53 protein-coding genes are annotated in these 57,671 nt (G+C 73.8%); 28 read left to right on the top strand and 25 right to left on the bottom strand.

Features of this window, described 5'->3' with window-relative positions; all coding sequences use genetic code 11:
* Positions 1-415: 415 nt before the first annotated feature.
* The gene (locus tag LWC35_RS23945) at positions 416-1,042 is read right to left on the bottom strand and encodes a hypothetical protein (RefSeq protein ID WP_232872494.1); all 627 of its coding nucleotides are present in this window, start codon (positions 1,040-1,042) and stop codon (positions 416-418) included.
* An 805-nt stretch (positions 1,043-1,847) separates the two neighbouring features.
* Here LWC35_RS23945 and LWC35_RS23940 point away from each other — a divergent pair.
* Entirely contained in the window at positions 1,848-3,149 is a 1,302-nt protein-coding gene (locus tag LWC35_RS23940; RefSeq protein ID WP_232872493.1) for an AI-2E family transporter, read from the top strand.
* A gap of 105 nt (positions 3,150-3,254) precedes the next feature.
* A complete protein-coding gene (locus LWC35_RS23935) occupies positions 3,255-4,748 on the top strand; it encodes an SDR family oxidoreductase (protein ID WP_232872492.1) in 1,494 nt (497 codons plus the stop codon).
* Between the two features lie 113 nt (positions 4,749-4,861).
* Here the strand turns inward: LWC35_RS23935 and LWC35_RS23930 are convergent, their stop codons facing one another.
* A complete protein-coding gene (locus tag LWC35_RS23930; RefSeq protein WP_232872491.1) occupies positions 4,862-5,761 on the bottom strand; it encodes an aldo/keto reductase in 900 nt (299 codons plus the stop codon).
* A gap of 119 nt (positions 5,762-5,880) precedes the next feature.
* Here LWC35_RS23930 and LWC35_RS23925 point away from each other — a divergent pair, with 119 nt between their 5' ends.
* The 3 genes from LWC35_RS23925 to pcaD are packed head-to-tail and all read left to right on the top strand — an operon-like array spanning position 5,881 to position 8,097.
* A complete protein-coding gene (locus LWC35_RS23925) occupies positions 5,881-6,654 on the top strand; it encodes a CoA transferase subunit A (protein ID WP_232872490.1) in 774 nt (257 codons plus the stop codon).
* Positions 6,651-7,322 (top strand): CoA-transferase, encoded by a 672-nt coding sequence (locus LWC35_RS23920; RefSeq protein WP_232872489.1) that lies wholly within the window; start codon positions 6,651-6,653, stop codon positions 7,320-7,322. The genes LWC35_RS23925 and LWC35_RS23920 overlap by 4 nt, the downstream gene beginning before the upstream one ends.
* 13 nt (positions 7,323-7,335) lie before the next feature.
* On the top strand, positions 7,336-8,097 hold the full coding sequence (gene pcaD, locus LWC35_RS23915; protein WP_232872488.1) for a 3-oxoadipate enol-lactonase: 762 nt from the start codon (positions 7,336-7,338) through the stop codon (positions 8,095-8,097).
* A gap of 6 nt (positions 8,098-8,103) precedes the next feature.
* On the opposite strand, the gene LWC35_RS23910 is transcribed toward pcaD, so the two are convergent.
* Positions 8,104-8,439 (bottom strand): DUF3040 domain-containing protein, encoded by a 336-nt coding sequence (locus tag LWC35_RS23910; protein ID WP_232872487.1) that lies wholly within the window; start codon positions 8,437-8,439, stop codon positions 8,104-8,106.
* A 208-nt stretch (positions 8,440-8,647) separates the two neighbouring features.
* Between LWC35_RS23910 and LWC35_RS23905 the strand changes: the two genes are divergently transcribed.
* The gene (locus LWC35_RS23905; RefSeq protein WP_232872486.1) at positions 8,648-9,568 is read left to right on the top strand and encodes a cation diffusion facilitator family transporter; all 921 of its coding nucleotides are present in this window, start codon (positions 8,648-8,650) and stop codon (positions 9,566-9,568) included.
* 131 nt (positions 9,569-9,699) lie between these two features.
* Here the strand turns inward: LWC35_RS23905 and dnaB are convergent, their stop codons facing one another.
* The 5 genes from dnaB to rpsF form a co-directional block, all read right to left on the bottom strand.
* Positions 9,700-11,121 (bottom strand): replicative DNA helicase, encoded by a 1,422-nt coding sequence (dnaB, locus tag LWC35_RS23900; RefSeq protein ID WP_372463090.1) that lies wholly within the window; start codon positions 11,119-11,121, stop codon positions 9,700-9,702.
* A gap of 667 nt (positions 11,122-11,788) precedes the next feature.
* Positions 11,789-12,238 (bottom strand): 50S ribosomal protein L9, encoded by a 450-nt coding sequence (gene rplI / locus LWC35_RS23895; protein WP_232872485.1) that lies wholly within the window; start codon positions 12,236-12,238, stop codon positions 11,789-11,791.
* 20 nt (positions 12,239-12,258) lie between these two features.
* Positions 12,259-12,495, bottom strand: a complete 237-nt coding sequence (gene rpsR, locus LWC35_RS23890; RefSeq protein WP_037042067.1) for a 30S ribosomal protein S18 — start codon at positions 12,493-12,495, stop codon at positions 12,259-12,261.
* Positions 12,496-12,551: 56 nt separating this feature from the next.
* Entirely contained in the window at positions 12,552-13,073 is a 522-nt protein-coding gene (locus LWC35_RS23885; protein WP_232872484.1) for a single-stranded DNA-binding protein, read from the bottom strand.
* Between the two features lie 10 nt (positions 13,074-13,083).
* A complete protein-coding gene (gene rpsF, locus LWC35_RS23880) occupies positions 13,084-13,422 on the bottom strand; it encodes a 30S ribosomal protein S6 (protein WP_037042071.1) in 339 nt (112 codons plus the stop codon).
* Positions 13,423-13,831: 409 nt separating this feature from the next.
* On the opposite strand from rpsF, the gene LWC35_RS23875 reads away from it, so the two are divergent.
* Positions 13,832-14,602, top strand: coding sequence for a deoxyribonuclease IV (locus LWC35_RS23875; protein WP_232872483.1), 771 nt, complete (start codon positions 13,832-13,834; stop codon positions 14,600-14,602).
* Between the two features lie 1,440 nt (positions 14,603-16,042).
* Here LWC35_RS23875 and LWC35_RS23865 read toward each other — a convergent pair.
* The 4 genes from LWC35_RS23865 to LWC35_RS23850 form a co-directional block, all read right to left on the bottom strand.
* The gene (locus tag LWC35_RS23865) at positions 16,043-16,702 is read right to left on the bottom strand and encodes an NUDIX hydrolase (RefSeq protein ID WP_232872482.1); all 660 of its coding nucleotides are present in this window, start codon (positions 16,700-16,702) and stop codon (positions 16,043-16,045) included.
* Positions 16,689-18,179, bottom strand: coding sequence for a glycosyltransferase family 87 protein (locus LWC35_RS23860; protein WP_232872481.1), 1,491 nt, complete (start codon positions 18,177-18,179; stop codon positions 16,689-16,691). The genes LWC35_RS23865 and LWC35_RS23860 overlap by 14 nt, the downstream gene beginning before the upstream one ends.
* A gap of 108 nt (positions 18,180-18,287) precedes the next feature.
* The gene (locus LWC35_RS23855) at positions 18,288-20,375 is read right to left on the bottom strand and encodes a transglycosylase domain-containing protein (protein WP_232872480.1); all 2,088 of its coding nucleotides are present in this window, start codon (positions 20,373-20,375) and stop codon (positions 18,288-18,290) included.
* A gap of 623 nt (positions 20,376-20,998) precedes the next feature.
* Positions 20,999-21,403 carry a DUF5318 family protein gene (locus LWC35_RS23850; RefSeq protein ID WP_232872479.1) on the bottom strand — a complete coding sequence of 135 codons (405 nt, stop codon included), beginning with the start codon at positions 21,401-21,403 and terminating at the stop codon, positions 20,999-21,001.
* A gap of 196 nt (positions 21,404-21,599) precedes the next feature.
* Between LWC35_RS23850 and LWC35_RS23845 the strand changes: the two genes are divergently transcribed.
* The 6 genes from LWC35_RS23845 (at position 21,600) to LWC35_RS23820 (ending at position 26,455) form a co-directional block, all read left to right on the top strand.
* Entirely contained in the window at positions 21,600-22,169 is a 570-nt protein-coding gene (locus LWC35_RS23845; RefSeq protein WP_232872478.1) for a PadR family transcriptional regulator, read from the top strand.
* A 42-nt stretch (positions 22,170-22,211) separates the two neighbouring features.
* Positions 22,212-23,291 (top strand): inositol-3-phosphate synthase, encoded by a 1,080-nt coding sequence (locus tag LWC35_RS23840; protein ID WP_232872477.1) that lies wholly within the window; start codon positions 22,212-22,214, stop codon positions 23,289-23,291.
* Positions 23,292-23,805: 514 nt separating this feature from the next.
* Positions 23,806-24,396, top strand: coding sequence for a C40 family peptidase (locus LWC35_RS40440; RefSeq protein ID WP_308194649.1), 591 nt, complete (start codon positions 23,806-23,808; stop codon positions 24,394-24,396).
* A gap of 45 nt (positions 24,397-24,441) precedes the next feature.
* Positions 24,442-25,125 carry an SDR family oxidoreductase gene (locus tag LWC35_RS23830; RefSeq protein ID WP_232872476.1) on the top strand — a complete coding sequence of 228 codons (684 nt, stop codon included), beginning with the start codon at positions 24,442-24,444 and terminating at the stop codon, positions 25,123-25,125.
* An 80-nt stretch (positions 25,126-25,205) separates the two neighbouring features.
* On the top strand, positions 25,206-25,982 hold the full coding sequence (locus tag LWC35_RS23825; protein ID WP_232872475.1) for a UPF0158 family protein: 777 nt from the start codon (positions 25,206-25,208) through the stop codon (positions 25,980-25,982).
* Positions 25,979-26,455, top strand: coding sequence for a hypothetical protein (locus LWC35_RS23820; RefSeq protein ID WP_232872474.1), 477 nt, complete (start codon positions 25,979-25,981; stop codon positions 26,453-26,455). The genes LWC35_RS23825 and LWC35_RS23820 overlap by 4 nt, the downstream gene beginning before the upstream one ends.
* A 30-nt stretch (positions 26,456-26,485) precedes the next feature.
* Here the strand turns inward: LWC35_RS23820 and leuS are convergent, their stop codons facing one another.
* On the bottom strand, positions 26,486-29,329 hold the full coding sequence (gene leuS, locus LWC35_RS23815) for a leucine--tRNA ligase (protein ID WP_232872473.1): 2,844 nt from the start codon (positions 29,327-29,329) through the stop codon (positions 26,486-26,488).
* A 301-nt stretch (positions 29,330-29,630) separates the two neighbouring features.
* Between leuS and LWC35_RS23810 the strand changes: the two genes are divergently transcribed.
* The gene (locus tag LWC35_RS23810; RefSeq protein WP_232872472.1) at positions 29,631-30,080 is read left to right on the top strand and encodes an SdpI family protein; all 450 of its coding nucleotides are present in this window, start codon (positions 29,631-29,633) and stop codon (positions 30,078-30,080) included.
* A gap of 203 nt (positions 30,081-30,283) precedes the next feature.
* On the opposite strand, the gene LWC35_RS23805 is transcribed toward LWC35_RS23810, so the two are convergent.
* Together LWC35_RS23805 and LWC35_RS23800 are read right to left on the bottom strand one after the other, a co-directional pair.
* Positions 30,284-30,622 (bottom strand): DUF4333 domain-containing protein, encoded by a 339-nt coding sequence (locus LWC35_RS23805; protein WP_232872471.1) that lies wholly within the window; start codon positions 30,620-30,622, stop codon positions 30,284-30,286.
* Positions 30,623-30,726: 104 nt separating this feature from the next.
* Entirely contained in the window at positions 30,727-31,320 is a 594-nt protein-coding gene (locus LWC35_RS23800) for a YqgE/AlgH family protein (RefSeq protein ID WP_232872470.1), read from the bottom strand.
* A gap of 43 nt (positions 31,321-31,363) precedes the next feature.
* Here LWC35_RS23800 and LWC35_RS23795 point away from each other — a divergent pair, with 43 nt between their 5' ends.
* On the top strand, positions 31,364-32,680 hold the full coding sequence (locus tag LWC35_RS23795) for an MFS transporter (RefSeq protein ID WP_232872469.1): 1,317 nt from the start codon (positions 31,364-31,366) through the stop codon (positions 32,678-32,680).
* Positions 32,681-32,819: 139 nt separating this feature from the next.
* On the opposite strand, the gene LWC35_RS23790 is transcribed toward LWC35_RS23795, so the two are convergent.
* Positions 32,820-34,283: a CCA tRNA nucleotidyltransferase gene (locus tag LWC35_RS23790; protein ID WP_232872502.1), complete on the bottom strand. Its 1,464-nt coding sequence runs from the start codon at positions 34,281-34,283 to the stop codon at positions 32,820-32,822.
* A 209-nt stretch (positions 34,284-34,492) separates the two neighbouring features.
* Here LWC35_RS23790 and LWC35_RS23785 point away from each other — a divergent pair, with 209 nt between their 5' ends.
* From LWC35_RS23785 to LWC35_RS23750, 8 genes are all read left to right on the top strand, one after another.
* Positions 34,493-34,987 (top strand): NUDIX domain-containing protein, encoded by a 495-nt coding sequence (locus LWC35_RS23785; protein ID WP_037042079.1) that lies wholly within the window; start codon positions 34,493-34,495, stop codon positions 34,985-34,987.
* Positions 34,984-37,464, top strand: a complete 2,481-nt coding sequence (locus tag LWC35_RS23780; RefSeq protein ID WP_232872468.1) for a DUF6049 family protein — start codon at positions 34,984-34,986, stop codon at positions 37,462-37,464. Before LWC35_RS23785 ends, LWC35_RS23780 begins: the two co-directional genes overlap by 4 nt.
* 66 nt (positions 37,465-37,530) lie before the next feature.
* Complete coding sequence (locus LWC35_RS23775) at positions 37,531-39,291, top strand: protein kinase family protein (RefSeq protein ID WP_232872467.1); 1,761 nt, start codon at positions 37,531-37,533, stop codon at positions 39,289-39,291.
* Between the two features lie 80 nt (positions 39,292-39,371).
* The gene (gene sigM / locus LWC35_RS23770; RefSeq protein ID WP_232872466.1) at positions 39,372-39,926 is read left to right on the top strand and encodes an RNA polymerase sigma factor SigM; all 555 of its coding nucleotides are present in this window, start codon (positions 39,372-39,374) and stop codon (positions 39,924-39,926) included.
* The gene (locus LWC35_RS23765; RefSeq protein WP_232872465.1) at positions 39,923-40,573 is read left to right on the top strand and encodes an RsmA family anti-sigma factor; all 651 of its coding nucleotides are present in this window, start codon (positions 39,923-39,925) and stop codon (positions 40,571-40,573) included. Before sigM ends, LWC35_RS23765 begins: the two co-directional genes overlap by 4 nt.
* Before the next feature lie 101 nt (positions 40,574-40,674).
* A complete protein-coding gene (gene trxB / locus LWC35_RS23760; RefSeq protein WP_232872464.1) occupies positions 40,675-41,676 on the top strand; it encodes a thioredoxin-disulfide reductase in 1,002 nt (333 codons plus the stop codon).
* 62 nt (positions 41,677-41,738) lie between these two features.
* A complete protein-coding gene (trxA, locus tag LWC35_RS23755; RefSeq protein ID WP_232872463.1) occupies positions 41,739-42,065 on the top strand; it encodes a thioredoxin in 327 nt (108 codons plus the stop codon).
* Positions 42,066-42,345: 280 nt separating this feature from the next.
* Positions 42,346-43,503, top strand: a complete 1,158-nt coding sequence (locus tag LWC35_RS23750; RefSeq protein ID WP_232872462.1) for an N-acetylmuramoyl-L-alanine amidase — start codon at positions 42,346-42,348, stop codon at positions 43,501-43,503.
* Between the two features lie 106 nt (positions 43,504-43,609).
* Here the strand turns inward: LWC35_RS23750 and LWC35_RS23745 are convergent, their stop codons facing one another.
* The gene (locus LWC35_RS23745) at positions 43,610-44,287 is read right to left on the bottom strand and encodes a GNAT family N-acetyltransferase (protein ID WP_232872461.1); all 678 of its coding nucleotides are present in this window, start codon (positions 44,285-44,287) and stop codon (positions 43,610-43,612) included.
* A gap of 234 nt (positions 44,288-44,521) precedes the next feature.
* Between LWC35_RS23745 and LWC35_RS23740 the strand changes: the two genes are divergently transcribed.
* Complete coding sequence (locus tag LWC35_RS23740) at positions 44,522-45,913, top strand: aminotransferase-like domain-containing protein (protein ID WP_232872460.1); 1,392 nt, start codon at positions 44,522-44,524, stop codon at positions 45,911-45,913.
* Between the two features lie 525 nt (positions 45,914-46,438).
* On the top strand, positions 46,439-47,386 hold the full coding sequence (locus LWC35_RS23735; protein WP_232872459.1) for a D-alanine--D-alanine ligase family protein: 948 nt from the start codon (positions 46,439-46,441) through the stop codon (positions 47,384-47,386).
* 44 nt (positions 47,387-47,430) lie between these two features.
* Here LWC35_RS23735 and LWC35_RS23730 read toward each other — a convergent pair whose 3' ends face one another.
* The 8 genes from LWC35_RS23730 to rpmH all read right to left on the bottom strand — a co-directional run bounded on the left by LWC35_RS23730 (position 47,431) and on the right by rpmH (position 52,739).
* A complete protein-coding gene (locus LWC35_RS23730; protein WP_232872458.1) occupies positions 47,431-48,414 on the bottom strand; it encodes a ParB/RepB/Spo0J family partition protein in 984 nt (327 codons plus the stop codon).
* Complete coding sequence (locus LWC35_RS23725; RefSeq protein WP_232872457.1) at positions 48,415-49,311, bottom strand: ParA family protein; 897 nt, start codon at positions 49,309-49,311, stop codon at positions 48,415-48,417.
* A 43-nt stretch (positions 49,312-49,354) separates the two neighbouring features.
* Positions 49,355-50,017 (bottom strand): 16S rRNA (guanine(527)-N(7))-methyltransferase RsmG, encoded by a 663-nt coding sequence (gene rsmG / locus LWC35_RS23720; RefSeq protein WP_232872456.1) that lies wholly within the window; start codon positions 50,015-50,017, stop codon positions 49,355-49,357.
* Between the two features lie 111 nt (positions 50,018-50,128).
* On the bottom strand, positions 50,129-50,620 hold the full coding sequence (locus tag LWC35_RS23715; RefSeq protein WP_232872455.1) for a Jag family protein: 492 nt from the start codon (positions 50,618-50,620) through the stop codon (positions 50,129-50,131).
* Between the two features lie 134 nt (positions 50,621-50,754).
* Entirely contained in the window at positions 50,755-51,885 is a 1,131-nt protein-coding gene (gene yidC, locus LWC35_RS23710) for a membrane protein insertase YidC (protein ID WP_232872454.1), read from the bottom strand.
* A complete protein-coding gene (gene yidD, locus LWC35_RS23705) occupies positions 51,879-52,211 on the bottom strand; it encodes a membrane protein insertion efficiency factor YidD (RefSeq protein WP_232872453.1) in 333 nt (110 codons plus the stop codon). The genes yidC and yidD overlap by 7 nt, the downstream gene beginning before the upstream one ends.
* Positions 52,208-52,585, bottom strand: a complete 378-nt coding sequence (rnpA, locus tag LWC35_RS23700) for a ribonuclease P protein component (RefSeq protein ID WP_232872452.1) — start codon at positions 52,583-52,585, stop codon at positions 52,208-52,210. The genes yidD and rnpA overlap by 4 nt, the downstream gene beginning before the upstream one ends.
* Positions 52,586-52,601: 16 nt before the next feature.
* Positions 52,602-52,739 carry a 50S ribosomal protein L34 gene (gene rpmH, locus LWC35_RS23695; protein ID WP_232872451.1) on the bottom strand — a complete coding sequence of 46 codons (138 nt, stop codon included), beginning with the start codon at positions 52,737-52,739 and terminating at the stop codon, positions 52,602-52,604.
* Between the two features lie 550 nt (positions 52,740-53,289).
* On the opposite strand from rpmH, the gene dnaA reads away from it, so the two are divergent.
* The 3 genes from dnaA to LWC35_RS23680 form a co-directional block, all read left to right on the top strand.
* Positions 53,290-54,951, top strand: a complete 1,662-nt coding sequence (dnaA, locus tag LWC35_RS23690; RefSeq protein WP_372463089.1) for a chromosomal replication initiator protein DnaA — start codon at positions 53,290-53,292, stop codon at positions 54,949-54,951.
* Between the two features lie 1,284 nt (positions 54,952-56,235).
* Positions 56,236-57,390, top strand: a complete 1,155-nt coding sequence (gene dnaN / locus LWC35_RS23685; protein ID WP_232872450.1) for a DNA polymerase III subunit beta — start codon at positions 56,236-56,238, stop codon at positions 57,388-57,390.
* Positions 57,391-57,488: 98 nt separating this feature from the next.
* A partial coding sequence (locus tag LWC35_RS23680) for an NAD(P)-binding domain-containing protein (RefSeq protein ID WP_232872449.1) occupies positions 57,489-57,671 on the top strand: 183 nt, incomplete at its 3' end.

The following is a 57,671-nucleotide window of genomic DNA, read 5'->3' as shown; positions in this document are numbered from 1 at the left end:
TGTTGCCGGCTTCTGCGTTATGGAGCCATAGTGCGGATTCTCGGGCGGTTTCTACACGTTATGGAGCCAAAGTGCGATTTCACGCCCGACTTCTGCGCGTTGTGGAACCATAGCGCGATTTTTTGGGCGGTTTCTGCGCGTTATGGAACCATGACGCGGCTCCGGCGGCCGGTTCGGCGCAGTGCGCGGCTCCCTGTGCCGACGACGAGGGCCGGTGGTTCCGCGATCCGGTCACTCCCCCGGACCCCGGGCCCACCGGCCCCCTGGTCGACGCCGATCCGCTCCCCAGCCGACCGACGTCCGCCGCGGCCCGAAGCTGCCGCGGTCAGTTTCCTGATCACCGGTCCCTCTCGGTCCCGGGTACTGCTTTCCTTCATCACCGGGACTCCCCAGCCCCGGGGTCTTCGTCCCGGCGTCAGTACGCCAGGTGGTGGTGCCCCGACCCGGACCCGACGGCCCGCCGGTGGTGGCGCCCCGTGCGCGACGACAGCTCGCCCAACGCCTGCGGACCCGTGTCCGTCAGCGAGGTGTACGCCGGGGCGGCGGGCGCGTAGGTCGGGACGTGCGCGGCGTAGAGCGGCGCACGGTCGTAGCCCGCCGACACCGGGGCCGGCTCGGGCTGCCGCACCGACTGCCGCACCGGCTGCGACACCGACTGCGGCACCGGCTGCGGCACCGACTGCGGCACCGGCTGCGGCATCGGCGGCTGGACGGGCGGCGTCGGAAGCGTGGTGCGGGTGGTCAGCGCCGTGTAGGCCTGCACCGGGATCGGCGCGGTCAGCGGGTCGCGGCGGAAGTCGTCGAGCGCCTCCGCCGAGCGGCGGCCGGGCCGGCGCGCCGGCGCCTGCCGGGCGGTCTGCTCGGTCTGCCGGCCCCGCCAGCCGCCGACCGTGAGGGCGTGGAAGATCGGCGTCTCCGCTGCGATCTCGGTCCGGCTGGCGTGGCGCCCCGGGAACGGACCGGTGTCCTCGACGCCCCGCACCCGCACCGTGGCCTTACGCCGGCCGACCGCCCCGTCGAGGGCTCGCTCCCTGTCGGTCACGCCCCGCACCTCCGTCATCTCTCCACCTCGCGTCGTCCGTGTGCCGCGCGATGCTGCCATCGGCCCTGTCCCCACAGGGCCGTTCGGCCGCACACACCACCCACAACGGGGTCACCACTTCGGGGAAACGGGTCGGGTGCGGTCGTTACCCGCTTTCGGGCCATCTCCAGCCGTTCGGGTGGTGTGGCGGTGCACGGGAGCCGCCGTTGTCGCTCTCCGCGTCCGGTGGAGCCACTTTCGGGACGCTCGGTGACGCCTCGCCGGGGCTTGCGGAGCCCTCCGGACGCCTTCCGAGGTCCGGGGACCTGCGTCTCCAGCTCGACCTCACCCGATCGGGACGAACGGTCCCGCCGGCCGCCCCGGGCGCCGTGGAGACGATCATCGGAACGGCGCGGGACCGGCGTCCGCGCCGGCTCCGCTCGACGCCGTCGCCGCTGGTCCCCGCGCCACCGACGACCGGGCACCCGGACCCGTCGGCCGCCACACCATCGGGCGTGATCGACGCCGCCCGGCGTGTCGGCCCGGGGGTCCGCGGCCCAAGATCACTACGGTTCTGCGTGTCACCGCAACCACCGCGTCTCTCGCTGCGTCACCGCTGTCTCACCCAACTGAACCAGTGACCGCTCAGGAGACGGTCAACTACACGGGTGTAATTCAACAATCCGTAACCGAAGGCACCCAGCGCTAGGCCAATACGGTGCACCCCGCAACTCCTGGTCACTGGAACGGAGCAGCCGCGTCCTCCCCCGACGACATCACGCACGATCGGCCCGCGGCGCGATCGGCGAGGGGCTACCGTGCGCGGATGACCGACGATCGGGCGGCCGCGACCGGCCCGGAGATCGAACCCGCCGACGCCGGGGTCCCACCGCGCACCCCGGAACCTGCGGGAACCCCGGTCCCGCCGCCGTCCCCGGTCGTCCCCGAACAGCGCAGCCGACGCGACGCGGCCTCGTACGTGCCCACCCCGTTGCGGGTGACCTCCGAGGTCGCGGCCCGCGCCCTGATCATCGCCGCGGCGTTCGGCCTGCTCGTCTTCCTGGTGATCCAGCTACGGGTCGTCGTCATCCCGGTGGCGATCGCGACGCTGATCTCCGCGCTGATGGCGCCGGTCGTGCACTGGCTGGTCGCGCGGCGGGTGCCGCGCGGCCCGGCCGTGGCGATCACGATCGTCGCGGGGTTCTGCGTCATCGGCGGGCTGCTGTCCTTCGTGGTCAACACGTTCATCGGCGGCTTCGCACAGCTGCAGGAACAGCTCACGGCGAGCCTCACCTCGATCCAGCAGTTCCTGGCGCGGCCGCCGTTCAACCTCAGCTCCGAGCAGCTGCGCAACATCCCCTCGCAGATCGGGCAGGCGCTCACCAACAGCCAGGCCAACCTGACCTCCGGCGTACTGACCACGGCCGCGACGATCACCGAGGTCGGCGCCGGCCTCGCGCTCACGCTGTTCACGCTGATCTTCTTCCTCTACGACGGCCGGCGGATCTGGGTCTTCCTGCTCAAGGCCGCACCGCGGGCGCGCCGGGAGAAGGTCGACATCGCCGGGCGACGGGCCTTCGCCACGCTCGTCGGCTACACGCGGGCCACGGTGCTGGTCGCCTTCGTCGACGCGATCGGGATCGGGATCGGGCTGTGGGCGGTCGGCGTGCCGCTCGTCGTCCCGCTGGCGGCGCTCGTGTTCCTCGGTGCCTTCGTGCCGACGGTCGGGGCGGTGGTGAGCGGTGCCGTCGCCGTGCTCATCGCGCTGGTGGCCAACGGGCCGATCCCGGCGGTGATCATCCTGGCCGTCGTGATCGGGGTCCAGCAGCTGGAGGGGCACGTGCTCCAGCCGCTGCTGCTCGGCCGGGCCGTGCGGCTGCACCCGCTCGCCGTGGTGCTGGCGGTGGCCGGCGGCGTCGTCGTCGCGGGGATCCCCGGCGCGCTGCTGGCCGTGCCGCTGCTCGCGGTGCTCAGCGCGGCGATCCGCTCCTTCGTCCGCGACGACGAGCCCCCGGCCCGCACCATCAACGCCGTCGACCCGCACGAGGCCAACGCCGAGACCGCGCACCGCATCCGGGTGCCCTCCTGGTGGAGCCGGGTCCAGAGCCGGCTGCGGCGGTCGGGCTGAGGGCACGCTCCGCTCGAGGGGCACGATCCGCCCGAGGGCCCGCCCGGGCGGAGGCCGGCACGGGCTGACGTGCCGATCCCGGCCCGCGGCGGGAGGATCGGGCGGGTGCGATACCTGATCACCGGTGCGACCGGGTACATCGGCGGACGGCTGGCCCCCCGCCTGCTCGAGGAGGGCGGCGCCGACGCGGAGGTGCGCTGCCTGGTCCGCGATCCCGGCAAGCTGCGCGACGTGCCGTGGGCCCGGCACGCCGAGATCGTGCAGGGCGACCTGCTCGACGCCGAGAGCGTGCGCCGGGCCTGCGAGGGCGTCGACGTCGTCTACTTCCTCGTGCACTCCCTGACCGACCGGGACTTCTCCGCCCTCGACCGGCGGGCGGCGCTCCTCCTCGCCGAGGCCGCCCGCGCCGCCGGCGTCCGGCGGATCGTCTACCTGGGCGGCCTGCACCCGGACGGGCCGCTGTCCGAGCACCTCACCTCACGTGCCGAGGTCGGCGAGATCCTGCTGCGCAGTGGCGTTCCGACGGCGGCGCTGCAGGCGGCCGTGATCCTCGGCTCGGGCTCGGCGAGCTTCGAGATGCTGCGCTACCTCACCGAGCGGCTGCCCGTGATGCTCACGCCGCGCTGGGTGCACAACCGCATCCAGCCCATCGCGGTCCGCGACGTCCTGCGCTACCTGATCGGCGCCGCCCAGCTGCCGCCCGAGGTCAACAGGACCTTCGACATCGGCGGCCCCGACGTGCTCACCTACCTGGACATGATGCAGCGCTACGCCGCGGTGGCGGAGCTCCCGCGGCGCCGGGTCGTGGGCGTCCCGGTGCTCACGCCGCAGCTGTCGGCGCACTGGGTCAACATCGTCACCCCGGTGCCGAAGGGCATCGCCGCGCCGTTGATCGAGTCGCTGGTGCACGAGGTGGTGTGCCGCGAGCAGGACATCCTGCACTACGTGCCGGACCCGCCCGAGGGCCGCATCGGCTACGACCGGGCCGTCCGGCTGGCCCTTGCGAAGATCCGCAACGGCGACGTCGAGACGCACTGGTCCGGCGCCGCCGTCGAGGGCGCGGCGTCGGACCCGCTGCCGAGCGACCCCGACTGGTCCGGCGGAAGCGTCTACACCGACGACCGCGAACAGCCCTGCTCCGCACCGCCCGAGGAGCTCTGGCGGGTCGTCGCCGGGATCGGGGGCGAGCGCGGCTGGTACTCGTTCCCGCTGGCCTGGTCGGTCCGCGGGTGGATGGACCGGCTCGTCGGCGGCGTCGGGCTCGCCCGCGGTCGGCGCGATCCCGACCGGCTGCACACCGGCGACGCGCTCGACTGGTGGCGCGTCGAGGAGATCGAGGACGGCACCCTGCTCCGGCTGCGCGCCGAGATGAAGGTGCCCGGGCTGGCCTGGCTGGAGATGGGCGTCGGCCCCGACCCCGGCGGCTCCCGTTACACCCAGCGCGCGGTCTTCGTGCCGCACGGGCTCGCGGGCCACCTGTACTGGTGGTCGGTCGCGCCCTTCCACGGCATCGTCTTCGGCGGCATGGTCCGCAACATCACCCGCACCGCCGAACGCGCGGCCCCGCCGGTCACCGGGGCCGCGCGCAGGGTGTCGTAGGGCGGAGCTCGCAGGTCAGAGCTCGCACGTCAGAGCTCGCACGTCAGAGCTCGCAGGTCAGAGCTCGCAGGTCAGAGCTCGCAGGTCAGAGCTCGCAGGTCAGAGCTCGCAGGTCAGAGCTCGGACAGGCCCGCGTCGAGGCGGTCGATCTCGGCGAGGTCGAGCTCGAGCTCGGCGGCGCGGCAGTTGTCCTCGAGGTGCGCGAGGTCGGCGGTGCCCGGGATCGGGAGCATGACCGACGACCGCTGCAGCAGCCACGCGAGCGCGACCTGCGGCGCGGTCACACCGTGGGCCCACGCGATCTCGGCGACGGCGCCGCCGGGCTCGGCGAGGGCGCCGGCCGCGACCGGGTGCCACGGCAGGAAGCCGATGCCGTTCTCGGTGCAGTAGCGCAGGACGTCGTCACTGGCGCGGTCGATGAGGTTGTAGCGGTTCTGCACCGTCGCGACCTCGACGACGCCGCGGGCCTGCTCGATCGTCTCGACCGAGACCTCGGAGAGGCCGACCTCGGCGATCTTGCCCTCGGCCTTGAGCTCGGCGAGGACGCCGAACTGGTCCGCGGCCGGGACCGTCGGGTCCACGCGGTGCAGCTGGAACAGGTCGATGCGCTCGACGTCGAGCCGGCGCAGGCTCAGCTCGCACTGCTGGCGCAGGTACTCGGGCCGCCCGCACGGCGTCCACTGCCCCGGCCCCGGACGCAGCTGGCCCGCCTTGGTGGCGATGGTCAGCCCGTCGTACGGGTGCAGGGCCTCGCGGATCAGCTGCTCGGAGGTCTCCGGCCCGTACGAGTCCGCGGTGTCGACGAGGTTCACACCGAGGTCGACGGCGCGACGCAGCACGTCGAGCGCGGCCTTGGGATCGTCGGGCGGACCCCACACCCCGGGCCCCGTGATCCGCATCGCCCCGAAACCCAGGCGGTGGACCGCGGGCCCCTCGCCGATCCGGAACGTGCCGGCAGCAGCCGCGGGGCCGGCGCCCTCGGCGGCCTCGTTCTGCGAGATGACGCTGGTCATGGCACGAGCGTGGCACCGCCGGTGTCCGCGTCGCCGCCGATCGTGACCAGCACCGCAGGGGTCACGGCGGTCACGTGCGTCCGGTTGCCGCCCCTGCGCCCGCCCGTTAACTTCGCGCCGTGGCCACGATCTCGCCGCTGGCCGACGCCGTCGACGCCCTGGTGCACGACGGCGCGGAGATCGCCCTCGAGGGGCTCGGTACGGCGGTGCCCGCGGCCGCCGCCCACGCGATCCTGCGCCGCAGGTCGCGCGAGCTCACCCTCGTCGGCGCCGCGCCCGGCCCGGCCGGGGACCAGCTCGTCGGCGCGGGATGCGTGCGCAAGCTCGTGTTCTCCCGACTCGACCCCGGCCTGCAGCGGATCCGGGACGCCCTGGTCGCGGGCTGGCCGGCGCCGCTGGAGATCGAGGAGCACACGCAGGCCGGGATGGCCGCGCGCTATGTCGCGGGCGCCTCCGGGCTGCCCTTCGCGACCGTCCGCGACGGCTACACCGGCACCGATCTCGCGGCCGTCACGCACGTCGCGACGGTCCGCTGCCCGTTCACCGGCGCGGAGCTCACCGCGCTGCCCGCCCTCCGGCCCGATCTCGCCGTGGTGCACGCCCGGCGCGCCGACCGGGCCGGGAACGTGCAGCTCGGCGGGGTTCCCGGGCTGCGCAAGGAGGCCGTGCTGGCCGCGCGCCGCGCCCTCGTCACGGTCGAGGAGGTCGTCGACGAGCTCGAACCCGAGCACGGTGCCGTCGTCCTGCCGGCGTTCGCGGTCACCCGGATCGCGGTGGTGCCCCCCACCCCGCGGGACGGGGCCGCCTGCGACGACGCCGTGGACCGTTCCTGGGCCGGCGTCTCGGGCGACCGGACCCGCTTCACGAGCTGGCTGGAGGAGATCCGCGCGTGAGCGACCAGATGCTCGTCACCGCGGCCCGGATGCTGACCGACGGCGAGGTGTGCGTGGCCGGTTGCGGACCGGCCCGGCGGGCCGCCCGGCTCGCCCGCGCCGTGCACGCGCCCCGGCTGACCGTGCTCGGCGACGACGGCACCGTCGACGGCGTGCCCGCCGCGGCCGCCGGCGTCGCCGATCTGTCCGGCTGGCTGCAGAGCGGTCGGATCGACGTCGGCCTGCTCGTCGCCGACCAGGTCGACGCGTTCGGCAACGTCAACACCACCGTCCTCGGTGAGTACGACGAGCCCACGGACCGGCTGACCGGTGCGGGCGCGGCGGCGGAGATCGCGGCTGGCGCAGGTCGGGTGGTCGTACTGCTGCCGCACCGGCTTCCCGCCTTCGTGGAACGCGTCGACTTCGTGACCGCGCCCGGCGCGCTGGCCGGCCCGCTCGACCGAGCGCAACTGGGCCTGCGGGGGGCGGGGACGGTCGCCGTCGTCACGGACCTGGGTGTGCTGCGGCCCGACCCCGCCACCGCCGAGCTCGTCCTCACCGAGGTGCACCCGGGCGTCACCGTCGACCGGGTGCGCGCCGAGACCGGCTGGCCGCTCGAGGTCGCGGACGAGGTGGGCGTCACGGAGCCGGCCACCGCCGAGGAGGTCGCCGCCCTGCGGGGCGGATGACAGGATCGGGCCCATGACCGACCTGCTCCACACCCGGACGGACGGACCCGAGGACGGGCCCGTGCTCGTGATGCTCGGCTCGCTGGGCAGCACGCTCGACATGTGGGAGCCGAACCTCCCGGCCCTCGCCGACCGGTTCCGGGTGATCCGCATGGACCACCTCGGGCACGGCGCCTCGCCCGTCCCGCCCGGCCCGTACACGATGAAGACGCTGGCCGAGGCCGTCCTGGCCACGCTCGACGCGCTGGGCGTCGAGCGCGTGCACTGGTGCGGCCTCTCGCTCGGCGGGATGGTCGGGATGTACCTCGGCTCGGAACACCCGGACCGCATCGCGCGGCTCGCGCTGTGCTGCACCTCCGCGGCGTTCCCGGATCGCTCGATCTGGCGGCAGCGGATCGAGGCCGTCGAGGCCGGCGGTACGGCGCCGATCGCCGCAGGGATCGTCGAGAAGTGGTACACCCCGGACTGGGCGGCTCAGCACCCGGACGTGGTCGAGCGCGCGATCGGCTGGGTCGCGGACTCGCCCGACGCCGGCTACAAGGCCTGCTGCGAGGCCATCGAGGTCTGGGACCACCGGGACCGGCTGGGTGCCGTCGCGGCACCGACACTCGTGATCGCCGGCGACGAGGACCGTTCGACCCCCGTGGAGCCGCACGCCCGCACGATCGCCGAGGGCATCCCGGGGGCGCGGCTGGAGGTGCTGCGCGGCGGCCACCTGGCGACGATGCAGAGTGCGGAGGAGACGAACCGCCTCCTCCTGGAGCATCTGGCCTGAGCCGATCTAGGGTGTGTCCGGCCGCGTCTGCTGGGGCGCGGTCAGGGCCAGGCCGAGCGCGGCGATGGCCATGAGGATCCCCGCGACGACGATCGGCACCGCGGCCGCCGCCCCGCCGAGCACCAGCAACAGGAGGCCGCCGCCGAGCAGGAGCGTGGGCAGGAATCCCGCGGCGTGGACCGAGCGGCGGGTCGCGGAGTGGGCGGTCCGGGCGGCCGGGACCGGCCGAAGTCGCCGGACCTTGCGGCCGAGCGCGCTGCACCGCGCCACGAACAGCGGATCGCCGGACATGAGGCCCTGCTCGATCAGGGCGAACTGGCTGCGCTCGCGGTCGCTGAGCATCGGTCGGGGTACCCCCGGGTTCACGAAGGCCTGGTTGGGGAACGGGCGTCCCGCTCGCCGTTGAACCGGGTGCACCACGAACGAGTGTATGTGACCGAATCGTGACCTTGGCCTCGGGTGTGACGGGACCGAGGATGTGATCGCCGCCGCGTGGTGAGGGGACCCTTCCCCTTTACATGCACGATCACGCATGGGTAGCGTGCGCGGTATGGGAACGGGTCACGGGCACGGCCACGGCGCCGGCGGGGCGGGAGGCGACCGCCGCAGACTGGTCGCCGCGCTGCTCGTGACCCTGGCGTGTGCAGTCCTCGGCGCCGCCGGCGCCCTGCTCACCGGCTCGCTCGCCCTGCTCGCCGACCTCGGTCACCTGCTCACCGACGCCGGGGCACTCGCCGCCGCGGCGGTGGCGTCCGTGCTCGCCGCCAAGCCGGCGTGCCACCACCGGACCTTCGGCCTCGGCCGGGTCGAGGTGCTCGTGGCGGGGCTCAACGCCGTGGCGCTAATCGCAGTGGTGGTGTGGGTGGCGGTGGAGGGCGTGTCCCGGCTCTTCGCGCCGGCGGAGATCCCCGGCCTGCCGCTGCTGGTCATCGGCGCGGCCGGGCTGCTCGGCAACGTCGTGTCGCTGGCGATCCTCGCCGGTGGCGACCGCGGCAACATGAACCTGCGCGGGGCGATGCTGCACGTCCTGGGGGACGCGCTGGGCTCGGTCGGGGTCATGGTCGCGGCGGTCGTGCTCGTCACGACGGGCTGGCCCTACGCCGACACCCTGGCCTCGCTGCTCATCGCCGCGTTGATCCTGCCCCGGGCGCTCGGCCTGCTCCGCGAGGTCTGGCACGTGCTGCTCGAGGGCACGCCGCCGGGGATCGACGTCGCCGAGGTCCGCTCCACGCTGCTCGCCGTGCCGGGTGTGGCCGACGTGCACGACCTCCATGTGTGGGCCATCAACGACCGCACACCGTCCCTGTCCGCGCACCTGGTGGTCACGGGGAAGGCCGAGGACGCGACGGGCTGCGGGGCGACGGTGCTCGACCGCGCCGGTAGCGCGCTGCGCGACCATTTCGGCCTGAGCCACAGCACCCTGCAGCTGGAGCGGCACGCCCACGTGGGGCACGAACACACCTGCCACTGATCCCGGGCGAAGATCCCACTATGGATCCATGTCGCGATCTACCGCCCGACTTCTCGGCGTTAGGGATCCATAACGCGGATTTTCACCGGGATCTGCCGCATTACGGTTCCTAACGCGGCGGTGGACGCGGATCAGCCGTGGGCGAGGTCGGCGAAGCGGCTGTAGTGCAGCTGGTGGGCCACCGTGATGGTGTTGGTGGGGCCGTTACGGTGCTTGGCTAGGATCAGGTCCGCCTCGCCCGCGCGCGGGTCGTCCCGCTCGAACGCGTCCGGCCGGTGCAGCAGGATCACCATGTCCGCGTCCTGCTCGATCGAGCCGGACTCGCGCAGGTCGGAGATCATCGGCCGCTTGTCCGTGCGCTGCTCGGGACCGCGGTTGAGCTGGCTGATCGCCACCACCGGCACCTCGAGCTCCTTGGCCAGCAGCTTGATCTGCCGGGAGAACTCCGAGACCTCCTGCTGGCGGGACTCGACCTTGCGCCCCGAGGTCATCAGCTGCAGGTAGTCCAGGATGATCAGCTTCAGGTCGTTGCGCTGCTTGAGCCGGCGCGCCTTGGCCCGGATCTCCATCAGCGTCAGGTTCGGCGAGTCGTCGATGAACAGCGGCGCCTCGGAGATCTCCGACATGCGCCGCGCCATCCGCGTCCAGTCGTCGTCGCTCATCCGGCCCGCACGCATGTCCGCCAACCGGATCCGCGCCTCCGCCGACAGCAACCGCATCACGATCTCGGACTTGCTCATCTCCAGCGAGAACACCGCGCTGGTCATCTGATGCTTGATCGAGCAGCTGCGGGCGAAGTCCAGCCCGAGCGTGGACTTGCCCAGACCCGGCCGCGCCGCGACGACGATCATCTGGCCCGGGTGCAGCCCGTTGGTGCACGCGTCGAGATCGGCGAACCCGGTCGGCACGCCCAGCGACACCCCGCCCCGCGAGGCGATCGCGTCGATCTCGTCCATGGTCGGCTGCAGCAGCTCCTCGAGCGCGACGTAGTCCTCGCTCGTGGACCGCTCGGTGACCTCGTAGATCGCCGCCTGCGCCCGGTCGACGACCTCCTCGACCTCCGCGCCCTCGGCCCCGTGATAGCCCAGCTGCACGATCCGCGTGCCCGCCTCGACCAACCGGCGCAGCGTGGCCTTCTCCGCGACGATCTCGGCGTAGTACGCCGCGTTCGCCGCCGTGGGCACCGTCGCGATCAGCGTGTGCAGATACGGCGCCCCACCGAGCCGGATCAGCTCGCCACGGCGCTGCAGCTCCGCCGACACCGTGACCGCATCGGCCGGCTCACCGCGGCCGTAGAGGTCGAGGATGCAGTCGTAGACCGTCTGGTGCGCGGGCCGGTAGAAGTCGTCCGGCCGCAGCACCTCCACCACGTCCGCGATCGCGTCCTTGCTCAGCAGCATCCCGCCCAACACGGACTGCTCGGCCGTGAGGTCCTGCGGGGGTTGGCGGTCGAACGGGTTCGGGACCACCCCGCCCGCGGAGTCCCCGCCCTGACGACCCTCGCCGTCGCGGACGGCTCGCGGCCGATTGGGACGGTCATCCGTCACCGCCACCCGACGTCACCCCCTGTCACCACGTGGCCCCATTCTATCGAACATGAGTTCGATACGCAGGCCGGTTCTCCCGGCCGCGCGACGAGCGTCCCGGCCCCGTCGCACCCGTTCGGGGTCACGCCCTCGGGTGGCGTGCGACGAACGGTTCGCGGGGCGGGCGGCGATCGTCCACGCGGCCCGGGCACGTGACGCTAGGCGAGTCGGCGCCAGGGCCCAAACCGGCATGTGGACAACCCTGGGGAGGGCGTGGGGACGGAACGGGGACAGGGCAGGCGGGCCTCCCCACCGACCTGTGGACACCGTGGGGACAACCCCAGCTCAGAGCGCTTTCCCGCAGATCAGGGCACTAGAGGCCGATGTGGACAACTTTCTTTTCGATCCGTCCGGCGCGTCCCGTTGCGGGCGTGTCGGACCCGGTCGACACCTGTCCACCCGGCGCAGCCGGGCGCTCACCGAGCGACGCAGGCGTAACCTCTGCGTGTCGCTCCCGCGCGTCGGACGGTCGATGTGCCACCGCTCGCCGCGGGCACTCCCGGGGCGCTCTGCGAAGATCGACACCGAGGGCGATCCCGGCCCCGAGAACGCCGCGAGGGCGGGACCCGGTCGACTCGACCGCAATCCCGCCCTCGTGACGGAACGTGACGGACCTGGTCCGCCGATGCCGATCTCAGGCGGCGACGACCGCCACCTGCAGGTCGGCCGAGACCTCCGGGTGCAGGCGCACCTTCACCGGGTGGGTGCCGACCGACTTGATCTGCTCGCCGATCTCGACCGCGTGCCGGTCGAGGGCCGGGCCTCCGGCGGCGCGCACGGCGTCGACGATCTGGGCCGGGGTCACCGAGCCGAAGAGCCGGCCGGAGTCGCCCGCGGCCTTGGCCTTGACGGTGACCGACAGCTCCTTGAGCGAGCCGGCGACCTCCTGGGCGTGGCCCAGGTCGCGGATCTGCCGGGCCTTCTGGGCGCGACGGATCTGCTCGACCTGCTTCTCGGCGCCCCGGGTCGCGACGATCGCGAACTGGCGCGGGAGCAGGTAGTTGCGGCCGTAGCCGTCCTTGACCTCGACGATGTCGCCGGGCGCGCCCAGGTTCGGCACGTCGGCCGTGAGGATGAGCTTCACGGTGCTACTCCTTCCTCAGGTCAGCGAGCGGTCGAGGTGTACGGCAGGAGGGCGACCTCGCGGCTGTTCTTCACCGCGACGGCGACGTCCCGCTGGTGCTGCCGGCAGTTGCCGGTCACCCGGCGGGCCCGGATCTTGCCGCGGTCGGAGATGAACTTCCGCAGCAGGCCGGTGTCCTTGTAGTCGATCTCCTGGGCCTTGTCCTTGCAGAACGCGCAGACCTTCTTCTTCGGCTTGCGCAGGACGGGCTTGGGCATTGCTGGTGCTCCTGGATGTGCTGGTCCGCGCGGTCAGGCGCGGGTGTGGATCGAGGTCAGAACGGGGGCTCGTCGTCCGCGGCGGGGCCACTGCCGGCCGGCGGGGCGGAGCCCCACGGGTCGTCGTAGCCGCCGCCACCCTGGCCGCCGCCACCGCCACCACCGAAACCGCCGCCGCCACCGCCGCCGCCGAAGCCGCCGCTGCCACCGCCGCGGCTGACCTTGTTGACCTTGGCCGTGGCGTACCGCAGCGAGGGGCCGACCTCGTCGACCTCCATCTCGATGACGGTGCGCTTCTCACCCTCGCGGGTCTCGAACGACCGCTGCCGCAGCCGGCCCTGCACGATGACGCGGGCACCGCGGGTGAGCGTCTCCGCGACGTTCTCCGCGGCCTGGCGCCAGATGTTGCAGCGCAGGAACAGCGCCTCGCCGTCCTTCCACTCGCCGGACTGGCGGTCGAAGGTGCGCGGCGTGGACGCCACCGTGAAGTTGGCGACGGCCGCCCCCGAGGGGGTGAACCGCAGCTCCGGGTCGGCGGTGAGGTTGCCGACCACGGTGATCACAGTCTCGCCGGCCATGGGGGCCTCCTCAGCTCGCGGCGGGGGCGGGCGTGCGCGCGGGGGCGGCCTTCGCGGCCTTCTTGGGCTCCTTGCGCAGCACCTTGGTGCGCAGGACGGACTCGTTCAGACCCAGCTGGCGGTCGAGCTCGGCCACGGTGGCCGGCTCCGCCTGCACCTCGAGCACCGCGTAGATGCCCTCGGCGTTCTTGGCGATCTCGTAGGCGAGGCGACGCTTGCCCCAGACCTCGACCTTCTCCACCGAACCGCCGTCGGAGCGGACGACGTTCAGGAAGGTCTCCAGCGACGGCTGCACCGTGCGCTCGTCCAGGCTCGGGTCGAGAATGACCATGAGCTCGTAGTGACGCATGAGAACCACTCACCTCCTGTGGACTGGAACGGCCGCGGCGCTTCCGCGGCAGGAGGTTCTCACCCCGCACCGACAGAATCGGGCCGGCCCGGGAGACGGGGCTCCGGGTCCGGCTCGCCTCGGCGGCCCGGGTGGCCACCGGTCGGAGCGGTTGGACACGAGATTACCAGCGCGTTTCCGCCGGTCCGGCCCCGCCCCCGCCATCGTTCGCGGGCGTGAACGGTCCGGTCCGCTCGGGCACGGGCAACCGCGGCGGGCGCAGGTGGGGGTGCCGGCGGCGGTCGGCGGTCCCACCCGGCGTCGGGGCGGCCCGGCGGCATCGGCTCGACCCGGCGCAGGTCCGCCGACCAGCCCGCGGCGGGCGTGCGGGAGTGCGGGAGTGTCGGTGGGGGTCACTACCCTCGTCGGCATGCTCATCGGTGCCCATGTCCGCGACGACGACCCCCTCGCCGCGGCGGCCGAGCGGGGGGCGGAGATCGTGCAGTTCTTCCTCGCCGACCCGCAGGGGTGGAAGAAGCCGCAGCCGCACCCGCACGCCGAGGCGCTCGCCGCCGGGGAGGTCGCGACGGTGGTCCACTCGCCGTACGTCGTCAACGTGGCCTCGCCGAACAACCGCATCCGCATCCCCTCGCGGAAGCTGGTGGTGCAGCACGCGGAGGGCGCGAAGGCGGTCGGCGCGATCGGGCTGGTCGTGCACGGCGGGCACGTCACCAGGGACGAGGACCCTGCCGTCGGCGTCGACAACTGGCGCAAGTTCGTGCAGCGCCAGGAGGACGAGGGCGGCTTCGCGGTGCCGGTGTTCATCGAGAACACCGCGGGCGGCGACAACGCGATGGCCCGCAAGTTCGACGCGCTGGCCCGGCTGTGGGACGCGGTGGGCGAGTTCGGCGTCGGTTTCTGCCTCGACACCTGCCACGCGTTCGCGGCCGGCGAGGACCTGGTCGACGTCGTGGACCGGGCCAAGGCGATCACCGGCCGGATCGACCTGGTGCACCTGAACAACTCGCGGGACGAGTTCGACTCCGCCCGCGACCGGCACGCCAACGTCGACTCCGGGACCATCGAGCCGGCGGTCCTGGCCGCGGTGTGCGCCGCGGCGGACGCACCGGTCGTGGTGGAGACCCCCGCCGAGGGCCAGGCGGCGGACATCGCGTTCCTGCGCGAGAAGCTCGGGCGGTGAGCGGGAGCGCGGCCGCGGGCTCCCCGGCCGCGCGGCCCGACGACGCGGGCGCGCACGACCCCGGCCCGGCCGGCGGCCCCGCACGCGCGCCCCTCGGCACGGCGGGCCTGGTCCTGCTGGTCCTGCTCACCGGCCTGACCCTGGTGCTCGGCTACGCCAACAAGGCCCGCTGCACCGGCCCGGAGTTCGACGCCGCGGGCCGGTCGGGCCCCGACCACGTGGTCCGGCAGTACCGGGACGTCTGCTACTCCGACATCCAGAAGCTGTGGCTGGGCCGGGACGTCGACCAGCACGTGTTCCCCTACGTGCACGGCTCGATCACCCCGGACGGGCAGCTGCAGGGCGGCACCGTCGAGTACCCGGTGCTCACCGGCGTGCTGATGTGGCTCGGGGCGCTCGGTGTCTCGACCGACGCCGGCTTCCTGCTCGCCTCCGCGCTGCTCCTGGCCCCGTTCGGGCTGGTCACGGGCTGGATGCTGGGGCGGCTCGCGCGCTGGCGGGCGCTGCTGTGGGCGCTCGGTCCGCCACTGGTGCTCTACGCCTTCCACAACTGGGACCTGCCGGCCGTCGCCTGCGCCGTCGGCGCCGTGTTCGTGCTGCACGGGCTGCGCGGGGAGGTGCCGCTGCGGACCCGGGCGACCGGGGCCGCGGTACTGCTCGGCCTGGGCTTCGCGATGAAGCTCTACCCGGGGGTCTTCCTGCTGCCGCTGGGGCTGTACGTCCTCACACGGGGTCGCCCGCCCGGCGCGGGTCCCGACGTCGCGGGCGCGGTCCGGGTGTGCCTCGCCGGCGTCCTCACCGCCGTCGCGGTGAACCTGCCCTTCGCGGTGCTCGGCTTCCCCGGCTGGGCGGCCTCGTTCACCTTCCAGCAGCAGCGCCCCATCGACGTCAGCACGAACTCGATCTGGTTCTGGGGCGTCCGGCCGCTGATGGCGGACCTGGGCCTCGGCGAGGAGTTCGGGGCGGTGTCCGACGTGCTGTCGCCCGTCCTGGTGCTGCTGTCCTTCGTGGCGGCGGCCGGCGTGGGCCTGCTGCGCTGGCGACGCGGGGCGGTCTACCCGTGGATCGGGGTCAGCGGGGCGATGCTCTGCGGCTTCCTTCTGCTGCACAAGGTGCACTCGCCGCAGTACACGCTCTGGCTGCTGCCGTTCCTGGTGCTGCTGCGGGTGCGCTGGGGCTGGATCGCGGCCTATCTCGCGGCCGACGCGCTCATCGGCGTCGGCATCTTCCGCTGGTTCTACCTGCTCGACGTCCGGGCCGACTCGGGGATCGGCGCCGGCTTCGCCGCCCAGGCCGTGGTGCTGGGCGTGTGGGGCAAGGCGGTCCTGCTCGCGATCCTGTTCGTGCTCTTCCTGCGCACGCCCGCGACCGTGGTCGCCGGAGAACCCGGGGACCCGGGGGAACCGAGGGAACCGGACGGACCCGGCGGGCCGGGCGAGGTCAGCGCCAGGCGAACACCGGCTGCTCCAGGTGGTCCACCCGCGTCGGGCGGCCGTGCAGCAGCAGCTCCCGGGCCTGGTACAGCACCGCCCCCGTCGGCGCGTGCACGAACCGGTCGAACAGCGGCACCTGGATGACCGGCGCCTCGGACTCCGGGATGGTGAGGAAGCGCGGCTCCACGTCGATGTCCGCCAGCGGGATCCGGTACAGCTCGCCGACCTCGTCGGGGTTCGGGGTCAGCTCGCCCACCGCGCCGCCCCAGAGCACCACCGGCGTGATCACGTAGCCGGACCGGGTGGGGTAGTCGTCGAGCAGCCCGAGCACGGCCTCCTCGCCCAGCGCGAGCCCGACCTCCTCGAGCAGCTCCCGGCGGCCGGTCTCGGTGATGGTCTCGCCCGGGTCGCAGCGCCCGCCCGGCAGTGCCCACTGGCCGGAGTGCCGGCGCAGGGTGGCGGCCCGCCGGGTGAGGAGGAAGGCGAGCCCGCCGGCGAGCCCGTCGCCGCCCGTGGTGACCAGGGTGAGGGTGACGGCGGAGCGCTTGAGGTCCGGCCGCTCGACGGCCCGCCGCTCGAAGCCGGCCAACCGCTGCTCGACGGCCGCGCGCAGCGCCGCGACGCGGTCCCCGGAGTCGGCGCCGACCCCGCCCTCACCCGTTGCCATGCTCCGGACTCTGCCCCACGCGGACCCGGCGCGCGGGCCGCTGTGACCGCTGTCGCAGCGGCCAGTCCGGATCACGGTTCGGGTCGCCCGCGCGCACCGGGTCCCGCGAGGGCCGCAGGATCGAGCGCACGACGAGCACGCACAGCAGCACGACGACGGCGTCGCGGAGCAGGACCGCGCCGAGGAACCAGTCCGGGGGCAACCCCTTGTTGTCCGTGCCGACGTAGAAGAACATCCGCGGCACCCAGACCAGCGCGTCGACGGCCATCCACGCGAGCAGCAACCGCCAGCGCGGCAGCGCGAGCACGGCCAGCGGCACCAGCCAGAGCGAGTACTGCGGGCTCCACACCTTGTTGACCAGCAGGAACGCGGCGACGACGAGGAACGCCAGCGACGCCAGCCGGGGCGGCCGGGGCGCCTTGGCGGCCAGCACGACCAGGCCCGCGCAGGCGGTCACGAGCAGCGCGGCGGTCACCGCGTTGAGCGTGTTCGGCGCCTGGTCGGCGTGCAGCGGGCCGTCGAACCCGCTCCAGCCCGTGAAGTAGGACAGCGCGTAGTAGAGCGAGTCGGGGTCGGCGGGGCGGGTGCGGTTGAGCCGGAAGAACTCCCACCAGCCCGTGGGCCAGGCGATCGCGACGGGCAGGTTCACCACCAGCCAGGTGGCGACGGCGGCGCCGATCGTCCGCCACGCCGTGCCGAGCTCGCGGCGGCGGGCGGCGACCAGCAGCACCGGCAGCAGCAGGAGCAGCGGGTAGAGCTTGGTGGCGCCGCCGAGCCCGAGCAGCAGCCCGCCGAGGACCGGCCGCCGGCGCGCGATCGCGAGCAGCCCGGCGCAGGCCAGGGCGACGGCCAGGGCGTCGAAGTTGGTGAAGGCGTGCACGGCCACCAGCGGCGAGATCGCGACCAGCGCGGCGTCCCACGGCCGGTCCGGGCGCAGCCGCACGACCGCCCACACCGCGACGATCCAGGCGAACGCCAGGCCGACCGCGACGAGGTCGAAGTACACGACGACCGACAGCGCCGTCGGCAGCGGGAGCACCGCGGCCGCGGCCTGCCAGCCGTCCGTCAGCCGCGCCGTCGCCCACTGGTAGAAGCCCGTGAGCACCGGATACTCCATGTACCGGGTCTGCGGGGCACCGGCGGCCGAGGTGTCGGTCCACGTGTCGCGGTACGGGACGGCCGACGGGTCGTCGAGCCGCTCGATGCCGTACAGCGGCACCGTGTCCGAGTAGCACAGGGCCACGTACTGGCGGTTGTTCTGCCAGTCGAGCGCCAGCTGCCCGTCGTCCGTGCGGTACTGCTGCAGGCACGGGGACTTGCCCAGCCAGCCCAGCGCGAGCATCACCACGGCGAGCAGCAGCACCACCCGCAGCGGGGTCCAGAAGGCGGCACGCCCGACGAGGGCGTGCCGGCCGAGGGGCCCGCCGATCACGCGGCTGGCCGCCGCGACGAACGGCTCGGTCCACGTCGGGACCACCCGGGACGGCGTGTGCGACGGCTCCGTCCGGCGGGTCGGCCGCCGGACCGCGGGCGACCCGGACGACGCGGACGACGCCGTGTCCCCGGGGGCGACCGGCGGGGTCACCTAGTTGTCGCCGCCGTCGTTGCCGCCGTCCCCGTTCCCGCGGCCGTCCCCGGAGTTCCCGTTCCCGTCGCCGTTCCCGTTGCCGTTCCCGTTGCGGGAGTTGCCGTTCCCGTTTCCGTTGCGGTTCCCGTTGTCGCCGTTGTCGCCGTTGCCGCCGTTGTCGCGGTTGCGGCGTTGCTGGTTGTCCTGCCCGTCGCCGTTCGGGTCGGCGGACTGGGTGGGCGCGGTCGACTGGCTCGGGTAGTCCGAGACCGGGGCCTGCCCGATCGGCGTGAACTTCGACCAGGGCTCGACGTCCGTCCCGCGCAGCGCGTCGGACATGAACTGCTGCCAGATCGAGCCGGGCAGCATGCGCCCGTAGATCGGCCGGCCGGCCGAGTTCTTGATCGGCGAGTTGTCGTCCGTGCCGACCCACACCGCGGTGGCGATCTGCGGGGTGTAGCCGACGGTCCAGGCGTCGTTGTTCTGGCCCTCGACGCTGCTCTGGACCGTGCCGGTCTTGGCGGCGACCGGGCGACCGTCCCGCAGCCCGATCCGCGAGGAGCTCGCCACGTCCGTCATCGACTCGGTGACGTTGCGGGCGACCTGCTGGCTGAACGCCTGGGTCCCGGCCGACGAGCCGGCGCCGTGGTCGAAGATGACCCGGCCGTCGCTCGTGGTCACCTTCGCGACGAGGTAGGGCTGGCGGGCGACGCCGTCGGCCGCGAACGTGGCGAAGGCGGAGGCCATGTTCTCGGTGGTGACGTTCTTGTCGCCGAGCGCGATGCCGCCGGTCGGATTGGCCAGCGGCGCGGCCGGGATGCCGGCCTTGATCGCGGCGTCGGCGACCTTCTGCGGGCCGACGTCGAGCGCCATCTTGTAGAAGACCGTGTTGATCGACTGCGTCATCGCGGTCTTCACCGAGCACCGGCCGCAGCTCACGCCCTCGGAGTTCGAGACCTTCTGGCCCGCGAGCACCTGCGGCGACGAACCGTCGTACTGGGTGCCCAGGCCGATCGGGTCCGGCTGCTGCAGGGCCGCGGCGAGCACGAACGGCTTGAACGACGACCCGGGCTGCTTGGAGGCCTGCGCGTAGTCGAGCCCGACGCCGTCGTTGCCGCCGAAGTACGCCAGCACCGCGCCCGTCTTCGGGTCGATCGACACGAGGGAGGTGCGCAGGTTCTTCGGCTGCCCCTTCATCACCGCGTTGGCGGCGTCGACGGCGTCCTTCTGCTTGTCCGGGTCGATCGTGGTCTGCACGGTCAGGCCCTCGGTGTTGATCTCCGCCTCGGAGATCCCGTTCTGCTCCAGCTCGGCGCGCACCTGGTTGTAGATGTGGCCGTTGGCGTCGCCGGGGATGCCGCCCTCGGCCGCCGACGGCTGCTGCCACTGCGGGAACTGCTGCTGCGCGCGCTCGGCCGGCGTCATCCAGCCCATCTGGACCTCGCCGTCGAGCACGAAGTTCCAGCGCTCCTGCGACTTGTCCAGGTTCTTCGCCGGGTCCCAGCGCGACGGCGACTGGATCAGCCCCGCGAGCATCGCGCCCTCGGACGCGTCGAGCTGCTGGACGTCCTTGCCGAAGTACGCCTGGCTGGCGGCCTGGATGCCGTACGCGCCGCGGCCCAGGTAGATCGCGTTGAGGTAGTTCTCCAGGATCTCCTGCTTGGTCTGCTCCTTGGAGATCTTCGCGGCGAGCACGATCTCCCGGTACTTGCGCCAGAGCGAGAACTGGTCCTGGCCGGTCGTCACCTTGATGTACTGCTGGGTGATCGTCGAGCCGCCGCCGATGCCGCCGGTCAACTGGCTCCACACCGCGCGGCCGATGCCGGAGACGTCGAAGCCCGGGTTCGAGAAGAACGAGCGGTCCTCGGCGGACAGCACGGCGTGCTGCACCTGCTGCGGCACCTGGTCGAGGGTGACGTTGGTCCGGTTGATGTTGTTGGGCCGGACCGTGGCGAGCGGGCTGCCGTCGGCGAAGGTGAAGGTGGCCACCTGCGTGTTGGCCACGTCGTCGGAGCTGGGCACCTTGAACGCCACCCAGCCGATCGCGAACGCCAGGAACGGCCCCACGACCAGCACGGCCAGGGCCCACAGCACGATCCGGCGCACGAGCCGCCTCCGTCCCGGCCGGCGACCACCGTCGTCGCCGTCGCCACCGCCTCCGCTTCCCGGGCGGCGCGGCGGCGGTCCGGGCGGGTCGGCCAGGGCGAGCGACGTCGGCCGGTCGTCCGGGCCGGACGTGGCGGCGTCGTGGGTCAGCAGCGGCGGGGGACCGGCGGGCGGGGGACCGCCCGGGGGGCCCTGCCGGCCCTGGGGCCCCACGCGCTGCGGCATCGGGCGGTTCGGCGGGCCGTAGGGACCGGGCGGCGCGGGCGGGTGCATGCCGGGGGGCGGGCCCTGCGGCGGGCCCGCGGGCACCGGACCGGCCGGACCGCCCTGCACCGGACCCGCCGGGGGCGGACCGGACCGGCTCGCGCGACCCCGCCAGGGCCCCCCACCCTGGGGCGGGGGGCCCTGGTTCGGGCGGATGTCCCAGACGTCCGGGACTCCGGGCCGGGGCGGCGGGCCGCCGGCTGCTGGTCGGTCGCTGCGTTGATCGGTCACCGCGGGCTCCGTGCTTCTCCGGTCCGCCGGCGGGGAGCAGGGGCGGACCGGGCTGGGGCGTGGGGTGCGGGCGCTGTACGGCTCACGGGGTCGGGGGTCATCGGGCGGGGGTCATCGGGCGGGGGTCGTCACTCGGCGGCGGTCCTCCGGCGACGCGGACGGTCGGGCCGGGCACCGGTGCCCAGCACGGCCGATTGGACCAGATGGTTCCAGCTGCACGTGCGACAGACCTCCACGAGGTAGACGGAGAACTCGCCGTGCCGGGCCGCCAGCTCCTCGACCTCCTCGGGGTCGCGGGCCGAGCCGGACACCTGGCGGAGCTCCTCGCCGAACACCCACCAGACGTGGGTCAGCCGCTCCTTGCGGCACACCGGGCACTGCTGCTGCGTGGGCCGGCCGTGGAACCGGGCGGCCCGCAGCAGGTACGGGCTCGCGTCACAGACCTCCGCGGTTCCCACCCGACCGGCGTAGACGTCCGCGAGCAGCGCACGGCGCCGCAACGCGTAGTCGACGACCTGTCGCTGGGTGAGCACCCGACCAGGGTACTCAGCCACCCGCCCGTGCGGTCCCCGAACCGCCCGGACGGGCGGGGCCGCCTGGCGCACACGCAGGTCGGGAGCGTGACCGGAATCTCGACACTGCCTCCGGATGTATCGGGCCGATATAGTGACCCGACCGATCGCCGGGGACAGCGGGGTCCCCGGACGGCACGTGGGAGGAGGGAGGCGGATGCTCGAGTTCGCCATCCTCGGGCTGCTGCTGGAAGCGCCGATGCACGGCTACGAGCTGCGCAAACAGCTCGGGCTGCGGCTCGGCGGGTTCCGTGCCTTCTCCTACGGCTCGCTCTACCCGGCGCTGCGCAGGCTCGTCCGCGCGGACCTCATCGTCGAGGACCCGGACCGGTCCGGGAGCCCCCCGGCGACCGGCGGCGGCTGGTCCCGGCGCGCCAGGCGCGTCTACCGGATCACCGCCGACGGCAAGGAGCGCTTCGCCGAGCTGCTGGCCGAGTCCGGCCCGCAGACCTGGGACGACGAGAGCTTCGGCGTCCACATGGCGTTCTTCTCCCGGACCCCCGCCGAGACCCGGATGCGGATCCTGGAGGGCAGGCGACGGGCCGTCGAGGAGCGCCGCGAGGGGTTGCGCGCGGCGCTCGCCAGGGCCGGCGAGCAGATCGACCGGTACACCCGCGAGCTGCACGAGCTGGGGCTCGACACCACCGAGCGCGAGGTGCGGTGGCTGAACGAGCTCATCGAGCGGGAGCGTCACCCCGGCGACGAGGCCGGACCCGTCAGGCCTTGACGAAGGCCGAAGTCACCGACCGAAAAAGTAAGGAGAGCCGGCATGAGTGAGGTGCGAGTCGCCGTCGTCGGCGTCGGCAACTGTGCGGCGTCGCTGGTCCAGGGCGTCCAGTACTACGCGGACGCCGACCCGGCCACCCGCGTCCCCGGCCTGATGCACGTCGACTTCGGCGGCTACCACGTGCGCGACGTGAAGTTCGTCGCCGCGTTCGACGTCGACGCGAAGAAGGTCGGGCGCGATCTCTCGGAAGCCATCACGGCCAGCGAGAACAACACGATCAAGATCGCCGACGTGCCGCCGCTCGGCGTCCCGGTCCAGCGCGGCCACACCCTCGACGGGCTGGGTCGCTTCTACCGCGAGACGATCACCGAGTCGGACGAGGAGCCGGTCGACGTCGCGCAGGTGCTGCGCGAGACGCAGGCGGACGTCCTCGTCTCCTACCTCCCGGTGGGCAGCGAGGCGGCCGACCGCTTCTACGCGCAGGCCGCGATCGACGCGAAGGTGGCGTTCGTGAACGCGCTGCCGGTCTTCATCGCCTCGGACCCGGAGTGGGCGCAGAAGTTCACCGACGCCGGCGTCCCGATCGTGGGCGACGACATCAAGTCCCAGGTGGGCGCCACCATCACCCACCGGGTGCTGGCCAGGCTGTTCGAGGACCGCGGCGTGCAGCTCGACCGCACGATGCAGCTCAACGTGGGCGGGAACATGGACTTCCTGAACATGAAGGAGCTCGAGCGCCTCGAGTCGAAGAAGGTGTCCAAGACCCAGTCGGTGACCTCGCAGGTCGACCGGGACATGGGCAAGGACAACGTGCACATCGGGCCGTCGGACTACGTCGCCTGGCTCGACGACCGCAAGTGGGCCTACGTCCGGCTCGAGGGCCGCGCGTTCGGCGACGTCCCGCTCAACCTGGAGTACAAGCTCGAGGTCTGGGACTCGCCCAACTCCGCGGGCATCATCATCGACGCCGTGCGCGCCGCGAAGATCGCGAAGGACCGCGGGATCGGCGGTCCCATCCTCTCCGCGTCGAGCTACTTCATGAAGTCCCCGCCGGAGCAGTACAGCGACTCCGAGGCCCGCAACGCGGTCGAGGAGTTCATCCGGGGCGAGCGGGAGCGCTGAGCGCCCACCCTCCTCGGAACCCCGGCCGGATCCCGTCTCCGGCCGGGGTTCTTTTTTGCTTTCCTTCCGGAAATGTTCGCGGAGCTTCCGGTCCGGAAACGATCTCACCCGGACGGAGTCATCACGGCCACATCACGTGACCGAGGCCGGCCCTTCTCACCTGCATCGACGAGTGTGAGGATCCGATCACGGCGCCATCACGGCCGCATTGGGCCGAACGTGTCACCGATTCCGTGAGAACGGTCACCCGATTTCCGTGGCCAGAATGAGATCTCCGTCATGGCGATGACCGTAATGCGTTCGTAATTTGCTTCCCGGCCCTGCGCAACCGCCCTCCACCCGGGAGGACGGGCACGGGGTCACCGCCCGGACGGGCGGGTGCGTCTGCCGGCCCGGGCTCCCCAACGCCTCCCCGCCGGAGCACTCCCCACGCACCCGTCAGGCCGGTACCCCGTTCTCCCCCGAGCGGGTGCCGACGGCCGTCCGGCGGTGCGATTCACGAGGATGCACACCGGTGCCCGAGCACAAACCTGCGCTGCTGCGCTCCACCCTGGTCGCCGCCACCGCCGCGGCGGCCGCCTTCTTCGCCCTCGCGCCGGCCTCCACCGGGGCCGCCGAGGCGCCCGCAGCCGCCACCGCGGCCGCTCCCGCCGCTCCCGCCGCAGCCGCCGCAGCCCCCGTCGAGGCCGCGGTCCAGACCGTCGCGTTCACCGCCCCCGCGCAGGCCGTCGAGGCCGCCTCGGCCGGGCTGTCGCCGGCCGCCAAGCGCGCCTCCGCGCTGTCGTCGGCGCTGGCACAGGTCGGCAAGCCCTACAGCTACGGCGCGTCCGGTCCGTCGGCGTTCGACTGCTCCGGTCTCACGAGCTTCGCCTTCAAGAACGCCGGCGTCTCGATCCCGCGCACCAGCCGCGCCCAGTCGACCGTGGGCACCCCGGTGTCGAAGGGCAGCCTGCAGCCCGGTGACCTGGTGTTCTTCTACAGCCCGGTCAGTCACGTGGCCATGTACATCGGCAACGGCCAGGTCGTGCACGCGAGCACCAGCGGGCAGCCGGTGAAGATCAGCTCGCTGAACGCCATGCCGTTCAGCGGCGCCCGCCGGGTCTGAGCCCGCTCCGATCCGTGGGGCGCCGGGAGGCCTAGGGTGGCGGCCGTGGACCCCCGGCCGCTCGCCCTCGTCACCGGCGCCTCCCGCGGGATCGGTGCCGCCACCGCCCGCGCCCTCGCCCCCACGCACGACGTGCTGCTGGGCGGGCGCGACCCGGTGGCGCTCGAGTCCCTCGCCGCCGAGCTCGACGGCGCGCGCGCCTGGCCCGTCGACCTGACGGACGACGGGTCCGTCGCCGCGGCCGTGGCCGGGCTCGGCCTGGAGCGCCTCGACGTCCTGGTGCACTCCGCCGGCGTCGGGCTCCTCGGCACGGTCGCCGAGACCGAGCCGGACACGTGGCGGCGCCAGTTCGAGGTCAACGTGGTCGCGGTGGCCGGACTGACCCGGCTCCTGCTGCCCGCGCTGCGGGCCGCCCGCGGCGACGTCGTGCTGGTGAACTCCGGCTCCGGGCTCACCGCCCGGGCCGGCTGGGGCTCCTACGCCGCGAGCAAGTTCGCCCTGCGCGCCTTCGCCGACGCGCTGCGTGCCGAGGAGCCCGAGCTGCGGGTGACCTCCGTGCACCCCGGCCGCGTCGACACCGCCATGCAGCGGGCCGTCGTCGCGCACGAGGGCGGGGAGTACGACGGGTCGAGGTTCCTGCGGCCCGAGAGCGTCGCCGCCGCGATCCTCGCCGCGGTCGCCGCGACCGACGACGCGCACGTGCCCGAGATCGTCGTCCGGCCCCGCTGATCGGGTCGGCCGGTCGGCCGCGCTGATCCGGCCGGGCGACAAAGGGCTCGGGGGGCCCGCGCCTGGGTAGGGTGCGAGCCATGCTCGATCCGGCCCAGGTCGATCTCGGCGAGCTGGCCGACGCCCTCGACGACCGCACCCCCGAGGTGCAGTGGTGGATCGACCCGCGCACGGGCCGAATCCTCTCCACGATGCCCGAGGTGTACACCGGCGAGCCCGACGAGTCCGAGGATCTCGAGGCGCAGGGCTGGGTCGCGATCGAGCAGACGGACTCGCGCGAGGGCTACCAGGACATGGCCGACTTCACCTCCGGCGTCCAGCACCGGCGGGCGGCCGAGCTGCTCGACCGCGCGCTCAACGGCCGCGGCGCCTTCCGCCGCTTCAAGAACACCCTCTTCGAGTTCCCCGAGGTGCGGGACCAGTGGTTCCGGTTCCGCGACGCCCGGGCCCGGCGGCGCGCGCTCACCTGGCTCGCCGATGCCGGGCTCGTCGACCCCGAGGCCGCGGAGCTCGCGGCGGCGGCCTATCCGGACCCGTCGCCGGAGAACGAGGACCTGCCCGCCACCGTCGCCACGGAGCTGGCGACGCACTACGGCGACCGGTTGCACCAGGTCCTTCTGGTGGGGCCGTGGGCGAGCGGGGAGGGATCGGTCGAGTCCGAGCTGGACCTGCTGGTGGTCCTCGAGGACCTGCAGTCGCCGTGGGCCGAGCTCCGCGCCGTCGAGTCCGTCCTCTGGCGACACACCGAACGCTCCGGCATCACGGTGTGCGCCTACCCGGTGACGCAGGCGCAGCTGTCCCGGCCCGAGGAGCCGTGGCTCGTCCGCGCCCGCGCCGAGGCGGTGCGGTTGCGGTGACGAACGCGCAGGAGCGTGCCCCGGGACCGCGGCCCGGTACGGCCCGGGCGCGCCGCGAGCTGGCCGCTGCCGAGCTGCTCGCCGGGAACGGGTTCGCCGGGCAGGCCGTGGTCACGGCTGCCCGCGCCGCGCTCGAGTCCGCCCAGGTGGCGCTGGCGGCGCTGGACGAGACCCGCGACCAGTCGTCGGACGTGGTCTCGGCCTACGTCCGCCGGGTGGTGCGCGAGCGCGCGATGGATCCGGTGACCGGACGGCTGCTGCGCTCGCTGCTCAACCGCGCCGCGCTCGCCGAGCGCTCGTGGGCACCGGTGCCGCTCGAGGAGGCGCAGTCCGCGCTGGCCGACGCCGCCCTCGTCCTGGCCGAGGTCGACGGCTGGCTCGACGACCCGGCCCGCAGTGCCCCGCCCCCGGCCGGCGCGACCCGGCGGGCGGTGCGTCCGCTCAGGCGGCGCCGGGCCTCCGAGACGGGCTGAGCGACCGGCCGGGCACCGGGCCGAGCGCGGTCAGCGGACGACGTTCACCAGCCGGCCGGGCACCACGATCACCTTCCGCGGCTCGGCACCGGCGAGCGCGGCGACGATCTTCTCGTCCGCCAGCGCCGCAGCCTGCACGGCCGCAGCGTCGGCGTCGGCCGCGACGGTGACGCGCGAGCGCACCTTGCCGTTGACCTGGATCGGGTACTCGACGGTCTCCTGGACGAGGTACCGCTCGTCGGCCACGGGGAAGGCCTCGTAGGCCAGCGTGGCCTCGTGGCCCAGCCGGCTCCAGAGCTCCTCGCTGATGTGCGGGGCCAGCGGCGCCAGCATCAGCAGCAGCGGCTCCGCCACCGACCGCGGCGCCCCACCGGGGAACTCCTTGGTCAGGTGGTTGTTCAGCTCGATCAGCTTCGCCGCGGCGGTGTTGTAGTGCAGCGCCGGGTAGTCCTCGCGCACGCCCGCGATCGCCTTGTGCAGCGCCCGTAGGGTGTCGGCGTCGGGCTCGTCGTCCGTGACCCGCGGTTCGCCCGTGTTCTCGTCGACCAGGTTGCGCCAGACCCGCTGCAGGAAACGCTGCGGCCCGACGACGTCCCGGGTCGACCAGGGCCGCGAGGCCTCCATCGGGCCGGTGTACATCTCGTACAGGCGGAACGTGTCGGCGCCGTACCGGTCGCACATCTCGTCCGGCGTGACGACGTTCTTGAGGGACTTGCCCATCTTCCCGTACTCACGGTTCACCGGCTGGCCGTTCCACGTGAAACGGCCGTCGTCCCCCTCGACCACTTCCTCCGCCGGCACGTACAGCCCGCGGGAGTCCGTGTAGGCGTAGGCCTGGATGTAGCCCTGGTTGAACAGCTTGCGGAAGGGCTCCTCGCTGGTCACGTGGCCCAGGTCGTACAGCACCTTGTGCCAGAACCGCGAGTACAGCAGGTGCAGCACCGCGTGCTCGACGCCGCCGACGTACAGGTCGACGCCGCCCGGGTCGACCGGCGAGATCTCCGGCTCCTTGCCGATCCAGTACTTCTCGGCCTCGACGCCGGTGAACCGCTCGGAGTTCTCCGGGTCCAGGTAGCGCAGGTAGTACCAGCACGACCCGGCCCACTGCGGCATCGTGTTCGTCTCGCGGCGGTACTTCTTCGGCCCGTCGCCCAGGTCGAGCTCGACGTTCACCCAGTCCTCGGCGCGCGACAGCGGCGGCTCCGGCTCGGTGTCCGCGTCGTCCGGGTCGTAGGTCTTGGGGGAGTAGTCGTCGACGTCGGGCAGCACGACGGGCAGCTGGTCCTCCGGCAGCCCGACGGGGCCGTACTCGTCCCACACGATCGGGAACGGCTCGCCCCAGTACCGCTGCCGGGAGAACAGCCAGTCCCGCAGCTTGTACTGGACGACGCCCTCGCCGAACCCCTTCGCCACCAGCCAGTCGATGATCGCGCGCTTGGCCTCGGTGACGCCCAGCCCGTTCAGGCTGACCTCGGCGTTGGCCGAGTTGATCGCGGGTCCGTCGCCCGTGAAGGCCTCGCCCTCCCAGGCGCCCGGGTCGACCGTGCGGACGATCGGCAGGCCGAAGGCGGTCGCGAAGTCCCAGTCGCGCTGGTCCTGGGCCGGGACGGCCATGATCGCGCCGGTGCCGTAGCCCATCAGCACGTAGTCGGCGACGAAGACCGGGATCTGCTCGCCGTTGACCGGGTTCGTGGCGAACGCGCCGGTGAAGACGCCGGTCTTCTCCTTGTTCTCCTGCCGGTCCAGCTCCGTCTTCCGGGCGGCCGCGGCGCGGTAGCCGGCGACGGCCTCGGCCGGGGTCGCGGCCCCGCCGGTCCAGCGCACGTCCGTGCCCTCCGGCCACGCGGCCGGGGTCAGTGCGTCGACCAGCGGGTGCTCCGGGGCCAGGACCATGTAGGTGGCGCCGAACAGCGTGTCCGGGCGCGTGGTGAAGACCTCGATCTCGCCGGCAGGGGCGGGGAACCGGACCCGGGCGCCCTCGGAGCGACCGATCCAGTTGCGCTGCATCGCCTTGACCGACTCGGGCCAGTCCACCCGGTCCAGGTCCGCGGCCAACCGGTCCGCGTAGGCGGTGATCCGCATCATCCACTGCTTGAGGTTGCGGCGGAAGACGGGGTAGTTGCCGCGCTCGGAGCGGCCGTCGGCCGTGACCTCCTCGTTCGCCAGCACGGTGCCCAGTCCCGGGCACCAGTTCACCGGGGCCTCGGAGACGTAGGCCAGGCGGTAGGAGTCGATCAGCGCGCGACGCTCGGGCTCCGCCAGCTCGGCGTACGGACGACCGTCCGGAGTCGGCCGGGCACCGGACTCGAACTCCGCCACCAGCTCGGCGACGGGGCGGGCGCGGTCGGCCTCGGTGTCGTACCAGGACTCGAAGATCTGCAGGAAGATCCACTGGGTCCAGCGGTAGTACGTGACGTCCGTGGTCGCGATCGAGCGGCGCGGGTCGTGGGCCAGGCCCAGCTGCCGCAGCTGCTGCTTGTACCGGGCGATGTTCGCCTCGGTGGTGGTGCGCGGGTGCGTGCCGGTCTGCACGGCGTACTGCTCGGCGGGCAGGCCGAACGAGTCGAAGCCCATCGGGTGCAGCACGTTGTGCCCGGTCATGCGCAGGTAGCGGCCCAGCACGTCCGTGCCGATGAAGCCCAGCGGGTGGCCGACGTGCAGCCCCGCACCCGACGGGTACGGGAACATGTCCATCACGTACGCCTTGGGCTTCTCCGAGCCCGGCTCGCCCGGGTTGGGCGCGTGGAACGTGCCCTCGGCCTCCCACCGGTCCTGCCAGCGGCGCTCGATCTCGCCGGCCAGGCGCGCGTCGTAGCGGTGGGGCGGGGACGCGGAGGCGTCTCCGGGCGCGATGGTGGTGCTCTCCGTGCTCATGATCCCGCTCTACCTCGAGGATGAACCGTCCCGCGACGGCTCGCCGGTCGGCCTGCTGCTGCGGTCGCCGGGAGCCGCGCGGCCGGATCGCGCTCGGCCCGGGGGGCCGTGGTCGGTCCGGCGTGCAACTCGGCGCGGCGCCGGTGAGGCCGGGCTTCCGGCGGGCCGTGGAACGCAATACCCAGGGTAACGCTGCTGGCCGACGGGCTTCGACGGGGTTGCGCAGCGGCCGGTCCCGCCCCGCGGCGAGGGCCCACCGGGGCCGCGCCGGGCGCCCGCGGGGCCGAACTACCCTGGTGACGTGCCCGCGACCCTGCGCCTCGTCCTCGGTGTGCTCCTCGTCCTGGCCGGCGTCGCGCTGGTGACGGTCGCCGTGCTGGGGGCGCGCTCGATGCTCCCGCGCAACCGCTGGGCGGGCGTCCGCACCGCCGCCACCCTCGAGTCGGCACCCGCGTGGGTCTCGGCCAACCAGGTCGCGGCCCCGCCGCTCGGCGCCGCCGGGGCGGTCTGCCTCTTCGCCGGCGTCGTGCTGCTGGCCGGCCCGCCCGCCGCCCTCGGCTGGATCGTGACGGCGATCGGCGTGGTCGGCGCGCTGGTGCTGGCCGGGATCGGCGGCGCGCTCGGCGATCGCGCGGGCCGGATCGAGACCGCCACCCGGGCCGCCGAGGCCGCCGCCGGCCCCGCCGGTGGCTGCACCGGCTCCTGCGCGGGGTGCGACCTGGTCGCGGGCTGCCGCACCGCCTCGCGCTGACCACCCAGCCCGGCCCCGCACACCCCGCCGACCGCCCGGCACACGCACCGACCCCGGTGCACACGCCGTCGACAGGTGCCCGCGCACCTCGTGAGGCGCCCTTCCGGCGACGGGCACTCGTCGGGCTTCCCGACCCACCTGCATGATCGTCTGGTTCGTACGAACGTCCTAGACGTACGTATGGACATGGTCTCGGACGGACGTCAGAACGGCTTGCCGACCTGGTAGTTCCCGTCCCGGTCGAGCACGGTCACCGGGACCGAGCGGATCACGGCGCCCTGCTGGACCTGGCAGAACAACACCAGCTGCGGGTACACCACGACCTGCTGCGGGCACTGCAGCGGCGCCGACGCCAGCGCCGCGGTCGACGGGTCGGCGGCGAGCACCGCCCGGACGTCGCGTTCGAGCTGGGCCCCGTCGAGCGTCCGCGGTGGGGCCGGGGTCGGGGTGCCCGACACGAGGACCGCGCAGGAGGCCAGCAGCGGCGCGAGCACCAACGCGGCGGCGAGGCGGACGCGGGAGGCGGCAGGACGGGCGGGCATCCGGCCTCCTCGGTCCGTCTCGGTCCGTGCGGGCCTCCAGGGTCCTCGCGCGGCCGCGCCGGCGAAAGGTCCGGCAGGTCACGAACGCGTTGCCGAACGCCGGCTCAGTTCAGCCCGATCTCCACGGGGAAGGTCGACAGCAGCGCCAGCGGCGCGCCCTGCCGGCGCAGCACCCGGCCCCAGAGGTCGGCGTGCCGCTCGGTGGTGACGTCGTCGGGCAGGCCGGGGACCACGAACCAGTCCCCGCGCGCGATCTCTCCGGCCAGCTGCCCGGAGTCCCAGCCCGCGTACCCGGCGAAGACCCGCAGCCCGCGGACGCGCGGGGCGACCGCGGCCGGCTCGCTGTCCAGGTCGACCAGCACGACCGGTCCGTTCACCGCGACCACGCCCTCGATGCCGTCGACCCGCTGGCCCGGCCGCAGGCTGGCGAGGCAGAGCGCGGTGGTGCCGTCGACCGGACCGCCGACGAACACGGACCCGGGGCCCGACGCCAGCGGCGCCCAGCGGGGGAGGACGTCGCGCACCGACGCCTCGGACGGCCGGTTGAGCACGACGCCCAGGCTGCCGTGCTCCCGGTGCTCGACCAGGTAGACGACGGTGCGGGAGAAGTTGGGGTCGGTGAGGTTCGGTGCGGCCACCAGAAGGGTGCCCGGTCCGACCGGAGCGGTGGCCTGCCTGCCGGCGCGGTCGTCCCTCACGCGCCCATGTTCGCACCCCCGCCTCGGGACGTACGCTCCCCCCGTGCCCGTCCCGAACCCCGCCCCGCCGCTGAGCCCGGCGGCCGGGGAGGCGGCCGCCGTCAAGGTGGGCGTCCGCGCGCTGCTGCGCGGTCGCGGGTTTCGCAGACTGCTGATCTCACGGGTCCCGGCGCAGTGGGGGGACGGTTTCTTCCAGGCCGCGCTCGGCGGGGCCGTCCTGTTCAACCCCGAGCGCCAGGCCGATCCGCTCGCGGTGGCGGCGGGGCTCGCGGTGATGCTGCTCCCGTACTCGTTCGTCGGGCCCTTCGCCGGCGCCCTGCTCGACCGCTGGGACCGCCGCCGGGTGCTGCTCCTGGCGAACCTGCTGCGCGGCGTGCTGATCGCCCTCGTCGCGGTGGCGGTCGGGACCGGGGTGGCGGGCCCGCCGCTCTATCTCGGCGCGCTCGCCGTCGTCGGGGTGAGCCGGTTCGTGGGGGCGGGACTGTCCGCGGCGCTGCCGCACGTCGTCGAGCCGCGCAACCTCGTCGAGGCCAACGTCGTGGCGTCGACCGCCGGGGCCGCCTCGGCCGCGCTGGGCGGCGTGACGGCCATCGGCGTCCGCGAGGTGATCGGGGCGGGCGACGCCGGCTCCGGGGTGAGCACGGCGCTGGCGATCGTCGGGTCGGTGGTCGCGGCGCTCGCGGCGGCCGGGTTCGCCAGGGGCGCGCTCGGGCCGGACGGGACCGAGACGCGCAGCCGGATCGCCGCCGTCGCCCGCGGGTGGCTGGACGGGGCCCGCGCGGTCGTCCGGGTCCCCACGGCGAGCGCCGCCTTCTGCGCGGTCGGCGCGCACCGGCTGGCCTTCGGCATGAGCACGTTGCTGTCGCTGCTGCTCTTCCGCTACGCGTTCCACGACTCCGGCATCTGGCGTGCGGGGCTCGCCGGGGTCGGGCAGGTCGTGACGGCCGCGGGCGCCGGGATCGGCGTGGCGGCGCTGCTCACTCCGTGGCTCACCCACCGTCTCGGCCGCGCGACCACGGTCCGGACGGGTCTCGTCGTCGCGGCGTCGGCGCAGGTGGGCGTGGCGGTCGTGACGACCATCCCGACGGTGCTGGCGGGGGCCTTCGTCCTCAGCACCGCCGGCCAGGTGGTCAAGCTGTGCGCCGACGCGACCATCCAGCAGGAGACCGCCGACGAGGCCCGGGGCCGGGTGTTCGCCCTGTACGACGCGCTGTTCAACACCTGCTACGTCGTCGCGGTCGCCGCGGCGGCCCTGCTCGCCCCGGCCGACGGGAACTCGCCCTGGCTGCTCGGCTCGGCCGCCGTGGTCTACCTGCTCGGCCTGGCCGCGCACGAGACACAGCTGCGCCGCCGGGCCTGACGGGGCCAACGCGTCAGAACCACCCCGAGCAGCGCGTCATGGTTCCACAACGCGACGGAACCGGGCCGAAGATCGCGTCATGGTTCCCTAACGGCTCAGGACAGGCTCGAAGATCGCGTTATGGAACCATGACGCCTGGTCAGAGGTTGTCGACCGCCCAGGCGCGCAGCTCCCGCTCGGCCTGCTCCGGACTCATCGGCCCGTGCTCCATCCGCAGCGCGAGCAGGTGCTTGTAGGCCCTGCCGACCTGCGGGCCCGGCGGGATGCCGAGGATCCCCATGATCGCGTTGCCGTCGAGGTCGGGTCGGATGGCGTCGAGCTCCTCCTGCTTGCGCAGCTCGGCGATCCGGTTCTCGAGCGAGTCGTAGGAGCGCTGCAGCGCCGCGGCCCGCCGCCGGTTGCGGGTGGTGCAGTCCGAGCGGACGAGCTTGTGCAGCCGGTCGAGCAGCGGCCCGGCGTCGGTGACGTAGCGGCGCACGGCCGAGTCCGTCCACTCGCCCTTGCCGTACCCGTGGAACCGCAGGTGCAGGTAGACGAGCTGGCTGACGTCGTCGATCACGTGCTTCGGGTAGCGCAGGTCGCGCAGCCGCCTGCGGACCATCTTCGCGCCGACGACCTCGTGGTGGTGGAAGCTGACCCGGCCGTCGGACTCCTTGCGCCGGGTGGGCGGCTTGCCGACGTCGTGCAGCAGTGCCGCGAGCCGTAGCACGAGGTCGGGCCGCCCCGGCTCCTCGCGCTCGATCGCCTGCTCCAGGACGACGAGCGAGTGCGTGTAGACGTCCTTGTGCTGCATGTGCTCGTCGATCGCGAGCCGCATCGCGGGCACCTCGGGCACCACGTACTCGGCCAGTCCGGTGTCGACCAGCAGCTCGATCCCGCGCCGCGGGTGCGCCCCCAGGAGCAGCTTCGAGAACTCGGCCTGGACCCGCTCCTTGGTGATCCGGCTCAGCTCGCCGGCCATCGCCGACATCGCCGAGGTCACCCGCTCGGCCGGGGTGAAGCCGAGCTGGGAGACGAAGCGGGCGGCGCGCAGCATCCGCAGCGGGTCGTCGGCGAAGGAGTCCTGCGGCGCGGCCGGGGTGTCCAGGACGCCGGCGGCCAGCGCCGCGAGTCCGCCGTGCGGGTCGACGAAGCGGCGGTCGCCGGGGGCGGTGTGCACCTCGACCGCCATCGCGTTCACGGTGAAGTCCCGGCGGACCAGATCGCCCTCGAGCGAGTCGCCGAACCGGACCGTCGGCTTGCGGCCGACGCGGTCGTACGCGTCGGCCCGGAAGGTCGTGATCTCGAGCGTGTCGTCGCCGCGGCGCACGCCGACGGTCCCGAACTCGATGCCGGTGTCCCAGGTCGCGTCCGCCCAGCCGGCGACGATCGCGAGGATGCGCTCGGGCCGGGCGTCCGTGGTGAAGTCGAGGTCCGACCCGCCGCGGCCGAGCAACGCGTCGCGAACGCTGCCGCCGACGAGGTAGAGCGTGTGCCCGGCCGCGCGGAACCGGTCGCCGAGCTCGTCGGCGACGGCGGGGATGTCGAGCAGCTCCACGAGCGCATTCTCCTGCGCGCGCCGCAGCGCGTCGGGCTGGTCCGGGGCGGCTTCCGGCTCGGCCAGGGTGGCGGTACCGGAGGTCACGGGCGGGGAAGACACGGCGGGCCAGTGTAGGCGGCGCCTCCGCGGCCCGCCCCGGGGATCCACCCCAAGATCAGGACCGGGATCAGGACGGCCCCGGTCACGCTGAGGGCAGGGAGGGGAACGGGGCGTGACGCACCTGCGTCGCGCGGAACCCGACCGCGGTGGCCCCGGCTCGTTACCATCGCCACATGTCCTCCTCCCGCGGCCGCTCAGGGGGGCGCCGCGCGGGGAGGCCCGCCGACCGGCGCCGCCGCCTGCGGACGGTCGACGAGACGTCCGCGGGGGGGCTCGTCGTCGACCACGAGCTCGGCCGCGCGGCCGTGATCGGCCGTCTGGACCGCCGCGGCCGGCTGCTGTGGTCCCTGCCGAAGGGACACATCGAGGCCGGCGAGACCGCCGAGGAGGCGGCGGTGCGGGAGGTCGAGGAGGAGACCGGCATCATCGGGCGCGTGGTCGCACCCCTGGGCACGATCGACTTCTGGTTCGTCGCCGAGGACCGCCGGGTGCACAAGACCGTGCACCACTTCCTGATGCGGGCCCTCGGCGGCGACCTGTGCGACGACGACGTGGAGGTCGCCGAGGTCGCCTGGGTGCCGCTCGGGGAGCTGGAGGGCCGACTGGCCTACGCGGACGAGCGGCGGCTGATCCGGCGGGCGACCGAACTGCTGGAGGAGACCGCGTGAGAGCGGTCGCGGCGGCCGCCGCGATCCTCACCCTGCTCGCGACCCTGGTCGGAGCGGCGGCGGGGACCGCCGCCGCGCAGCCCGACGCGCCGCCGGCCACCGACACCGGCCTGCACCTCGACGTCACGGCCGCCTCGCCGCGGGTCGTGACGGCGGACGGACCCGCGGCCCTGACCCTCACCGGCACCCTCACCAACACCGGGTCCAGCCCGGTGACCGGCCTCGGCGTCCGCGTCCAACGCAGCGACCCGCTGCGCAGCGAGGCCGCGGTGCGCGAGGCCCTGGCCGGCGACGAGGCCGCCGACGCCGTCACCCCGGCCTTCACCGACCTGCCCGACCTGGCCGCCGGCGCCGCGGAGCCGGTCACGTTCTCGGTGCCGCTGACCGGGTCGCCCACCTCCTCGCTGGCCCTGGCCCGCACCGGGGTGCACGCCCTGCTCGTGAACGTCAACGGCACCCGGGAGGGTCTGCGCGCCCGGATGGCGGCGGTGCGGATGCTGCTGCCGGTGCTCTCACTGCCCGGGGGCGCCCCGGGCGGTTCGACCGCACAGCAGACCGGCTCGACCCCGCTGACCCTGCTCTACCCGATGGTCGAGCCGCCGCGGCGGCTGCCGACCGTGCCCGGCGAACCGGTCACCCTCACCGACGACGGCCTCGCCGCGTCCTTCGCCCCGGGGGGCCGGCTGGCCGGCCTGGTCGACGCCCTGTCCGCCCGCGCGCCGGTCGGCTCGCCGCTGCGGGCCGGGGTGTGCGTCGCCGTCGACCCGGACCTCGTCGAGACCGCCGCGCAGATGGCCGACGGCTACCAGGTGCGCGCACCCGACGGGACCGTCACACCCGGGACCGGCGCCGACGCCGCCCGGGCCTGGCTCGCCCGGCTCTCCGCCACACTGCGCGGGAGCTGCGTGCTCGCCCTCGCCCAGGACGACGCCGACCTGGTCGCGCTGGTCCGCTCCGGGGCGTCGGACCTGGCGCGACGGGCCGTCGACGACGGCCGGCAGATCCTCGGCCGGCTGCTGGGGACCCCGGTGCTCGCCGACACGGTGTGGCCGGTCGACGGGGCGCTGGACGAGGCCACCCTGGCCGACGTCGGGCAGGCCGGCGACGGCTCGTCGGCCGCCGTGCTCTCCGCCGACGCCGTCGAGCAGCCCCGGGCCACGCAGGTGGCCGGTGTCGTCCCGCTGGCCGACCCCACCGCGGCCGGGACCTCCACGGTCGGCGTGCTCACCGACCCGCTGCTGACCCTCGCCGCCGGCGGCGGCTCCGCGTCGATCACCAGCACGAGCCCGGCCGGCGGCCCCGGCGCCCTCGGCACCCAGGACGCGCTGGGCGCGCTCGCCTTCCGAGCCCTCTCCGGCGCCGAGCGCGCCGGCGGCCCGCTGGTCCTCGCCCCGCCGCACCGTTGGGCGATCGACGGTCGCGGCGCCGACGCCCTGCTCGACGGCGCCGGCCGGCTGATCGCGGCCGGCCTGGCCGAGCCCCGTGCCCTCGGCGCGTCGGTCGCGGCCGGCGCCGCGCCCGGGGCGGAGCGGCAACGGCTCACGTACCCCGTCCGGATGGGCGCGCAGGAGATCCCGCCCGCCGTCGTCGCCGCCGTGGCCGAGCACCGGGACGACGTGGAGCGGCTGCGGGCGGCCGCCGACTACGAGCCGGGCGTCGGTGCGCCGCCGGAGCAGGTCTTCGACCCCCTGCTGCGCGGCATGCTCCGCGCGGTCTCCGGGTGGTGGCGCGGGGACCCGGCCACGGCGCGGGCCCAGGCCGGACTGGTCGGGGCGCGGATCGACGAGCTGGTCGGCTCGGTCCGGGTGCTCGAGCCGCCGGGGCCGTTCTCGCTGGGCACGCGGGACGCCCCGGTGCCGCTGACCGTGGCCAACGGACTTCCCATCACGATGACGGTAAGGGTCGAGCTGGCCAGCACCGCCGGCCTGCGCGTCGCCCCGATCCCGGTGCAGCGGGTGCCCCCGCTCGGCCGGGTGCAGGTCCGGGTCAGCGCCGAGGTGCTGCGCGCCGGCCAGTTCACCGTCGAGGCCTCGGTCCGCACCCCGGACGGCGGGGCGCTCGGCGCGCCGACCCGGCTGCAGGTCCGGTCGACCGTCTACGGCACGGTGACCATCTGGATCACCGCGGTGGCCGGCGTGCTGCTCGTGCTGCTCGCCGCGCGGCGGATCGTCCGGCGGATCCGGGGCGACCGGTCAGGTCCGGACGGGGGAACCGGACCGGGCGGATCCGGCACGGGCCCGCCCACCGGGCCGGTCCGGCCGCCGGTCCCGGTGCGCTCGCCGGGCGGCGGACCGTCCGACAGATCCGTGCCGGCGCCGCACGACACGCCGGTCGGAGGGGGTCCGCACGGCCCCCGACCTGCGGTTCGACCCGAGCAGCGGCCGGCCGGAACGTCCGCGGGGCCCGCGGAGTTCCCGCCCGGACTCCGGCGCGCGTCACGGCGCGGGGTGACCGCGCCGGACGGCGATCTGCCGTAGGCTGACGACCTGGCGGCAGGGGGACGGGACAGTCGCGCGGGGCGCACGGGGTGGAGGTCGCGACCGGTGAGCGGGCAGACGGAGGAGTGGCCTGTGCCCGGTTCGGGTATCGGCGCCGCCGCAGCCGCTCCCGCCGCGGCAGCCCCGGCCACCACCGCCGTCCCGGAGGTCCCGGGCACCGCCATCCCGAGTCCGTCGATCCCGCCCGACGTGGCCACGGTCCGCTCGGTCCAGTCCGCCCCGCCGGTCAACGGCACCCCGGTCGGCCAGGGCGCCGTCCGGTCCACGGCGGCGACCGGCCCCGGCACCGTGCTCGGCAACCGCTACCGGCTCGTCCTGCGGGTGGGGTCCGACCTGTCCGCGGGCGCCGAGTTCTGGCGGGCCGAGGACACGATCCTGCAGCGCGACGTCGGCGTCACCGTCCTGCGCCGGCTGCCCGCCGACGAGGCGGACGAGGACCCGGAGGGCACCGCCCGCGCCGGCGAGATGATCGTCCGCGCGCTGCGCTCCGGCGGCTTCGAGCACCCGGGGTGCGCGCGGCTGCTCGACGTGCTGGCCGCGGGCTCGCCCGGTGTCCCGTCGGACGTGCTGGGCGCCGCCGTCACCGAGTGGGTCGCCGACCACAGCCTCACCGAGGCCGTCGCGGGCGGGCTGATCAAGCCGCTGCGCGCGGCCCGGATGGTCCAGCAGCTCGCGTCCGCCGCCGAGGAGGCGCACGGCCGGGGCCTGGTGCTCGGTACCGACCACCCGCAGCGGATCCGGGTCACCCGCGACGGGCGCGCACAGGTCGCGTTCGTGCTGCCCCGGCCCGGCCTCACGCCCGAGGACGACGTCCGCGGCCTCGGCGCCGTCCTCTACACCCTGCTGACCTCGCGCTGGCCGCTCTCGGGTTCCGACGCCGCCCGCGCCGGCCTGCCCTCCCCGGAGCGGGACGAGCAGGGCGCCCCGGTGCCTCCCTCGGCGCTGCGCCCCGGCGTGCCCGTGGAGCTCGACGCGGTGTGCACCGCCGCGCTCGGCTCGCACGCCGCCGCCGGGCCCGCCGTCGGCCGGGTGCACACCGCCGCCGCGGTCAACCGGATGATCGGCGAGGTCGTGCTCGAGGACGACCGGGGCGCGATCTTCCCGCCGGAGCACGACGGTGTCCCGGCCGAGCCCGGTGACGTCTGGCAGAACAAGACCCGCAGGGCCGCGCCCCAGGAACCCGACCGGCGACGGAAGCTGCTGATCGGGTTGTGCGTGCTCGGCGCGGGCGTGCTCGTGGTGCTCGGGTACCTGGGCGTGCAGCTCGGCGCGATGTTCGGCGAGTCGAGCGGCCCCGCGATCGTCGTCGGGGACAACGCCGCCGGTGCGCCGCCGCCGACCACACCCGGCGGTCCCGCCGCGAGCGTGGCCGTCAGCGGCGTCTCGCTCGAGGTCTACGACCGCACCGGGGACCGCGACAACGCCGTCGACGTCGGCCGGGCCGTGGACGGCGACCCCGCCACGAGCTGGTCGACCTTCACCTACAAGCAGCAGCTGCCGGCGCTCAAGCCGGGCGTGGGCCTGATGGCCTCCTTCGCGTCGGTGGAGCAGCTGTCCCGGATCACCGTGCAGTCGCCCAGCGCCGGGACCGTCGTCGAGATCCGGTCGGCGCCCTCCGCCGACGCCGACCTGTCCGAGACCCAGCTGCTGACCACGCAGACCCTGGCCTCGGGCACCACCACGATCTCGCTCGCCGACAGCCAGCCGACGCAGCACGTCCTGGTGTGGATCACCAAGCTGTCGGGCGGGGGCGACGCGAACGTGACCCAGGTCGACGAGCTCACCTTCTACCGCGCCGGGCTGTAGTCCCCGGCCGTCGTTTCCTCCTGTGAACGGTTCCGCCGTTCCGGGCCGTGCGGGGCCGTGGCGCTCCTAGCGTCCGCCGCGTGCCCCTGCTCGACGCGCGGTCCGACCTCCAGCTGCTGGAGGCGCACCGCTCCGGTGAGCGCCGCGCGTTCGACGAGATCGTGCGCCGGCACGGCGACCGGCTGTGGGCGGTGGCGCTGCGGGTGCTGCGCGACCCGGAGGACGCCGCGGACGTCCTGCAGGACGCGCTCGAGTCGGCCTACCGCCGCTCGGCGGGCTTCCGCGGGGAGGCGTCGGTGAGCACGTGGCTGCACCGGATCGTGGTGAACAAGTGTGTCGACCGGATCCGGCACGACCGCGCGCGGCCGCCGTCCGGGTACGGGCGTTCGCACCGGGTGCCGGTCGGGCGCGACCCTGCCGAGGGCGCCACGACCCGGCTGGCAGTCCTCGACGCGCTGGCCCATGTGCCCGCCGACCAGCGCGTTCCTGTCGTTCTCGTCGACGTGATGGGATATCCGGTGGCCGAGGCGGCGGCGATCCTGCAGGTGCCGGTGGGCACCGTGAAGAGCCGGTGCGCCCGCGGCCGGGTCCGGCTCGCCGGGCTGCTGGGGCACCTGCGGGAGGAAGGCGCGTGAACGGTCCGGGGGAGTACGCGGGCGGCGGCTGGCTCACCCGGCTGGCCGAGGCCGAGGCCGGCCTGCCCGACGAGGAGGCGGCCGCCCGGGTCGTCGCGGCGGCCGGGCCGGGGAGCGGACGGGTGCTGGCCGGGCTCGCGGCGACGCGCGCCGACCTCGCCGCCGTGCCGGTCGTCCGGATGCCGCCCGCGGTCGCTGCGCGACTGGCCGCGGGGTTCGACGCGATCGACCGGGAGGCCGAACCTGGTAATCGTCACTGTGACAATGTCGTTCACCAGCGAGTTCGCCGCCGTCGGCCCCTGCTCCTGACGGCCGCGGCGGCCGCGCTGGTCGCGGTGGCCGTCATCGGGCCGTCGACCGGTCCGGCCGGCGAGGCGGTCGACCCGGCGTCCGCCGCCGCGCGGGTGCTCGCGGAGGGCACCCTCGAGGTCGGGGAGCTGCGGGACCCGGCGACGCTCGCGGCATGTCTGGAGCAGGCCGGTGCCGAGCCGCCGCGCGGCCCGCTGCTCGCCGGGCGTCCGGTCGTCGTCGACGGCCGGCGGGGCACGCTCCTCGTCGTGGGCACCGGCGTGCTCGGCAGGGTCCGCGCCGTCGTCCCCGCCGAGGGCTGCGCCGCCGTCCTGGCCGACCTCACCACGGGCGGGTGACCGGAGGCACAGCGCCACCGTCCGCCGCACCGGCAGGGGAATGCCCGCTCCTAGGATCGTGTTGACGGGGTCGAGCCAGTCGAGCGGGAAGAGAGGCATCGGTGAGCACCGAGCAGAAGATCCACGAGCTGATCATCGTCGGCTCCGGACCGGCCGGGTACACCGCGGCGGTCTATGCCGCGCGCGCCCAGCTCGCGCCCCTGGTGTTCGAGGGAACCCAGTTCGGCGGCGCCCTGATGACCACGACCGAGGTCGAGAACTTCCCCGGCTTCACCGACGGCATCATGGGCCCGGAGCTGATGGAGCAGATGCGCGGCCAGGCCAAGCGCTTCGGCGCCGACCTGCGCGCCGAGGACGTCGAGTCGGTCGCGCTCGAGGGCCCGGTCAAGGAGGTCACCGCCAACGGCGTGACCTACCGCTCGCGCGCGGTCATCCTCGCCATGGGGGCCGCGGCCCGTTACCTCGGCGTGCCCGGCGAGCAGGAGCTGCTCGGCCGCGGCGTGTCCGCCTGTGCCACCTGTGACGGGTTCTTCTTCCGGGACAAGCCGATCGCCGTCATCGGCGGCGGCGACTCGGCGATGGAGGAGGCCACCTTCCTGACCCGCTTCGGGTCGAGCGTGACGGTGGTGCACCGCCGCGACGAGTTCCGCGCCTCGAAGATCATGCTCGAGCGCGCCCGGAACGACCCGAAGATGCGGTGGGAGCTGAACAAGGCCGTCACCGAGGTCGTCGGCGAGAACGGCGTCTCCGCGCTCAAGCTCGAGGACACGGTGACCGGCGAGGAGTCCACCCTCGAGGTCTCGGGCATGTTCGTGGCGATCGGGCACGACCCGCGCAGCGAGCTGGTCCGCGGGCAGGTCGAGCTCGACGACGAGGGCTACGTCAAGACCAAGTCCCCGTCGACCCACACCAACATCCCGGGCGTGTTCGCCTGTGGCGACCTGGTCGACCACACCTACCGGCAGGCCATCACCGCCGCCGGGTCGGGCTGTTCCGCAGCCATCGACGCCGAGCGCTGGTTGGCCGAGGAGCCGATCGAGCCCGAGATGGCCGGTGGCGGCTACGGCACCGACGCGAAGGACGTCGCGGCCGCGGTCCACTGACCGTCCCTCCACTTCCTGGCACCCTTCCACCTGGCGCAGTACCGAACGAGGAGAGCATCGCGATGGGCAACAACACCGTGGACGTCACCGACGCCACGTTCGAGCAGGACGTCCTCAAGAGCGGCAAGACCGTGCTGGTCGACTTCTGGGCGACCTGGTGCGGGCCGTGCAAGATGGTCGCCCCGGTCCTCGACGAGATCGCCGGCGAGCACAAGGACGACCTGACCGTCGCCAAGCTCGACATCGACGCGAACGGGAAGACGGCGCAGCAGTACCAGGTCATGTCGATCCCGACCATGATCGTGTTCAAGGACGGGCAGCCGGTGAAGACCATCGTGGGCGCCAAGCCGAAGGCCGCCCTGCTGAGCGACTTGTCCGACTACCTGTAGGTCATTCCGCAACCGATCCGATACGGCCTGTCGCCGATCGCCCGGTACGTCCGGCGATCAGCCGACGGGCCGTTCGGCCGTTCGGCGCCTTTCCGGCCCGCTGACTGCGTGGACACGCCCGCGCACGCCCCGCTGTCCCCCGGACGTGGCGGCGCAGGGCAGAATGGTCGACGGCCGAGAACCGGGCCGGACATGCCGGAGAGCGCCGTGCGCCGGCGTGCGGGCCCGGACCATCGAGACGCGCCGTCCGTCGGCGCGCCGGAGATCGAGCGAGGGGTGCATGCAGCTGCTCCGCCGCGGGGACCGCGGCCCGGCGGTCGTCGAGATCAGGACCACGCTGCGGCGGTTCGGCCTCCTGGCCGCCGCCCCGGGCCCCGGGTCCGACGACGTGTTCGACGTGGCCGTCGAGCGGGCCGTCCAGGCGTTCCAGCAGCGCCGCGGGCTGATCACCGACGGGATCGTCGGCCCGGACACCTACCGCGCGTTGCGTGAGGCCGGCTGGAAGCTCGGCGACCGGATGCTGGCCCTGATGGTCTCGGCGCCCATGAGCGGCGACGACGTCGGCCAGCTCCAGACCCGCCTCCTCGAGCTCGGCTACGACCCGGGCCGCCCGTCCGGCGTGTTCGACGAGCGCACCGAGCAGGCCCTCCGCGGCTTCCAGCGGGACTACGGGCTCGCCGCCGACGGCGTGTGCGGCCCCGGCACCCTGCGTGCGCTGCGCCAGCTCGGCCGCAAGGTCGTCGGCGGGCGCCCCGGCCTGCTCCGCGAGCAGGAGCTGCTCCGCCGCGCCGGGCCGCGGATGCGCGGCAAGCGAATCGTCGTCGACCCCGGGCACGGCGGCCTCGACCGCGGCGTCCAGGTCGCGGGGGTGTGCGAGGCCGACCTGATGTGGGACCTCGCCCGTCGGCTCGTCGGCCGCATGTCCGCCACCGGCATGGAGGCGTTGCTCTCCCGCCGGGAGGACACCTGCCCGGCCGAGGCCGAACGCGCCGCGTTCGCCAACGAGGCCAACGCCGACCTGGTTCTCTCGCTCCACTCCGACGCGAACCGGAGCATGTACGCCCAGGGCCTTGCCACCTTCCACTTCGGCAACGGTTCGGGCGCCACCTCCACGGTGGGGGAGGCGCTCGCCGGGCTCATCCAGCGCGAGCTGCTCACCCGCACCGCGATGCTCGACTGCGGCAGCCAGGCCCGCACGTGGGAGCTGCTCCGGCTGACGCGGATGCCGGCCGTCCGCGTGGAGCTCGGCTACCTCACGCACATCGGGGACCGGACCAAGCTCCTCGACCCCGGCTTCCGCGACGTGGTGGCCGAGGGGATCCTGGTGGCCGTCAAGCGGCTGTACCTGCTGGGTCAGAACGACCAGCCGACCGGCACGTTCACATTCTCGGACGTGCTGGCCCACGAGATCAACCGGAACCAGGCCCAGGCCATCTGAGCCCGGGAGAATCGATCTCAGGCCCGGGAACGGGCTGATCGCGGTTCCCGGGCCCCTGAGTCACACCCTTGTCATTCGGTCGCTCAGCGGCCCGTACAGCGCGCTCTCAGATCGTGCGTACGCGCGCGCCGGTCGGTGCGGGTACCCGGTACCCGGGCTGCCCGACGGGCGCCGCGGGCTGCATCGGAATCGTGATGGTCCCGAGGAGTTGCTCGAGCGCGTGCTCGACGTCCTCCTTCCACGTGATCCCCGAGCGGAGCTCCATCCGCAGCCGGGGCCACCGCGGGTGCGGCCGGACCGTCTTGAAGCCGACGCTGCGCAGGAAGTCGGCCGGGATGATGCAGCCGGGCTCCGACCCGGGCCGCGCCTCGCCGAAGGCCTCGACGGCCTTCACCCCGCGGCGGGTGAGGTCCTTGACCACGGACTGGGCGAGCATCCGCCCGAGGCCCTCGCCGGCGTACTCCGGCATCACCTGGAGGGTCATGAGGAGCACGGCGTCGGCGCTCACCGGGCCGGTCGGCATCTCGGTGGCGCGGGGGACCGCGGAGGGCGGCGCGTACATGACGTAGCCGGCGGGCGCCCCACGGACGTAGACGATCTTCCCGCACGAGCCCCACTCGAGCAGGATCTCCGAGACCCAGGCCTCCTTCTCGAGCTCGGTGGTGCCGAACTCCTCGGCCTGCTTGGCGAGGTGCGGTGCGAGCTCCCAGAAGACGCAGGAGCGACAACGCTTGGGGAGGTCCCCCAGGTTGTCGAGGTTGACCGCGGCGACGTGCCAGGACAACGTGCTACCTCCGGCGGCCGACCCGATCGGGTTCCGCGTGGTCGAGACCCCCCGTGTGATCACGAAGACCGTTCGATGGTAGGTCGGTCGGGGCCCCTGCGACACCCCGGCTGCTGCGACCGGTGTCTCAGCCTCGCCGAAGGGCAGACCGTACACCCGTCCCGGTTACACTCAGGTGCCACTTTCGCTCCCCGAGGCTGCGCGCGCGTGGCCGCCGGGCTGCGATCGGCGCCGATGTTCGCTCCGCGAGCTCCGCTCAGCCGTCGACCTGGAGGATCCACCGTGACGATCCCGCCGTCCCCGCAGCAGCCCGACGTCTCCGTCGAGCGGGCGGCGGCAGCCGCGCCGGTCCCGCCGACCGAGCGGTTCGCGGCACGGACCTCCGGGATGGTCGCCTCCGAGATCCGGGCGCTGTTCGCCGTCGCCAGTCGGCCCGAGGTCGTCTCGCTCGCAGGTGGCATGCCCAACCTGGCCGCGCTGCCGCTCGAGGAGCTGTCCGCCGAGATCGGCGACCTCGTCGCCCGCGAGGGCCAGGTCGCGCTGCAGTACGGCTCCGCCCAGGGCGTGCCCGCGCTGCGCACGCAGATCTGCGACGTCATGCGGGAGGAGGGGATCGAGGCCGACCCGAACGACGTCGTCGTGACCGTCGGCTCGCAGATGGCCCTCGACCTCGTCACCCGGCTGTTCTGCGACCCGGGCGACGTGGTGCTCGCCGAGGGGCCGTCCTATGTCGGCGCGCTGGGCAGCTTCGCCGCCTACCAGGCCCGCGTGGTCCACGTCGCGATGGACGAGCACGGGCTCGTCCCGGAACTGCTGGAGGAGGCGCTGCGTACGCTCGCCGCCCGCGGCGTCACCCCGAAGTTCCTCTACACGATCCCGAACTTCCACAATCCCGCCGGCGTGACGCTGGCCGTCGAGCGACGGCAGCGGGTGCTGGACCTGTGCGCGGAGTACGGCGTGGGGGTCGTCGAGGACAACCCGTACGGGCTGCTCGGCTTCAGCGGCACCCGGTACCCGGCACTGCGGTCGCTGGACCGCTCGGTCATCTACCTGGGCTCGTTCTCCAAGACCTTCGCCTCCGGTCTCCGGGTCGGGTGGGCGCTCGTGCCGCCGGCGGTGCGGGACCGGCTGGTGCTGGCCGCGGAGTCGGCCACGCTGTGCCCGCCGAGCTTCACGCAGATGGTCGTGTCGCGGTACCTGGAGAAGCACGACTGGCGGGCGCAGGTGAAGGCCTACACGGAGCAGTACCGGGAGCGGCGTGACGCGATGCTGACCGCGCTGGCGACGTACCTGCCCGAGGGCTGCACCTGGACCGTGCCCGACGGTGGCTTCTACGTGTGGGTCACGCTGCCCGAAGGGGTCGACGCGAAGGCGATGTTGCCGCGCGCCGTCACGGCCCGGGTGGCCTACGCGTCGGGCACGGGGTTCTACGCCGACGGCTTCGGCAGCCGTCAGCTGCGCCTCTCGTACTGCTACCCGACCCCGGAACGCATCACCGAGGGCGTCCGCCGGCTCGCCGGGGTCATCGAGGCCGAGCTCGAGGTGCGCCGCACCTTCGGCCTCCCCGCCGCACCCGCCCCCGAACTGCGCCGCGGTGCACACACCCCCGGTCCCGACACGGCCTGAGCCCTTCCCGTGAACGCCCCGCGGACCTGCGTCCGCGGGGCGTTCGTCGTTCGAGGCGTTTCACGTGAAACGGGGCGAGTGAGGATCAGCGGAGCGTCCGCCTTCCGGTCCTCGCCACGCAGACCGGAGTCGGTCCGTCGAGCAGCATCCGCCTGGGCACGGTCGAGATCCGCTTTCGTCGTCCGGGCTCGGTGATCTCCGCCCGACCAGCCGCGGGGCGGTCGGGAGGGTGATCCCGGCGTACGCACCGCTCCGCCCCCCCATGGCGATCAGGCGTGCTCGGACCGTGGAGCGGCCGGAGCCGCACAGCCGCGACAGCGGACCATAAGCGGACCCCTCGCGAGAGTTCGTCTCCCTGCAAGGTCGGGGCGCCGTCTCGAGCCATCGCACCCACCCACCCTTGCCGGGTGGAGCCAGGGCGGTGCGGCGCCGAGGCCGAGGGCCGCTACCCGCTCCCGCGCGTTTCACGTGAAACAGGACGGGCCGGACGCCGGGTCGGAGTGGACCGTGGCGCAGAATGCCCCGGTGAGCGATCGAAGCGTGGCCGTGCTGGCGGGTGGACTGTCCCACGAGCGTGAGGTGTCCCTGCGATCCGGGCGCCGGCTGGCGGGCGCCCTGCGCGCCAGCGGGCTGGAGGTCCGCGAGTGGGACGCCGACGCCGCCCTGATCGAGCGGCTGCGCACCGAACGCCCCGACGCCGCGATCGTCGCGCTGCACGGGGGAGAGGGCGAGAACGGCGCCGTGCAGGCCGTTCTGGAACTGATCGGCGTGCCCTTCGTCGGCACGGTGTCGTCGGCATGCCGCCGTGCCTGGGACAAGCCGACCGCCAAGGCCGAGCTCGCCCGCTCCGGCCTGGACACCCCCGACTGGATCGCGCTGCCGCACGCGACCTTCCGCGAGCTGGGCGCCCAGGCCGTGCTCGACGCGATGGTGGACCGGCTGGGTCTTCCGCTCATGCTCAAGCCCGATCAGGGTGGCTCGGCCCTCGGCGCCCAGGTCGTCCGCTCCGCGGCCGAGCTGCCCTCGGCCATGGTCAGCTGCCTCGCCTACGCCGACACCGTCCTCGCCGAGCGCTTCGTCACCGGCACCGAGGTCGCCGTCTCCGTGGTGCACGACGGCGCCGAGCCACGCGCCCTGCCGCCGGTCGAGGTCGACGTGCCGGGCGGCGTCTACGACTACACCGCCCGCTACACGCAGGGCGCGGCGAGCTTCCACTGCCCGGCCCGGCTGCCGCAGGAGGTCCTCGACCGGCTTCGCGAGACCGCCCTGCAAGCACACGCGCTGCTCGGGCTCCGGGACGTCTCACGGATGGACGCGGTCGTCGACGAGGAGGGGCGCGTCCAGATCCTCGAGGTGAACGTCTCGCCCGGGCTGACCGACACCTCGCTCCTGCCGACCGCCGTCGCGGCCGAGGGGAGTGATCTGGGCGCGGTCTTCGCGGCCCTCGTGGAACGCGCTGTCGAGCGGGGCTGACGTTTCACGTGGAACGGTGCCGACCACGTTCCACGGGAACGCCCTCAGCCGCGCTCGATCAGCCCGGCGATCCGCTCGAGGTCCTCGGCAGACCCGAACTCCACGACGAGCCGGCCCTTCCGAGCGCCCATCTCCACCTTGACCGTGGTGTCGAAGCGGTCGGACAGGCGGGTCGCGAGCTCGCTCATCCCGGCCGTCGGGGTCGGGCGGGAGCGGGCCTGCCGCTGCTTGCCCGGCTTCTCGTTGCGCGCGAGCACGACCGCCTCCTCGGTCGCGCGCACCGACATGCCCTCGGCGACGATGCGCGCGGCGAGCTCCTCCTGGGCCTCCGCGTCGTCGAGCCCGAGGAGCGCGCGGGCGTGGCCCGCGGACAGCACGCCGGCGGCGACCCGGCGCTGGACGGCCACGGGGAGTCGCAGCAGCCGGATCATGTTGGTGACCACGGGGCGGCTGCGACCGATGCGGTCCGCGAGCTCCGTCTGGGTCACGCCGAACTCCGCGAGCAGCTGCTCGTAGGCGGCGGCCTCTTCGAGCGGGTTCAGCTGGACGCGGTGGATGTTCTCCAGCAGCGCGTCGCGGAGCATCTCGTCGTTGCCGGTCCGGCGCACGATCGCCGGCAGCACCTCGAGGCCGGCTTGCTGCGAGGCCCGCCAGCGCCGCTCGCCCATGACGAGCTCGAAGGCACCCGGGCCCGTCTCGCGCACCACGATGGGCTGCAGGAGCCCGAACTCGCGGATCGAGTGGGCCAGCTCGGCCAGGTGCTCCTCGTCGAACTGGCTGCGCGGCTGCTTCGGGTTGGGCCGGATCGCGCCGACCGGGATCTCGCGGTAGACCGCGCCCGCCTCGGCGACCGACCCTCCGACCGCACCGGCCGGCGCGGCGGAGCTCTCCGCCTCCCCGCGCTCCCACGACTCCGGCACCCGGGAGGACGGCGTCGGGGGAGAGGGGCGGGTCGGCTGCTCACCCGGAGGCGCCGTGGGGATCAACGCGGCCAGGCCTCGGCCCAGCCCGCCCTTGCGCTCGGCCATCTACGCCCCGTTCGTCTCCGGCCCGCCCATCCGCGAGCCGTACAGCGCGATCTCCCGGGCGGCGTCGACGTAGCTCATCGCGCCGCGCGAACCCGGGTCGTAGGCGAGCACCGTCTGGCTGTAGCCCGGGGCCTCGGAGACCTTCACGCTGCGCGGGATGACCGTCCGCAGCACGGTGCCGCCGAAGTGCTGGCGCACCTCCGAGGTGACCTGGTCGGCGAGCTTGGTGCGGCCGTCGTACATGGTCAGCAGGATCGTCGAGACGTGCAGCGCGGTGTTGAGGTGCGACCGCACGAGGTCGATGTTGCTCAGCAGCTGCCCGAGCCCCTCCAGCGCGTAGTACTCGCACTGGATCGGGATCAGCACCTCGGCGGCCGCGACGAGCGCGTTGACGGTGAGGAGGCCCAGCGAGGGCGGGCAGTCGATCAGGACGTAGTCGACGGCGAGCTCGTCGAGCACCTCGTCGGACAGCGCCTGCCGCAGCCGGGACTCGCGGGCGACCATGCTGACCAGCTCGATCTCGGCGCCCGCCAGGTCGATCGTGGCGGGCACGCACAGCAGGTTGTCCGACGCCGTGCTCACCGCCGCGGCCTCGACGATCCCGATCTCGCCGAGCAGCGCCTCGTAGATCGACGGCGTGCCGGCCCGGTGCTCGACACCGAGCGCCGTGCTGGCGTTGCCCTGCGGGTCGAGGTCCACGACGAGCACCCGCAGGCCGTGCATCGCCAGCGCGGCCGCGATGTTGACGGTGCTCGTGGTCTTCCCGACGCCGCCCTTCTGGTTGGCGACGGTGAGGATCCGCCGGTGCGCCGGCTTCGGCATCGAGTGCCGGTCGGGATGCCGCAGGCGGGCGGCGCGCTCCGCCTCCTCGGCGATGGGGGTCCAGCCGATGCTCATCGTGCGGGGCCTTCCTGACGACGTGTCACGTGCGACGGCGGGATCACGAGCGCCTCCTCCGTGGCCTGCCGGGGGGCCGGCTCTCCCGTTCGACCGAGACGACGGTGCTCGGCGGGTCGACGACTCCGGCGCCGCACCGCTCGATCGTCGGCGTGCCGCCGCCGAGCCGGCGGACCTCCGCGGCGTCCCGGCTGATCTCGTCCGGCGCCGACGCGCCCTTGACGGCGAGCAGCCTGCCACCGGTCCGCAGCAGGGGGAGGGACCAGCCGGCGAGCCGGGCCAGCGGCGCGACGGCACGAGCGGTGACCACGTCCGCCCCCTCCCATCGACGCCGGATCGCATTCTCCTCGGCCCGCCCGCGCTCCACGGTGAGCGACAGGCCCAGATCGTCGATGATCTCGTTGAGCCACTCCACCCGGCGGGCGAGCGGCTCCACGAGCACGATCCGAAGATCCGGGCGAGCCAGCGCCAACGGTATCCCGGGAAGGCCCGCTCCCGAACCCACGTCCACGACCTTCGCGCCGTCCGGCACGAGTTCCGCGACGACGGCACAGTTCAGGACGTGCCGGTCCCACAGGCGATCGGTCTCGCGCGGGCCGATGAGGCCACGCTCGACACCGGACGTCGCGAGGTGTTCGACGTACCGGGCGGCGCGGTCGAGGCGGTCGCCGAAAACCTTCTCCGCCGCGGCGGGGGGATGTTCCACGTGAAACCGTCCAGATCTTCCAGGGGGCCGGACACGGCCGCGCCCTCCGGTCCGATGCGGACACGGAGGGCGCGGGCGGGTGCTGGGGTGCGGGTCCCGGGGGACCCGGCCTCACTTGTCGCGGAAGACGACGACCTGCCGGCGCGGCTCCTCGCCCTCGCTCTCGCTGGAGACGCCTTTCACGGCCGCGACGGCGTCGTGCACGACCTTGCGCTCGAAGGGGGTCATCGGACGCAGCCGCACGGGCTGGCCCGACTCCTTGACCTCCTGGGCGGTGCGGGTGCCGAGCTCGGTCAGCTCGTCCCGGCGGCTCTGCCGCCACCCCGCGATGTCGAGCATCAGCCGGCTCCGGTTGCCCGACGCCTGCTGCACGGCGAGCCGGGTCAGCTCCTGCAGCGACTCCAGCGCCTGGCCCCGGTCGCCGACGAGCTTCACGAGGTCCTCACCGCCGTCGATGCTGACGATCGCGCGGCCGGCCTCGACGTCGAGGTCGATGTCGCCGTCGTAGTCGAGGATGTCGAGCAGGCGCTCGAGGTAGTCGCCCGCGATGTCGCCCTCTTTGATCAGCTGGTCCTCGGACCCGCTCTCCGCGGTCTTCGGCACGTGTGTCTCCTCTCCACGTTGCGCTCGTCCGGTCCGCCGGGGCGGATCGGACGAGGTGAGCGGGCGGCGTCGCCCGGCCGCCCGCTCGAAGGTCCGTCGAGGTCGGTGTCGCCTCGCGCCCACCGACCCTCGTGTCACCGCCGCTTCTTGCCCTTCCGGGCCTGCGTGCGGTTGCCGCCGCCACCGGGGCGCCCGCCCTGGCCGGCCGGCCGGTTCGCCGGCTTGCCGCCCACGGGCTTCGCTCCCGGCATCGGCTTGGTGACGGGCTTCGCCCCCGGCTTCTTCGCGGGCGCGGACGGGCTCTCCCCGTCGACGCTGCCGTTGGTGTCGGCGTCGGCCTCGTCAGCCGGCGCGGAGCCGTTGGTGGTCCCGTTCGTGGTGCCGTTCGTTGTGCCACGGACGTCGCGCTGCGGCTTCTGGCCCGGCTTCGGGGCGAGCGCGTTGCGCTGCGCGGTGGCCTGCTCCTTCTTCTCCGCCTCCTCGGCGTCGATCCGCTTGTAGACGACGTACTGCTGGCCGAGGGTCCACAGGTTGTTGGAGACCCAGTAGAAGAGGATCGCCAGCGGCAGGAAGGGGCCACCGACGACGACGCCGATCGGGAACACGTAGAGCATCAGCTTCTGCATGATCGCCGTCTGCGGGTTGTCCATCGCGGCCGGGTTCGCGGCCTGGCGGGCCACCGAGTGGCGCGCCGTGATGTGCGTGAACACACCCGCCAGGATCATCAGCGGGATCATGACGATCAGCTGGCTGGTGAGGTTGCCGCCGAGCTCGGCGAGGGTCGTGGTGGAGTACTGCGTGTTCACCACGGACGCGCCGAGCTTGGCGCCGAAGAAGTCCGAGTCGACGAAGGAGCGCACCTCGTCGGCGCCGAAGAAGTAGTTCTCGGTCTTGCCCGGCTTGAACTCACGCAGGACGTGGAACAGGCCGATGAAGACCGGGACCTGGACCAGCACCGGGAGACAGCCGCCGAGCGGGTTCGCGCCGTTCTCCGACTGGAGCTTCTGCATCTCCTGCCCGAGCTTCTGCCGGTCGTTGGCGTACTTCTTCCGGAGCTTCTGCATCTCCGGCGCCATCTCCTGCATCTTCCGCATGGAGCGGACCTGCCCGACGAAGGGCTTGTACAGGATGGCGCGCAGGGTGAAGACCAGGAAGATCACCGCGAGGACCCAGGAGACGCCCGAGTCCGCGCCGAACACGAAGCCGAACGCCTTGTGCCAGACCCACATGATGAACGACACGGGGTAGTAGATGAAGTTCAGCACGGCGCTTGCTCCTCGCACTTCTCAGTGCAGTCGGCGGCTCGACGGTCGTCGGGGCGGGCGGGGCGATCGGGTTCCGGCGTTTCCGCGGGCTCCGGTTCCCGGAGTGGGACCGGATCCACTCCGCCAGGGTGCCACGGGTGGCAGCGCAGCAGCCGCCGCACCGCCAGCCACGTGCCGCGCGCCGCGCCGTGCACCTGCACGGCCTCGAGCGCGTAGGCGCTGCAGCTCGGGTAGAAGCGGCAGGTCGGGGGCAGCGCGGGGGAGATCCAGCGCTGGTAGACGCGCACCGCGCCGATCAGGACGCGCGCGACGGGGGAGGGGCTCACCGGGCGGGCTCCCGCCCCCGCAGTTTCCTCGACGCGGAGCGCAGCGCGGACTCCAGGTCCGCGCCCAGCTCGGCGGAGGTCGCCGCGGCGGCGGGCGGGAGCGCCCGCACGACGAGCGACGACCCGGTCGGCAGCGTGCCGAGCCGGGCCGCGACGAGATGACGCAGCCGCCGGGCGACGCGGTGGCGGACCACTGCGTTCCCGACGGCCTTGCTCACGACGAACCCGGCCCGCGGCGGAGCCTGCGAGGCCGGGTCGGTGGTGGACGCCATGTCCAGGTGCACGACGAGCCGGGAGCGGCCCGCGCGGCGACCGTGGCGGATCGTCGAGGCGAACTCGTCCCGACGGGTCAGCCGGGCGCCGGCGGGCAGCACTCCGACGGCGCGGCGGTCAGGCCGAGAGCTGCGCGCGGCCCTTGCGGCGGCGCGCCGAGATGATCGCGCGCCCGGCGCGCGTGCGCATCCGAAGCCGGAAGCCGTGCGTCTTGGCCCGGCGGCGGTTGTTCGGCTGAAAGGTGCGCTTGCTCACGGTCGACTCTCCCGGTCGACGGCGCCGTGGGGTACCGGGCCGTCGGTAGCTTCTGATCTCGGTCGTGCGCGGGTGCAGCATCGTGCTGTGTCGGGGCACGCGGACGTGCCGGCGACGGACCGCGCCTGCAGACCAGGGTACGCAGCCGCTTCCGAGCGGTGCAAACCGCCCCCGCGGCGGCCCTGATCGCGTGGTCCACACGGTGACGACGCGGGTGCGCAGCGTCATCCCCGCAGGCCACCTCGGGCGCGTCGGACGGGCCTGTACAGGCTTGCGACCTGCGCGTCTTGTGACCTCGGGCCGGTCGTTGTTAGCGTGCGGGCTTCGCAGTTCCATCCGGGGGGATCGGGGCTTCTCCGACTGTCACCACGACGGACGCTGCGGGCGCGCGCCCGACGGGAGGGTGGTCGCGGCCCGCCGTACTCCCCTGCGTACGGTCTACGCACATGTGTGGATAAGTCTGGGGATGCCCAGCCCACGCCGACGAGACGACGAACGAGGTCGTGCCCACCGCTCCCCAGCAGGTCGGCACGCGGAGAGGGGCCGAGCGGTGGCCGAACCCGGTGACCTCGCCCAGGTGTGGAGCCTGGTCATCGCCGACCTCGCCGGACCCGCGACGGATCCGGGTTCCCCCGGGCTGTCCGCGCAGCAGCGCGCCTTCCTGCGGCTGACCCGCCCGCTCGGGCTGCTCGACGGCACGGCGCTGCTCGCCGCGCCCAGCGAGTTCGCGAAGGACGCGATCGAGCGCATCCTCCGGCGGCCGATCAGCGATGCCATCGGCCGCCACATGGGCGTGCAGGTGAACCTCGCGGTGGTGGTCGACGCCAACGCCGCCTCCGGGGGGACGGACGTCCCGGACCCGCCCGCGCGCGTACGGCCCGGTGCGCCGTCGCTCGGCGAGATCGCGGACGGCCGCGGCCCGGTCGCCCCGGCGCCCCTGCCCGGCCTCGCGCCGCCGGCGCCGAACGGGTCCGAGGGCGTCGTGCACGACGCGCCCACCCCGCCGTCGGGCATCCCGGTCGACCCCGCCGCGGCCGCGGCGCTGCCCGAACCCGCGGGCGTCGACGGCGGAGGACCGCCGGCCCCCGGCGAGGCCGGGCCGCTCACCCCCGGCCGGCCCGAGGTGTGGCCGACCTACTCGGCCCCGCAGGCGGGCGACCCGGTGGCGCCGCGGTCGCAGACGCGGCTCAACGAGAAGTACACCTTCGACACCTTCGTCATCGGGGCGTCGAACCGCTTCTCCCACGCCGCGGCGGTGGCGGTGGCCGAGGCGCCGGCGCGCGCGTACAACCCGCTCTTCATCTGGGGCGAGTCCGGGCTGGGCAAGACGCACCTGCTGCACGCCGTGGGGCACTACGCCCAGCGGCTGTTCCCCGGGATGCGGGTGCGGTACGTGAGCACCGAGGAGTTCACGAACGACTTCATCAACTCGCTGCGCGACGACCGCAAGGTCGCCTTCCAGCGCCGCTACCGGGACGTCGACGTGCTGCTGGTCGACGACATCCAGTTCCTGGAGGGGAAGGAGGGGACCCAGGAGGAGTTCTTCCACACCTTCAACACCCTCCACAACGCGAACAAGCAGATCGTCGTCTCCTCCGACCGCCCGCCGAAGCGCCTGGAGACCCTCGAGGACCGCATGCGCACACGGTTCGAGTGGGGCCTGATCACCGACATCCAGCCGCCCGAGCTGGAGACGCGGATCGCGATCCTCCGGAAGAAGGCCGCGCAGGACCGGCTCGCCGTGCCCGGCGACGTCCTGGAGTTCATCGCCGAGCGCATCGAGCGGAACATCCGCGAGCTCGAGGGCGCGCTGATCCGGGTGACGGCGTTCGCGTCGCTCAACCGGCAGCCGGTCGACACGCAGCTCGCCGAGATCGTGCTGCGCGACCTCATCCCCGACTCGGCCGCCTCCGAGATCACCGCGCCGACGATCATGGCGGTCACCGCCGAGTTCTTCGACGTCACGATGGAGGAGCTCTGCGGGCCGGGGAAGACGAAGGCGCTCGCCCAGGCCCGGCAGATCTCCATGTACCTGTGCCGCGAGCTCACCGACCTCTCGCTGCCGCGCATCGGGCAGACCTTCGGCGGCCGCGACCACACCACCGTCATGCACGCGGACAAGAAGATCCGCAACGAGATCTCGCTGCGTCGCAAGACCTTCGAGCAGGTCCAGGAGCTCACCGCCCGCATCAAGCAGCGCGCCCGGCACTGACCGTCGCCCGCTGCCTCCGCTGCCTCCGCGGGGTCGGCCGGGCGGGGTCGGCCGGGCGGGGTCGGCCGGGAGCGGTCGACGCGCTCTGCGCGCATCGCCCGTGTGCGCCGATCACGAACGTCACCTCGCCCACGCAGCGCCACCCCCACAACTCACGGACGCTCCCGACTCGCGCCACCGGAACTCCCGACTCGCGCCACCAGGACTCCCGACTCGCGCCGTCGGAAGCCTCGGCTTCCGGAGGGCCCGGAGCAGCGAAGATCGCGAGTCGTCCCCAGCCGTCCCCAGGTTCCGCGGGCGGGAAGAGCGGGCGGCGGCCCGGGAAGCCCGGTCTCACACCGTCACCGTCGGCGTCGGACCACCTGCACCCACACGGCTCACCGCGAACAGCCCTCAGCGGCCGTCTCAGGGCCTCTCCGCAGCACGCGCGGTGACCGGCGCAGAGATCCACTTCGGGTTTCCGGCCGCATCCGCGGGCCGAACGTGATCTCCATCCGGTAGAGATCGGAATCGCCCGCGTGTCGCTGCCGAGCTCACCGCTCGTCGTCCACTAGTGGGCGTTCGGCGCACCGTCGGCCCAGTGCCGGCCTCGCACCGTCACGGAAGCGGTCACGGTCCGTTGCGGAGCGTGTGCAGGGCGGGACTTCTGAGGGTGCCGCCCGTCGCCACCGGGTTGCCGCGACGACGCCGACCGGTCGCACAGCGTGGACGCACGGCCACGCTTCACCCACATCTGGGGACAACTCTGTGGATTGTCGTGCCGGAGCCCGTGGACGGACGGCCCGAGAACAGTGGACAACTCCCCACCGGGACGGGGATGAGCGTCGGACAACATCGCGAGAACGCCGGCCATCCACGGGCAGCCGGATGCGTCCCGACTCGGTCCCGAGGCTCGGTCCCCAGGACGCCGCACCGAGTGACCTGCGACGACGGCGTTCATCCACACTGTGCACAGGACCTGTCTCTGCTTCTGGAGTTCTCTCTTCGAGGAACTACAAGAGAAAGAAGGGGGTGGATGGAGCACACGGACGGGGCACTCCGCGGTCCCCGCCCACCGGTCGCCGGACGGCGACCGGGCGACGTGACACCCGGACGCGGGAGGCTCTACGGTGAGTCGGCCGATCCCGGACCGCCGGGCCGTCGGCGGGATCCCCGGGGGAGCCGTTCGCGGCCGAGCCGTCGGCCCCCGTCGGGGAGCCTCGTCGTCCGGGCTCCCCACAGCCCGTCCCGTGTGCCCGCCTCCCGGTCACACCCAGTGACCACCGGTGAAAGGTCTCCCTCGCCATGAAGTTCCGGGTCGAACGCGACGTCCTCGCCGACGCTGCCGCCTGGGTGGCACGTAGCCTGCCCGCGCGGCCGCCGGTACCGGTCCTGGGCGGTGTCCTGATCGACGCCGCCTCGGGGGAGGGCGGCGACCGGCTGACGGTCTCCGGGTTCGACTACGAGACCTCCGCCCGGGTGGAGCTCGACGCGACGATCGGTGACCCGGGCCAGGTGCTCGTCTCCGGCCGGCTGCTCGCGGACATCACCCGCGCGCTGCCGAACAAGCCGGTCGACCTCGTGGTCGACGGGGCCCGGGCCACGATCAACTGCGGGAACAGCCGCTTCTCGCTGCCGATCATGCCCGTGGAGGACTACCCGCAGCTGCCGGCCATGCCGCAGCGGGCCGGCACGGTCGACGCCGCGGAGCTGGCCGGCGCGGTCGCCCAGGTCGCCGTGGCGGCGGGCCGGGACGACACGCTGCCGATGCTCACCGGCGTCCGGCTGGAGATCGAGGGCTCGCGGCTGACCCTCGCCGCGACGGACCGGTTCCGCCTCGCGGTCCGGGAGCTCGACTGGCAGCCCGAGGACGCCGGGGCGTCCACCGCGGTGCTGATCCCGGCGAAGACCCTCTCGGACGTGGCGAAGACGCTGGCCGGCGCCGGCACCGTCGAGATCGCGCTCTCCGCGGGCGACGGCATGCTCGGGATGACCGGGGGCGGTCGCCGCGCCACCACCCGCCTGCTCGACGCCGAGTTCCCGCGCTTCCGCCAGCTGATCCCGGCCGAGCACACGACCGCGGCCGAGCTCGACGTCGCCGGGCTGGTCGAGGCGATCAAGCGTGTGTCCCTGGTCGCCGACCGCGTCGCGCAGATCCGGCTGGAGTTCGGCGAGGAGGGGCTGCGGCTCGCGGCCGGCGGCGAGGACGTCGGCAGCGCCGAGGAGGAGCTGCCCTGCGCGCTCGACGGCTCCGCGCTGACCATCGCGTTCAACCCCGGCTACCTGCTCGACGCACTGGGCGCGCTGCACACCGAGAAGGCGCAGCTCACCTTCACCACGCCGAACCGGCCCGCCCTCGTGCGCCCGGTCGTCCCGCCGGCCGACGGCGAGGACGCGGGGGATGCGCCCGCCGATCCCGGGTACCTCCACCTGCTGATGCCGGTCCGGCTGCCGGGCTGAGCGGACGGAACACCCGCGCCGGGTGGAGCTCGCGCTGCGAGGATCGGCGCTGGGCGGAGCTCGCTCCGACTGATCGTCCCGCCGCCGGATGCGGCACGATGAGGCCCGGCGCCGGCCGGCGCGAGGACCGACGAGCGAGCTGTAGGGAGCGGGACGTGCAACTCGGACTGATCGGCCTGGGCCGCATGGGCGGGAACATGCGGGACCGGGTGCGCGCGGCGGGCCATGAGGTCGTCGGGTACGACCCGCGGCCCGAGGTGACCGACGTGCCGTCGCTGGAG

The organism is Pseudonocardia kujensis (assembly GCF_021283305.1).
Taxonomy (GTDB): Bacteria; Actinomycetota; Actinomycetes; order Mycobacteriales; family Pseudonocardiaceae; genus Pseudonocardia; species Pseudonocardia kujensis.
Note: the sequence above shows the minus strand (reverse complement) of the source record. Positions and strands in the feature narration are given on the sequence as shown.

Coding starts and splice junctions, on each gene's coding strand:
- LWC35_RS23940 (WP_232872493.1), top strand. CDS start 1,848: ATGACCGACGATCGGGCGGCCGCGACCGGCCCGGAGATCGAACCCGCC.
- LWC35_RS23930 (WP_232872491.1), bottom strand. CDS start 5,761: ATGACCAGCGTCATCTCGCAGAACGAGGCCGCCGAGGGCGCCGGCCCC.
- pcaD (WP_232872488.1), top strand. CDS start 7,336: ATGACCGACCTGCTCCACACCCGGACGGACGGACCCGAGGACGGGCCC.
- LWC35_RS23910 (WP_232872487.1), bottom strand. CDS start 8,439: ATGCTCAGCGACCGCGAGCGCAGCCAGTTCGCCCTGATCGAGCAGGGC.
- LWC35_RS23905 (WP_232872486.1), top strand. CDS start 8,648: ATGGGAACGGGTCACGGGCACGGCCACGGCGCCGGCGGGGCGGGAGGC.
- rpsR (WP_037042067.1), bottom strand. CDS start 12,495: ATGCCCAAGCCCGTCCTGCGCAAGCCGAAGAAGAAGGTCTGCGCGTTC.
- LWC35_RS23885 (WP_232872484.1), bottom strand. CDS start 13,073: ATGGCCGGCGAGACTGTGATCACCGTGGTCGGCAACCTCACCGCCGAC.
- rpsF (WP_037042071.1), bottom strand. CDS start 13,422: ATGCGTCACTACGAGCTCATGGTCATTCTCGACCCGAGCCTGGACGAG.
- LWC35_RS23875 (WP_232872483.1), top strand. CDS start 13,832: ATGCTCATCGGTGCCCATGTCCGCGACGACGACCCCCTCGCCGCGGCG.
- LWC35_RS23865 (WP_232872482.1), bottom strand. CDS start 16,702: ATGGCAACGGGTGAGGGCGGGGTCGGCGCCGACTCCGGGGACCGCGTC.
- LWC35_RS23845 (WP_232872478.1), top strand. CDS start 21,600: ATGCTCGAGTTCGCCATCCTCGGGCTGCTGCTGGAAGCGCCGATGCAC.
- LWC35_RS23840 (WP_232872477.1), top strand. CDS start 22,212: ATGAGTGAGGTGCGAGTCGCCGTCGTCGGCGTCGGCAACTGTGCGGCG.
- LWC35_RS23825 (WP_232872475.1), top strand. CDS start 25,206: ATGCTCGATCCGGCCCAGGTCGATCTCGGCGAGCTGGCCGACGCCCTC.
- leuS (WP_232872473.1), bottom strand. CDS start 29,329: ATGAGCACGGAGAGCACCACCATCGCGCCCGGAGACGCCTCCGCGTCC.
- LWC35_RS23805 (WP_232872471.1), bottom strand. CDS start 30,622: ATGCCCGCCCGTCCTGCCGCCTCCCGCGTCCGCCTCGCCGCCGCGTTG.
- LWC35_RS23785 (WP_037042079.1), top strand. CDS start 34,493: ATGTCCTCCTCCCGCGGCCGCTCAGGGGGGCGCCGCGCGGGGAGGCCC.
- trxA (WP_232872463.1), top strand. CDS start 41,739: ATGGGCAACAACACCGTGGACGTCACCGACGCCACGTTCGAGCAGGAC.
- LWC35_RS23750 (WP_232872462.1), top strand. CDS start 42,346: ATGCAGCTGCTCCGCCGCGGGGACCGCGGCCCGGCGGTCGTCGAGATC.
- LWC35_RS23740 (WP_232872460.1), top strand. CDS start 44,522: ATGTTCGCTCCGCGAGCTCCGCTCAGCCGTCGACCTGGAGGATCCACC.
- LWC35_RS23730 (WP_232872458.1), bottom strand. CDS start 48,414: ATGGCCGAGCGCAAGGGCGGGCTGGGCCGAGGCCTGGCCGCGTTGATC.
- LWC35_RS23725 (WP_232872457.1), bottom strand. CDS start 49,311: ATGAGCATCGGCTGGACCCCCATCGCCGAGGAGGCGGAGCGCGCCGCC.
- dnaN (WP_232872450.1), top strand. CDS start 56,236: ATGAAGTTCCGGGTCGAACGCGACGTCCTCGCCGACGCTGCCGCCTGG.